Below are 56479 nucleotides of genomic sequence, written 5' to 3'. Positions count from 1 at the left end.
CGTGCTCGCCGCCGCGGACCTGGTCGACGACCAGGAGCAGCTCGGCCGCCCGCAGGCGGACCCGGTGGTCGCCGAGCGGCTCGACCTGCTCGCCGAGATCATCACCGATCCGCAGGCGCAGGGTCCGGGACCGGTGCTGGCCGCTGTCGTGCACGGCGAACTGCTCGCGCTGCAGCCGTTCGGCGTCGTCGACGGCGTGATCGCGCGCGCCGCCGCGCGGCTGAGCGTGATCGGCAGCGGGCTGGACCCGAAGGGCCTGGTCGTTCCGGAGGTGGCCTACTTCCGGCGGCAGGAGGAGTACGCGGAGCTCGCGCTGGGCTTCGCCACCGGGGACCCGGACCAGGTCGCGGAGTGGATCGTGCACTGCTGCAAGGCGCTGGAGGCGGGCGCCCGCGAGGCGGGGTCCATCGCCGACGCGGTCCAGGAGGGCTGACCGCCCACTTCGCAGTTTCAATTGAAACTGCGAATCTCGGTGCGTGGGGATCGCAGTTTCAATTGAAACTGCGGTGCTGGTGGAGTGCAACGGCCGGAGGAATGAGGACGTGGCGAAGAAGATCCTGATCGACTGCGACCCGGGCATCGACGACGCGCTGGCGCTCGCGTTGGCGCACGGCAGCCCGGAGCTCGACGTGGTCGGCGTGACCACCGTCGGCGGCAACGTGGAGCTGGAGCACACCACCGCCAACGCGCTGCGGCTGCGGGACTTCTACGGCATGGACGTGCCGGTGGCGCGCGGGGCCGGGCGCCCGCTGGTGCGCGAGCCGCGGACCGCCGGGGAGGTGCACGGCGTGTGCGGCCTCGGCGATGTGGTGCTCCCGGAGCCCAAGTCGGCCCTCAGCGAGCAGCACGCGGTCGACTTCATCATCGACACCCTGGCCGCGTCGCCCGGGGAGATCAGCCTGACCGCCGTCGGGCCGCTGACCAACATCGCGCTCGCCCTGCGCAAGGAACCGCGCCTCACCGAGTGGGCGAAGGAATTCGTCATCATGGGTGGCTCCTACACGCGCGGGAACACCAACCCGGCCGCCGAGTTCAACATCGTCGCCGACCCGGAAGCCGCCGCGGTGGCCTTCAACGCGCCCTGGCGGACGGTCATGATCGGCCTGGACCTCACCCACCAGGCGCGCGCGACCGCCGACGTGCGGTCCGGGTTCGCCGAGCTCGGGCGGCTGGACGCGGAGCTGCTCACCCCGTGCCTGGACTTCTACGGCAGCCACGCCGCCTACCAGGAGCAGGGTCCGGCGATCCACGACGCCTGCGCGGTGGCCTACGTGATCGACCCGAGCCTGTTCGAGTCGGTCCCGGCCCGCGTCGACGTGGAGACGCAGGGCCGCTTCACCTCCGGCATGACGGTCACCGACTTCGCGTCCCCCGCCGACCGCTGCAACGCGGTCGTGCCGACCGTGCTGGACACCGACCGCTTCTGGAAGCTGGTCACCGACGCCTACCGCGCCGTCGCCGCGGGCCTGCCGGTCTGACCTGCGCGGTTACCCTGATCAGCACTGCCGCCGACGAGGCGGACGTGAGATCTTTTCAGGATGGTGGACCCGCGGTACATCAGGATGTTCCACGCCGTGGTCCGGGCCGGTTCGTTCGCCGGTGCGGCGCGGGAACTCGGCTACAGCCAGCCCGCGGTCAGCCAGCAGATGCGGGCCCTGGAGCGCGCGGTCGGCACACCGCTGTTCACCAGGGCGGGGCGAGCGCTGAGGTTGACCGCGGCAGGTGAGGTGCTGGCCAGGCACGCGAGCTCCGCGCTGCGCGACCTGGCCGCCGCGCAGAACCAGATCACGGCGATCCGGCAGCTGCGCGCCGGGCACATCCGGATCTGCGCGTTCCCCAGCGCCAGCGCCACGATCGTGCCCGCCGCGGCGGCGCGCATCGCCCGCCACCACCCGGACCTGCGCATCCAGCTCATCGAGGCGGAGCCGCCCGACTCGGTGGAGACCCTGCGGCGCGGCGAGTGCGACGTCGCGCTGGCGTTCTCCTACCGGGGCGCCGCCGAGCAGCTCGACGACGGCGACCTGCTCGGCGTGGCGGTGCTGGACGACCCGGTGGTCGTCGTGCTGCCCAGCGGGCACCGGCTGGCCGAGCGCCGCTCGGTGGAGCTGGCCGACCTCGCCGGGGAGCGCTGGATCGCCGGGTGCACCCGCTGCCGCGACCACTTCGTGCAGGAGTGCCGCGCGGTCGGCTTCGAACCGGACATCGCCTTCACCACCGACGACAACCTGGCGGTGCAGGGCCTGGTCGCGGCGGGCACCGGGATCGCGCTGATGCCCGGACTGGTGCTGTCCTTCCTCCGGCACCCGGAGGTGATCAGCCGCCGCGTCCGCAGGCTCGACGACCGCCGCGTGTCGGCGTACGTGCTGCGCGAGCACCACCGCATCCCGGCCACCGCGCTGATGCTGGAGACGTTCCGCCAGGTGGGCGCCGCGACTCGCCCGTGAACCCCAAGCAGTGCTTTGGCACCGGCAAAGTTTCCTGCCGTCGACACGCGGATCCCTTGCCGGGCAAGGTGATTCGCATGACTTCGCTGCTGACCGAACTGGTCGGGACCATCCGCGAGCAGGTCCGCCGCGGACTGCCCGCGGCGGGGACCGCGGAACTGGTCGAGGACGCGCTGCGGCCCTTCCTCACCGCGCCCGACCTGCTGGGCCCGCAGGAGCGCGTCGGCGACCCCGACCACTACCGGCAGCACGTGCTGCACGTCGAACCCGACGGCAGCTTCTCCGTCGTCGCGCTGGTCTGGCTGCCGGGCCAGCAGACCCCGGTGCACGACCACGTCTCCTGGTGCGTCACGGGGGTGCACGAGGGCGTGGAGCACGAGCAGCGCTACGTCCTGCGCGGCGACCGCCTGGTCCCGGCGGAGCAGACCACCAACCACCCCGGCGAGGTGTGCGGTTTCGCGCCGCCGGGGGACATCCACCTGGTCCGCAACGCGGGGTCGGGCAAGGCGATCTCGATCCACGTCTACGGGGCGGACATCGGCGTGCTGGGCTCCAGCGTCCGCCGCTGCTACGAGCTCGGCGCTACTGCGTGAGGGCGCGGAGGGCCTCCCGGACGTGACCGTCGGCGACCGCCAGGGCCGCCGCCGAGCTCTCCACGTCCGCGCCGGTCAGCAGGTGGACCAGGGCGGTCTTGAGGTCGCCGTCGGCGGCCGTCAGCGCTGCCTCGCAGATCTCCTCGGATGCGCTGGTCGCCTCCTGCAGGATGCTGATCGTGCGGCCGCGCAGCTTCGCGTTGGTGGCGAGCATGCTGACCATCAGGTTCGAGTAGGTGCGGCCCATCCGGATCATCACCGCGGTGGAGAACGAGGTGAGCACCAGCTTCTGCGCGGTGCCCGCCTTCATCCGGGTGGAACCGCTGATCGGCTCCGGGCCGGTGTCCACCGCGATCACCACGTCCGCGGGCACGTTGCCGACGTCCGGGTTCGAGGTGACCAGTGCCGTCTTCGCCCCGAGCTGCCGGGCGGCCGCCAGCGCGCCGAGCACGAACGGGGTGCGCCCGGACGCGGCCAGGCCGAGCACCAGGTCGTCGGGCGAGGCGCTGCCGCGGATCTCGGCTGCGCCGGACTCCACGTCGTCCTCGGCGTTCTCCACCGCGCGCCGGAACGCCTCGGACCCGCCCGCCTGGTGCGCGACGATCCAGTCCGGTGGCACGTTGAAGGTCGGGATCAGCTCAGCCGCGTCGAGCACCGCGAGCCGACCGGACGTCCCCGCGCCCACGTAGTGCACGCGCCCGCCCACGCGCAGCGCGGCCACCGCCATGTCGACCGCGCGTGCCAGCTCGGGCAGCACCCGGCCGACCGCGATCGGGACGGTGCGGTCCTCGCCGTTGAGGACGTGCAGGATGTCCAGCGTGGGCAGCAGGTCTATGTCCCGCGTCCGCGGGTTGTTCCGCTCGGTCGGAGCATCCACCCGCACTGCGCGGTCACGACTCATCACGCCTCCTTCTGCCGCCGGCGGTCCGGTCGGCTTTCGAGACGGTGGCCGCCCACCGCTTCGTACGTGGCCTCCAGCGCTGCCCGGGCCTGGTCCAGGTGGCGCTGCGCGACGCCGATGAACAAGCAGTCGATCACGGTGAGCTGGCCGATCCGGCTGGCCATGGCCCCCGAGCGGTAGGTGGTCTCGCGGACCGCCGTGGTCAGCACGTGGTCGGCGACCTCGGTGATCGGGGAGCGGGCGAAGTTGGTCAGCGCGGCCGTCGTCGCCCCGCGCCGCCGCGCCTCGCGCAGCGCCTCGACGGTCTCGGTGGTCGCGCCGGTGTGCGAGATGCCGATGGCGACGTCACCCTCGCGCAGCACCGCGGCCGAGGTCAGCGCGTTGTGCGTGTCGGACCAGGCGAAGCAGGTCAGACCGATGCGGTGCAGCTTCTGCTGGAGGTCGAGCGCGACGAACGCGCTGGCACCCACCCCGTAGACGTCGATGCGGCGGGCCTGGGCGACGTCCTCGACCAGCGGTTGCAGGACCGCGGCGTCCAGCTGCCCGGCGGTCTCCTCGACGGCCTTGGCGTCGGCGTAGCCGACCTTCTCGATGATCTGGGCGAGGTCGTCGTCCGGGGCGATGTCGCTGCCGAGCTCCCGGTCGCGCGTGGAGGTGCGCGCGGTGTCGGCGGCCAGCGCGATGCGCAGGTCGGGGTACCCGCCCACGCCGATGGCCTTGCAGAACCGGGTGACCGTGGTCTCGCTGGTCCCAGCGGCTTCGGCGACCTCGGTGATGCTGCGCCGGGAGATGGAGGCGGGGTCGGCCAGCACGATGTTGGCCACTCGCTGCTCTGCTCGGGCGAGTCCGGGTAGCAGCGAGCGAATCTTGACGAGGGGGCTCGCCTCGCTCGATTCGCGGGACATGTCGTCACTGGCCATGTGGGAAACTTACTAACCGTTGCTTTGGCCGGTCAATGGCCCTCTTCCGGGTTTCCGGTGGGAGGACGGGGCAATGTCATACCCAGGTTGCATCCGCCACCAACTACTCCGAAAGGGGTAAGGGGGAAGTTTGCCCGATCCGCCCTGTCATCGGCCCAGATGAGCGGCCCGGAAGACGAACTCGCGGGGGCCCGGCGCTGGCCGGGCCCCCGCGAGGTCAACTGGTCACTGCTTGGTGCTGTGCTCCGGTTCGACGTAGACGACCACGCGCTCGTCGCCGGGCTGCGGCCACGGGTACTCGTCCTCGCCGAGGTACTTCTTGGCCATCTTGTTGATGAACCGGTTGTCCGGGTCGTCCTCGACCTTGGCGACCCGGCCGCGCACCTCCACGTAGCGGTAGGGCTGGTCCGGGTCGTGCACCGAGACGGAGATGCGCGGGTCCCGCCTGAGGTTGCGGTACTTCTGCCGCGTCTTGGTCTGGCTGAACTTCAGGTACTGGCCGTCCCAGTCGATCCACACCGGGCTGGACTGCGGTTCGCCGTGCGGGCCGATGGTGGCCACGTGCCCGAAGCTGCGCTTGCCCAGGATGTCCTCGCGGTCCTGCGGGATCCCTGACATCTCCGACTCCTCCCGACGGTTGCGGCTGGCTCCGACCCTGCCCGCCCGCCGCTGACCTCGCGACTCGGCGGGTCAGGGCCGCGCCGCGACGGCGTCGACCTCGAAGAGCATGCCCGGCAGCGCCAGCGAGGCCACGCCGGTGAGGGTCTGGGTGGGCGGTTGGTCGCCCCAGACCTCGGCGACGTGCCTGCCGAGCACCGCGAGCTTGTCGGTGTCGTGGTCGACGACGTAGGTCCGCAGCTGCACCACGTGGCTGAGGTCCAGGTCGACCGCGGCGAGCGCGGTGCGCAGGTTGGCCAGCGACTGCTGGACCTGCTCGGAGAAGTCCGCCGAGGTCACCTCGCCGGTGCCGTCGGAGGCGTACTGCCCGGCGACGAACACCAGTCCGGTGCCGGTGTCGGCGACGTGGCTGTAGCCGAAGCGGGTCGGGTCGTGCAGGGTCGGCGGGTTGGTGATGCGGTGGCCCACGGGGTTCCTCCCTGGATGCGTCCTTTGATCTTGAAGAACACATCCAGGGAGGAATCATTCCCTAGCGGCTGGCGACGGCCCGCTGCAGCAGTTGGTGCAGGGTTTTCTGCTGGTCCGCGGTGAGCCCGGACAGCGGGTTGTCCGCCGAGAACCGCTCGATGATCTGCTCCCGCTGCTGCTCGCCCTCCTCGGTCAGCGCGATCTCCTTCGCGCGTCGGTCGGTGGGGTGTGGTCGGCGGGAGACCAGGCCGCGCTTCTCCAGGCGGTCGATCAGGAACGTCACGTTCGAGGTGGCGCAGTGCATCCGGTTGGCGAGCTCGCGCATGCTCAGCGGTTCGGCCAGTTCGCGTAGCGCGATGGCCTGCGACGCGGTCAGGTCGCTGTCCGCGACGCCGTGCCGCACGTGCTCTTCGATGTTGTGGGCGAGCTCGCTGACGAGGCTGCAGAGCTCGCGGGTTTCGGCAGACCTGTCCATGGCGACAGCATACCCAAGTTAGAGATGTTGAAGTTGGAAAAGTTCCACATGTAAGTTGATGGTCATGATTGCGGAGCAGCGGTGGAGCGCGGAGGCCGGAGCCCGGACGATCGAGCTTGGTGACCTGCGGATCAGCTACGTCCCGGACGGCGCGGTCGGCCTCAAGCCGCGCGGCTGGTTCCCGGAGACGACGGCGCAGGACTGGCGCGACCACGCGCACCACCTCGACGGCGCAGGTCAGCTGGTCGCCAGCATCGGCGGGCTCCTCGTCGAGCGCGGCCCGCGCGCGATGCTGGTCGACGCCGGGTTCGGCCCGGCCAGCCGCCCCGACGACCCCGCCAACCCGGCGGTGGCCGCGACCCGCGGCGGTGCCCTGCTGGACAACCTCGCGGCGCTGGGGCGCGCACCCGAGCAGGTCGAAGCCGTGGCCATCACCCACCTGCACACCGACCACATCGGCTGGGCGCACCGGGGCGCCTTCCCCGCGGCGCGGATCCTGGTCGCGGAACCGGAGTGGGAGCGCCGCGACCAGCGGGCGGCGGACGTCACCGAGGCGGTGCTGGCCGGGCTGGAGCCCCAGCTCGAAACCATCCGCGAAGGACAGGAGGTGTTCCCCGGGGTCCGGGTCCGCTACTCGGTCGGCCACACGCCGGGGCACGCCTCCTACGTGATCACCTCGGGCGATCGGCGGCTCGTCGTGCTCGGCGACGCGCTGCACAGCGCGGTGCAGATCGCCAACCCGTCCTGGCCGGTCTGGGCCGACGTCGACCGCGCCGCGGCCATCCGGAGTCGGCAGGAGCTGGTGCGGGAGCTCCAGCAGCCGGGCATGATCGGCTTCGGGGTGCACTTCGCCGACGTCCAGTTCGGGCGCGTGGGCGACGACGGCGCGTGGTGCCCCCTGCCGTGACTCAGCGGCTGGCGGAGGTCCAGCCCTCGGCGTGCAGGCGGTCGGTCTGGAGCTCGCCGTCCAGAAGCGTCGCGTTGCGGTCGGCGACCAGGATGCCGTCCACGTTCACCCCGCGGCCGGTGTACTGGTCGTCCGGCGCGTACCGCCAGCGCAGCTGCACCTGCTGGCCCGGGTCCGCGGCGACGGAGGCGTCGACCTCCCACCAGCTGCGGTGGCCGGAGCCCGCGAGCTGCTGCTCCGGGGCCTCCGGCGCGCCGGGGCCGGTGGCCTGGACCGGCACCGGCTGCCAGTTCGTCCCGTCCACACTGGACTCCAGCAGCAGCTGGTCGGCGCCGTCGGAGTCCTCCTGGGTGTCCACGAAGGCGCTGTAGGTGACCTGCACCGGTCCGCTGACCGGGCCCAGCGGGTCGGTGGTCAACGTCCCAGCGCGGTCGGTGAACCAGGACGCCGAACCGAACTCCGGCCCCACCGCCAACGCCTGGGCCATGCCCTGCGCCAGCGCCTGCCGGGCCGGGTTGTTCGAGCCCCACTCGCGCGACGGGTGCACCCGGTTGGTGAGCAGGACCGCGACGGTCCGGGACAGCGGGTCGACCACCAGCGACGTCCCGGTGTAGCCGGTGTGCCCGGCGCTGTGCGGCGCGCTCAGCCCGGCCATGTACCAGCGCTGGTCGAGCTCGAAGCCCAGGCCGTGCGCGTGGCCCGGGAAGGCGTCGTTGTAGTTGGTCAACATCCGGGTCACGCTGTCCTCGGACAGGATGCGGCTGCCGTCGTAGGTGCCGCCGTTGAGCAGCGCCTGGCCCAGCACCGCCAGGTCGTCGGCGGTGGAGAACACCCCGGCCTGGCCCGCGACACCGCCCAGCGACCAGGCGTTCTCGTCGTGCACCTGGCCGCGCACCATGCCGCGCGGCGGGTCGGTCTGGAACTCGGTGGCCGCGATCCGGTGCAGCTCCTCGGCGGGTGGGTTGTAGCCGGTGTCGCGCATGCCCAGCGGCTCGGTGATCCGCTCGGCCACCACGCGGTCCAGCGGTTCACCGGTGACCCGCTGGACCAGCACGCCGAGCGTGATCATGTTCGGGTCGGAGTAGGTGTAGTTGCTGCCCGGCGGGTGCTTCGGGGTCAGCTGCATGATCGACGGGATCCGCTGCTCCGGCGGCAGCTTCCACAGCTGCGCCTCGGCCTGCAGCCCGGAGGTGTGGGTGAGCAGCTGCTCGACGGTGATGTCCTGCTTGCCGTTGACGCCGAACTCCGGCACGTACTGCGCGACCGGCGCGTCCAGCTCCACCTCGCCGTCGTCGACCAGCTGCAGCGCGGCGATCGAGGTGAACAGCTTGCTGATCGAGGCGACGTCGAAGATCGTGTCTACGCCCACGGGTTCCTGCTGGTCAGCGGGTAGTTCGGTGCCCGCGCCGTCGGAGTAGCGCTGCTCGTGCCCGACGGCCTCGCGCCGCACCACCACGCCGTCGTGCACCAGCAGGCTGACCGCACCCGCGAACATCGGGTGCTCGCGGTCGGGAACGCGCTCCGTCCACGCCGCGATCTGCTCCAGCGCCGCGGCGATCGGGGCCGGGTCCAACCCGACGTCCTCGGGGGTGCCGTCGCGCAGCACGGTCCCGCTCGGGGCGAAACCCTGCTGCGGGCGGTCGAAGTGACCGTCCGCGCTGCCCGGCGAGGCCGTCGCCGAACCAGCCAGCGCGGTGACCGACAGCAGCGCGACGGCCGCCAGGATCGTCCTGCTCATCGCGTCCCCCTCCGAGAGCCCCTCAGCGGTACAGCATGTGCGGTTCGCGCTGCCGGCGGAAGTCCTTCACCTCGTCCTGCCACGAATCGACGATCTCGGTCGCGTCCGCGCCGCGGTCGACCATCGTGCGCAGCCGGTCGGAACCGGACAGCTTGTCGATCATGTTGTCCGGCCGCCAGCCGAACACCTGCGGGTACAGCCGCCGCGCCGTGACGAGCATGGTGACCGCCGTCCGGATCGCGTCGACCTCGCCCAGGAGGTGCACCTGCACGCCGCCGCAGGTGACCTCGGCGTGCTTGGAGAAGGTCGGCACGAAGTAGGTCTCGCGGAACCGCACCCCGGGCAGCCCCGCGCCGTTCAGCTCCTCCGCCCACCGCCAGTCGATGCCCGGCGCCCCGATGACCTCGAACGGCCGGGTGGTGCCGCGCCCCTCGGAGAGCACAGTGCCCTCGAACAGCCCGGTGCCCGGGTACAGCACCGCGGTGTCCTGGGTCGGCATGTTCGGGCTGGGCGGCACCCACGGCAGGCCGGTGCTCGCGGTGCGTTGCTTCCACCCCTCCACGCGCACCACGTTGAGCTGCGGCAGCGGTTCCGGCAAGTACACGCGGTCGAACATCCGGGCCAGCTCGCCGACGGTCATCCCGTGCTGCTGCACGATCGGCAGCAACCCGACGCCGGAGGCGAACCGCGGGTCCAGCCGCGGCCCGGCGACTTGGCCGCCGATCGGATTCGGCCGGTCCAGCACCAGGAACGACGCCCCGACCTGCTGCGCGGCCTGCATCGCGGTGTACATCGTCCAGATGTAGGTGTAGAAGCGGGCGCCCACGTCGGCGATGTCGAACACGACCTGCTCGACACCGGCCTTGCGGAACATCCCGGCCAGCTTCGCGGCATCGGCCCCGTAGGCGTCGTACACCGGCAGCCCGGTGCGCGGGTCGCGGTAGTCGCCCTCCGAGCCGCCCGCCTGGGAGGTGCCGCGGAAGCCGTGCTCGGGTCCGAAGACCGCCGCGACGTCCACCGCGCCGCTGGCGTGCATGGCGTCGACGACGTGCACCAACGACGAGAGCACGCCGGTCGGGTTGGTCACCACGCCGATCCGCCGGCCCTTGACGTCCTCCCAGCCCCGCTCGGCGAGCACGTCCGCGCCGGTGCGGACCTCGAAGCCGAGGTCGGGGGCCTGCTGCTGCGCGGCGCAGGCGGACGTCGAGGCCACCCCGGCCGCGGGGACGGCCAGCGCGGCGGCGGTCAGCACGCCGCGCCGGGTGATCCGGAACTCAGCCACCAGCCGTCACCAACTCAGTCCGTGTCCGAAGGGGTAGGCGTCGGTGCCGGGGTTGTTCGGGTCCGGCACCGGGACCGGCAGCTTGCCGACCGGCTCGATCTCGCCGAACAGCACCTTGGTCAGCGACTCCATCGCCACCGGCTTGTCCGAGTAGGTGGCCACCCAGGCGGGCAGGTCGACGCGTGCCGCGTCGTAGGGGTCGCGGGTGGCGACCGCGACGACCGGCTTGCCGGTCTGCTGCAGGGCGCGGACCAGGTCGAGCTGCCCGGCGTTGGCCTCGCTCCAGGCGGCGTTGGTGAGCACCACGACCACGTCGTACTGCTTGGCCTGCTCGACGGCCTGGTCGATCTGCTCCTTCGTCGGCTTCAGACCGGTGGCCAGCGCCGACGCCTGCGGGCCGCGCGCCCCGATCCGCTCGGCGAGCGCGGCGGTGGCGTCGTCCCCGGCGCCGGTCACCAGCATCTTGGCTGGTGGCTTGAGCGGCAGCACCCCGTCGTTGCGCAGCAGCGTGGTGCTGCGGTCGGTGATGGCCTGCGCTTCCGCGAGGTGCTCCGGACCGCCGACGATCTGGTCCACTTTGGACACGTCGACGAAGGGGTTGGCCAGCACGCCACGACCGGACTTCAGCGCCAGGATGCGCTCCACGCTCTGGTCGATGCGCTGCTCGCTGAGCTCACCGCTGCGCACCGCGTTGAGCACGCCGTCGATGGCGACCTGCAGGTCCTGCGGCATGAGCAGCATGTCGGCCCCGGCCTTGAGCGCCAGCACCGGGATCTCGGCGTCCGGGTGCTTCTGCCGCACACCGTCCATCTGCAGCGAGTCGGTGACGATCACGCCCTGGTGGCCGAGCTCCTCGCGGAGCATCCCGGTGAGCACGTTCGGCGACAGCGTCGAGGGCTCGCCGGAGTCGTCCAGCTTCGGCACCACGATGTGCGCGCTCATCACGGCGTCGGTGCCAGCGGCGATGGCCTCCTTGAACGGCGGCGCGTCCAGCTGCTCCCACTGCTGGCGGTCGTGCTCGATCACCGGCAGCGCCTCGTGGCTGTCCTGGTTGGTGTCGCCGTGCCCGGGGAAGTGCTTGACCGAGGCCGACACCGTCTCGCCGGGACCGGCGGAGTCCTCGTAGCCGCGGATCTGCGCGGCGGTGAGCTGCGCGGCCAGCGCCGGGTCGGAGGAGAAGGAGCGGACCCCGATCACCGGGTTCGCCGGGTTGACGTTGACGTCGCCGCTCGGCGCGAAGTTCTGGTTCAGCCCCATCGCGCGCAGCTCCTGCCCGGTGATCGCGGCGGCGCGCTCGGCGTCCTCGGGGCTGCGACCGGCGCCGAGCGCCATGTTGCCGGGGAACTGGGTGGCGGGCTCGTGGATGCGGGTGACCTGGCCCTGCTCCTGGTCGGTGGAGATCAGCAGCGGTACCCCGGCCCCGGAGTTGACCGCGGCGTCCTGCAGGCCGTTGGACAGCTCGGCGATCTGCCGCGGGTCGTGGAGGCTGTCGGTCCACGCGAAGTGGATGATGCCGCCGAGGTGGTACTTCTGCACCACCTGCGCCGGGGTGTCGACCCCGAACTCCTCCTTGTTCTGGGGGTGCGGGGTGTGGGCGCCGCGCCCGTAGGCGTAGGTGACGAAGAGCTGCCCCACCTTCTCCTCGAGCGTCATGTCCCGGAGGAGGTCAGCGGGCTGCTGCGGCTCGGATGCGCCGCCGGTGGCGGTGATCGCCACGGCGCCGACGGCGAGGGCGCTGAGCGCTATGGCGGCGCGGCGCGTTCGGGGCTTCGGGGACACGGTCGCCTCCCTGCGGGGCGGATCTTCGCCAGACGGTAAGAGTTCACCACGAAATCGGACGATTTCGGAAGTTACTCACGCCACCACGGCCGGTCAACGCTGTCGATCGGCGTGGGCGGAAGATGCCACCGCCGGGAGGGCGGACGCACGGCGGCGCCCGCCGATAAGATCGGCGGGCGCCACCCCACTGCGCGAGCACTCGGGTTACCAAGCGTGCACTCGTGTCGTAACTACTGGGCTAGGCGTCCGGCGTCCCGGTACGCAACCCCGTGAACGACCAGCCTTGTGTGCGGCAACGCGTGGGTGCTCCGGGCCTCGCGCGCGGAGCCGGATCGGGGTGGACGTTACTTCTCCTCCGTAACGTCCCTGGCCAACCAGGGTCCGCACCTCCATTTGTAGACGGTGGCGCCCGTCACTGCAAGGGTTGTGCCCGGTGCGGTCCGCGACGACTTCGCCGGTGGGCGATCCGCGCGCGGTTCGCGTTGTGGCAGCGCGAAATCGCCGGTCAGCGGCGTCGCCGCCAGGCGCGCAGCCCCCACCACGCGGCACCCGCCGCGGCGACCGCGCCCATCCCGACCCCGGCCGCGGTCACCGCGGCGCGCGAGGGGGTGGGGATGCGGGCCCGCAGCGACACCGGGTGGTCGAAGGCCAGCGACGGCCAGCCGCGCTGCACCGCCTCCTTGCGCAGCGCCCGGTCCGGGTTGATCACGGTGGGGTGCCCGACGGCTTCCAGCAGTGGCAGGTCGGTGACCGAGTCGGAGTAGGCGTGGCACTCGGACAGGTCGTAGCCCTGCTCCTCGGCCAGCTCGCGGGCGGCGGTCGACTTGTTCTCCGCCGAGCAGTAGAACTCGACCTCGCCGGTGTAGCGGCCGTCGACCACCACCATCCGGGTGCCTGACCAGTGGTCGGCGCCGAGCAGCTTGGCGATCGGGGCCACGACCTCCTCGCCGGAGGCCGACAGCACGACGATGTCGTGGCCCTGCTCCTGGTGCTCGGCGATGAGCTGGGTGGCCTCCTTGTAGACCAGCGGGTCGACGATGTCGTGCAGGGTCTCCTCGACGATCGCGTTGACCTGCTCGACGTCCCACCCGCTGCACAGCGAGGTGATGTGCGCGCGCATCCGGTCCATCTGGTCGGCGTCGGCACCGGCCAGCATGAACACGAACTGGGCGTACGCGCTCTTCAGCACGGCCCGCCGGTTGATCAGCCCCTCCTGGAAGAACGGTCGGCTGAAGGCCAGCGTGCTCGACTTGGCGATGATCGTCTTGTCCAGGTCGAAGAACGCCGCCACCCGGCGTCCGGTGGGGGGCGATGGGTTCGCGGGCTCTGTCACGCGCACAGCATACGAGCCGCCGCGGGCCGCCCGTGGGCGCGCACGCACGGTGGCGCAGGCTGCTGATATTTCACGCTGCGTATATTCCTACCGAGGTATTCCGACTAGTGGGATACATTTCTTGACTCGAATGATTGCCGGTCTCCGATAGGTGAGCACCGAGAGCAATAACGTTCCCTCAAATGGACGGGGGGCAATGCGGGCGATCTGCGGGCTACAGTGTGGGGAGTCCGGCGCGACCGGACAGGTTCAGCTCGACCCCCCGGAGCTGAACTGACGACGGCCCCCGCCCCTCCCCCCTGGCGGGGGCCGTCCCTTTTCCGGGGTCGGACCCAGCCGCCCGCCGGGCGCGGATAGAAGTCCGATTCACGCTTGCGCCCACGCGGTTCCGGCGTGCTCGGCGCTCGCCGCGGCCGAGTCGCGGTCCGGCAATGCGCGGGACTGGATGCGAATTCGCGCAACGCTTTCGTGTGAGCTGAGTTGTCCACAGCGCGGGGGTTTGTCCACAGATTTCGAAAACCTGCTTGGCAGCGGCCGGAGTTCGGTCCACCTTGGATATCGAGCTGCCCGTTCGGGCTTTTCGCTCCTGGTACCCGTTTCTCCGGAAGGTCCTGCCATGACTGCTGCACGCCCGCTCCTCGTTGCCCAAGATGCCGAACTGGCTGAGGAGGCCGCCCGCCTGGCCGCCGCGTCCTGCGGAGAGCTGGTGCGGGAAGGCGAGTTGTCCGCGCCTGCCTGGCGCGCGGCGCCGCTGGTGCTGCTCGACGCCGCTGCGGCTGCTGCTGGGGTGGCCGGTGGCTTGCCGCGAAGACGCGGGGTCGTGGTGCTCTGCCGCGATCCGACGCCACAGCTGTGGCGGACCGCGTTCGAGATCGGCGCGGACCAGGTGATCACGCTGCCCGCCGAGGAGACCGCGCTGATCGGGTTGTTGGCCGACAGCGCCGACACCCCGGTGCAGGACGGCCGGGTCCTCGCGGTGCTGGGTGGCTGCGGAGGCGCCGGAGCATCCGTGCTGGCCACCGCGGCCGCGGTGCTGGCCGCCCGCGGTGGTGCGCGGGCGCTGCTGGTCGATTGCGATCCGCTGGGCGGTGGTGTCGACCTCGCGGTGGGCGCCGAGACGGACGACGGTCTGCGCTGGTCGGGGTTGGCCGTCAACGCCGGTCGGCTCGGGGCGAGCGCGCTGCACGAGGCGCTGCCCGAGCGCCGGATCGGTTCCGGGGCGATCACGGTGCTGTCCTGCGACCGCGGCGGCCCCTCAAGCGGCCTGACCCCGGAGGGCGTGCGCGCGGTGCTGGCAGCCGGTCGCCGGGCCGGTGACGTCGTGGTGTGCGACCTGCCCCGAGCGCTCCCGGAACCAGCTGTCGCGGTGCTGCGCGAGGCGGATCTCGCGGCGGTCGTCGTCCCCGCGGAGGTCCGCGCGGTGGCCGCGGCCGAGCGGGTGGTCGCGGTGGTGGCCCAGCACGCCGCCGGGCCGGTCCGGCTGGTGGTGCGCGGCCCCGCGCCGGGCGGGCTGCGGTTGGCCGACGTGGCGCGAGCGGTCGGCGCGGAGGTGCTGACCGCGATGCGTCCGGAGCCGCAGCTGCCAGCGCTCGTCGACTGCGGCGGGTTGGCCGCGCGGCTGCGCCGCCGCGGTCCGGTGGCCCGTGCAGCTCAGCAGGTGCTGGCCGAGCTCGACCGGTGCGGAGCGGTCGCCCGCTGAAACCCAGTTCTTCGTTGCGTTGGAAGGAGAATCATGAGTCGTGTTCTGGAACCCGTCGACGGCGCGGTGGACGGTGAGCTGCTGGCCCGGGTCCGCAACCGCCTGGTCGGCAGCGGCGCCGCGCTGACCTCCAGCGCCGTCGCCTCGGCGGTCCGCGAGGAATCCGGCGCACTGGTCGCCGATGCCGACGTGCTGGCCGCACTTCGCTTGGTGCAGCAGGAATTCCGCGGTGCCGGGATGCTGGAACCGCTGCTGCGCGACCCGGAGGTCTGCGACGTGCTGGTGACCGCGCCGAACAAGGTCTGGGTGGACCGCGGCGACGGCCTCCAGCGGGCCGCGGTGCGCTTCGCCGACGAGGACGCGGTGCGGCGCTTGGCGCAGCGCCTGGCGATGTCCACCGGACGTCGGCTCGACGACGCCCAGCCGTGGGTCGACGCCTGGTTGCCGCAGGAGAGCGCCTCCGGCGCGGTGCGGTTGCACGCGGTGCTGCCGCCGGTGGCGGGGGAGGGGACCTGCATCTCGCTGCGCATCCTCCGCCCGGCGGCGCATGACCTGGCCGCGTTGCGGGAGTCGGGCGCGTTCGACGGGCCGACCGCCGAGGTGCTGCGCGAGATCGTCGCCGCGCGGCTGGCGTTCCTGGTGGTCGGCGGCACGGCGAGCGGGAAGACCACGCTGCTGGCGGCGATGCTGGGCGAGGTCGCCGAGTCCGAGCGCATCGTCTGCGTCGAGGAGGCGGCCGAGCTGCACCCGAGGCACCCGCACGTGGTCCGGCTGCTCACCCGACCACCGAACGTCGAGGGGGCGGGGGAGATCCAGGTCCGCGACCTGGTGCGCCAGGCCCTGCGGATGCGACCGGACCGGCTGGTCGTCGGCGAGGTGCGCGGTGGTGAGGTCCGAGAGCTGCTGTCGGCGTTGAACACCGGCCACGACGGTGGCGGTGGGACCTTGCACGCCAACTCGCCGCAGGAAGTCCCGGCCCGGATGGAAGCCCTGGCAGCGCTGGGCGGCTTGTCCCGCTCAGCGCTGCACAGCCAGCTCGCCGCGGCCGTGCAGGTCGTGCTGCACGTCCGGCGGAGCGCGCAGCGGGGTCGGTACCTGGCTGGCATCGGCGTGCTGCGGCGGGACGGTGAGCGGGTCCAGGTCGTTCCGGCGTGGCAGCGCGACGGCGGCTGGATGGCGGGCCGGGAAGACCTCGCGGCGCTGCTCGCCGCGCGGGGAGGTGCCCTGCCGTGCTGATCTTCGCGCTGCTGGCGGCCGCCGCTGCTGCGCTGTGCTGGCCGGAGGTTCACGCGCGCGACCGGCTCCGCCCGGAACCGGTGCGACTGCCACTGGGACCGGTCCGCCACCGGCGACTGCTCGTGGTCCTGGCCTCGGCGGTCGCGGGGCTGCTCGTCGCTGGCCCTGCGGGCCTGCTCGCCGGAGCCGGGTTGGCGCTGCTCGGCGCGCACCACTGGCGCTCGCTGCGGAGACGGCGGGAGAGGCTGGCCCGAGCCGACGAGCTGACCGCGGGGTTGCGGTTGCTCGTCGCCCAGCTGCGCGCGGGCGCGCATCCCGCTTCAGCTGCGGAAGGTGCTGCGGCCGAGGCAGGAGCGTTGACCGCGGGCGTCTTCCGGGACATGGCGACCACGGTCCGGCTCGGCGGTGACGTGGCGGCGGTCCTGCGGAACCACCAGCTGGTCGAGCTGCGCGCGCCGCTGGAGCGGATCGCCAGGGCGTGGGCGTTGGCGGAGCGGCACGGTGTCGCGCTGGCCGACCTGCTCGACGCGGTCCGCCGCGATGTCGAGCGGCGCACGGCGTTCCGGCGCGGTGTCGAGGCGAAGCTGGCCGGTCCACGTTCGACGGCGGCAGTGCTCACCGGGCTCCCGGTCTGCGGTCTGCTGTTCGGCGAAGCCCTCGGATCGGCACCGCTGTCGGTGCTCAACGACGGGCTGCTCGGACAACTGCTGTTGCTGGTCGGGGCGGCGCTGCTGGCGGCTGGTGCGAGCTGGACGTTGCGGCTGACCGAGGCGGTGACGCCGTGATCGAAGCGGTTCCGGCGCTCGTGGCGGCTGCGGTGCTGATCACCCCCACACCCTCGGGGCGGACCAGGCTGCGCTCGCTGCGCCCGCAGACCCGGCGGCAGCGGGCGTCCGCCACCGCATGGCTGCTCCCGCTGGCGGCTGGCGCGGTCGCCGCGCAGGTGTTCGGCCTGGTCATGGGTGTGCTGATCGGATCGGCAGCCGCGATCGCCGCCCGCCGGTGGTCGGCAATCGCGGCCAGGGGGCGCGAGCGGACCGATCCGCTGGTGCTGGCCGCGGGCTGGGACCTGCTCGCCGCGGGCATGCGGGCGGGCCTGCCGGTGCCGGTCGTGGTGCAGGCGGTGGCCGAGGAACTGGCTGGTGCCGCGCGCCGGACCCTCCGCGAGGTCGCCGACCACCTCGCGCTCGGGTCGGACGCGGTGACGAGCTGGGAACCGGCGCTGTCCAACCCGGACACCGCCGAGCTCGGCCGCGCCGCGCGGCGGACCGCGCGCACCGGCCAGGGGTTGGCCGAGGTGGCGGCGGAACTGGCCGAGCACGCCCGCGCCACGGTCGCCGAGCAGGCCGAAGCCCGCGCGCAACGGGTCGCGGTGTGGATCTCCGCGCCGCTCGGCCTGTGCTTCCTGCCCGCGTTCCTGTGCCTCGGCGTGGCACCCGTGGTCGTGGGCACCCTGCACCGCCTGACTGTTCCCGGATGAGGCGGTGCGACCGAGTAGCAAGACCACTGTGGACGAACGGAGGAGAGATGGTGGAGGTGGACCTGCCGGTCCAGCGGGCGGCCGGACGGCTGCGCGCGCTGCTGCACGGCGATGGCGGGATGACGACCGCGGAGTACGCGATGGGAACGGTGGCCGCGGTCGCGTTCGCCTCGCTGCTGTTCGAGATCGTCACCGGCGGCACGATCAAGGAGGCGCTCACCGGGCTCATCGAGCGCAGCCTGGAGGGAGGCGGCGTCTGATGGCGGCGCAGGTGGCTCCGGTGCCGCACGGCGCCGGAGCACCCGACCGCGGCGCGGTGACGGTTGAAGCCGCGCTGGGCATCTGCTCGGTGGTCGCGGTGTTCGCGCTGGTCCTGGTCGGCACCAACGCGCTGATCGGCCACCTCCGCTGCACGGACGCGGCGGTGGAGGCGGCCCGGCTGGTGGCGCGCGGTGACCGGGCGCGGGCCGACGGGGCGGTGCAGCGGATCGCACCGGCCGGGGCGGCGTTGGCGGTGCAGGTCGACGGCGACGTCGTCCGCACGGAGGTGAGCCTGCCGCTGCCCGCCCAGCTGCCCGGCCGCTGGCTGCACGCCCGCGCGGTGGCCGTGCTGGAACCAGGGGTGGTGCGGTGAACGGCGATCGGGGCGCGGCGACGGCGCTGTCCGCGATCCTGGTGCTGGCACTGCTCTCGCTGCTCGTGCTCGTCCTGCAGATCGGTGCGGCGACCATCGCCCGGCACCGTGCGGAAGGCGCTGCCGACCTCGCGGCGCTGGCCGCCGCTGCGCACGCGCCGCGCGGGCCGGAAGCGGCGTGCGAGCGCGCTGCGCAGGTGGCCGACGGCATGCGGGCTGCGGTCGTCGAGTGCCGCTTGGCGGGGTGGAACGCCCGCGTGACGGTGGAAGCTGATCTCCCCCGGGGCCTGCTGGTCCCGGGAAAGGCCAGCGCACGGGCACACGCGGGGCCGAACAGGCGGTGATCGGCCCGGCGGCGACGAGCGGTCGACGAACGGTCGGCAAGGTCCTGGTCGGCAGCAGTTCCAGCGCCGTTCACCCGGGCGATCTTTCGGTGGTCGTGTTCCGCCGGGGCACGTTCGTCGCGGCTGAACGACCGGTCGCCGATGCGGGGTGTACTCGGCGGGGTGGCATGCCGTTGATTGGTGGTGTGAGCGGGAAGACTCCAAGTTCACGACAACGAGGTCGCGAACGAGGTGGTTCCCCCGAGACCACCGGTCGACCGCCCACTGTGGAGCAAGGAGGCGGAACAGATGCATTGGTCGGCGGAGAGGTGGCAAGGCGCCTTCCGCGGCGTCCCGGCCCACCCGGCCGGGTTGACCAGCAGCCGGATCGAACTTCGCGTGCAGGCGGTGGGTTTCGCCTCGCGCGGTTGGCCGGTGCTTCCCGGAACCTACCCCGAAGGAGATCACTGGATCGGTCGGCACGGCCGCCAGGAGCACGGCCCGATGCCGGTGCACCGCGACTGGCAGACCCGGCTGGGCACCAGCCCCGACGACGTCACCGCCTGGTGGGCCGAGCACCCCTACAGCCTGCTGATCGCCACCGGGAGCACGGTCGACGCGCTCGAGGTCGACGCGACGCTCGGCCGAGCAGCCGCCTCGGTGCTGCGCTCCCTGGGCTTCCCGGTGCCGATCGTGGCGACCCCGCGCGGGCGCTGGTACTTCCTGATGGCCAGTGGCGGCGAGCTCGCCGCGGACCTGGCCGACGTGCCCGGGATCCGCTTGCACGGCAAGGGGAGCTGGGTGGCCATGCCCCCGTCCGCCTACCCCGGCGGCCAGGTGCACTGGCGGGTCAAGCCGGAGGTCTGCGCCTGGCGGCTGCCCACCCCGGACTTCGTGCAGGACGCGTTCCGCACGGGTCGTGAGCACCTTGACAACAACGCAGACGTGGCGGAACTCCTCGCGGCAGGCAGGTGACGAACCTGCCGACCGTGTCGGCACCAACCGGATCGGCACCCGCGCCCGGGCTCCCCGACGCGACCGGACCCCGCACTCCCCCGAGCACGCACCAGTTCTCCTGTGCTCAGACCTGCTGCGGACGGTCGTGCAGCCCAGCCGGTCCACCGGTGCCCTCCCCGAGCACGGTCGACACCGCTTCGAGAACAGCCACCGCCCCCGCCTTGTCCAGCGGTTCGTTGCCGTTCCCGCACTTGGGCGACTGAACGCAGGACGGGCACCCAGCCGGGCAGTCGCAGGAAGCGATCGCTTCCCGCGTCGCGGCCAACCACGGGACCAATGCGGCAAAACCGCGATCGGCGAATCCGGCCCCTCCCGGATGCCCGTCGTGCACGAACACCGTTGCCTCCCCGGTGTCGGCGTGCATCGCGGTGGACACCCCGCCGATGTCCCAACGATCACAGGTCGCGAACAGCGGTAGCAGGCCGATCGCCGCGTGCTCGGCGGCATGCAGCGCACCGGGGACGCGCGCCGGTTCCAGCCCGGCGCCCCCCGGTGCGCTGCTCATCAACAGCTCGTCGCTGACCGCGTACCAGACCGCGCGGGTCAGCAGGGTCTGCGCCGGGAGGTCCAGCGCGACCTGGTCCAGCACCTGGCCGGACGGTCGCTTCCGCAGGTAACCGACGACCTGCGAGGTGACCTCCACCTCGCCCAGGCAGACCGTCACGCCGCGGCCGGTGTCCTGGCGCTCGATGGTCCGCAGCACCGAGATGTCCACGACGTTGCGCGGCGAGGTCGTCCAGTCCGGACTCTCCTGGTGCACCAGCGCGATGCCGTCCTCCAGATCCAGGTCGTCCACCACGAAGGACTCGCCGCGGTGCAGGTACACCGCCCCCGGGTGCACGGTGGCGCAGGCCGAATCCGGGTCCACGGTGCCCAGCATCCGGCCGGAGTCGCCCTCCACCACGGCGATCGGGTGACCACCGGAGCCGCGCAGCTCGACGTTCCGGTGTGGACGTTCCCGGGAGGTCCAGAACCAGCCGTGCGGGCGCTTGCGCAGCACCCCGTCCGCGGTGAGTGCCTGCACCGCGCGTTCGGCGGTCTCCCCACCGAAGACCTCGAACGCGTCCGCGTCGAGCGGCAGTTCCGCGGCGGCGCAGGCCAGGTGCGGTTCCAGCACGTAGGGGTTGGCCGGGTCGAGCACCGTCGCCTCGACCGGCCGGTCCAGCATCGCGGGTGGGTGGTGCACCAGGTAGGTGTCCAGCGGGTCGTCCCGCGCCACGAACACCACCAGCGCACCTTCGCCGTCCCGCCCGGCGCGACCGGCCTGCTGCCAGAACGAGGCCAGCGTGCCCGGGTATCCGGCGACCACCACGGCGTCGAGCCCGGAGATGTCGACGCCCAGCTCCAGCGCGTTGGTGGTGGCCACCGCGCGCAGCTGGCCGGTGAGCAGCGAGCGTTCCAGCTCGCGCCGGTCCTCGGGCAGGTACCCGCCGCGGTAGGAGGCGACCTTGGCCGGCAGCGACTCGTCCACTTCGGACAGTGTCCGCTGCGCGGCGATCGCGGCCAGCTCGACGCCGCGTCGGGACCGGACGAACGCCAACGTGCGGACGTCCTCGATGACCAGCTCCGCCATGATCCGCGCCGCCTCGGTGCCCGCGGCCCGGCGCACCGGGGCGCCGTTCTCGCCGATCACCTCGTCCAGCAGCGGCGGTTCCCAGAGCGCGATGGTCCGCGCCCCGCGCGGCGAGCCGTCGTCGGTGATGGCGCGGCAGGGCACCCCGGTGAGGCGCTGGGCCAGCGCGTCGGGGTCGGAGACGGTGGCCGAGGCGAGCACGAAGACGGGGTCGGCGCCGTAGTGCTGCGCGATCCGGCGCAGGCGGCGCAGCAGGAGCGCGACGTGCGACCCGAACACCCCGCGGTAGGTGTGGCACTCGTCCACGACGACGTGGGTGAGCTGCCGGAAGAACCGGGCCCACCGGCTGTGCCCGGGCAGGATGCCGAAGTGCAGCATGTCCGGGTTGGTGAAGACCCACCGGCCGTGCGCGCGGACCCAGTCCCGCTCCACCTGCGGGGTGTCCCCGTCGAAGGCGGCGGCGCGGACCTCCTCCAGCCCGAGCTCGTCGACGGTGCGCAGCTGGTCGGCGCCCAGCGCCTTGGTGGGCGACAGGTAGAGCGCGGTCGCGCGGCGGTCCTCCAGCAGCCGGGACAGCACCGGCAGCTGGTAGACCAGCGACTTGCCCGACGCCGTGCCGGTGGCGACCACGACGTGCTCACCGGCTCGGACGGCCTCGGCGCCCTCGACCTGGTGCACCCACGGCTCGTCGGCGCCGCGCTCGCGGAGCGCCTCGACCAGCCGCGGCGGGACCCACTCCGGCCAGTCGGTGGTGCGGGCCGGGCGGTTCGGCAGCTGCGCGACGTGGCGGACCGGTGATTCGCCGGCCGGTACCCCGGCCAGCACCCGGTCGAGCAACCGCTTCCCTCTGTTCTGCTCCGCTGCGCCCACGCCAGCGAGCCTCGCACAGGCCGGTTCGGGCGCTGCGCACGAGTTCCCGGTTCCCGCAGCTGTGTCGGTGTCGCTCGATCGGATGGTTCTGGGTGGAGTGGTTGGGCCGGCGGCTGACAGCTGCCGGGGCCCGGTTGGATCCTGCGAAACCACGTCCTATACCTCATGTCACCCGATCGGTCCAAATCAAGATCGACCCGAACGGGTGATCAAGTAGGGCACTGAATCGATCAACTGGTAACAGATTCCCACGTCGGGGAGAGGTGCGTATCACACCGTGAGGTAAGCCACTCGGGGCCTGAATAGACTCCCGAGCCACGACGTCGCCACGGACGGCCAGCGGACGATCACCGGCCGTACCGGGCGGGGCCGCCTACCGCGCACCGGAGCCGGTCGGGAGCCGACCGGAACCGGTGCTGAACCGAGCACAACCCAGGAGGACGGATGTCCCTGCTCACCCCGGTCCAGCACGGCTGGGCCCAGGGCGCTGCACCACCGAGCTCGCAAACCCGGATGGACCTCGCCCAACAAGCCACCGGGATCGAACTCGGCGGCGCCGACTACGCAGTGGTCGGCGTGGTGATGGTGATCGCGCTGGCCGCGTTGGCCTTCGGCTACGTCCTGATCAGGGAGGTGCTGTCCGCTGGCCAGGGCACGGCCAAGATGCAGGACATCGCCAAGGGCGTGCAGGAAGGTGCCTCGGCCTACCTGAACCGGCAGTTCCGCACCCTGGCGATCTTCGCGGTGGTCGTGTTCCTGCTGCTGTTCGCGCTGCCCGCGGAAACGGTCGGCGAGCAGATCGGCCGCTCGATCTTCTTCCTGTTCGGTGCGGCGTTCTCCGCCGTCATCGGCTACCTCGGCATGTGGCTGTCCACCCGCGCGAACGTGCGCGTCGCGGCGGCCGCCCGCGAAGCCGGTGAGGGGCGCGAGAAGGCGATGCGCGTCGCGTTCCGCACCGGCGGCGTGGTCGGCATGACCACGGTCGGCCTCGGCCTGTTCGGCGCCGCGCTCGTGGTGCTGGTCTACGCCGGTGGCGCACCGCGCGTGCTGGAGGGCTTCGGCTTCGGCGCCGCCCTGCTGGCCATGTTCATGCGAGTCGGCGGCGGCATCTTCACCAAGGCCGCCGACGTGGGTGCCGACCTGGTCGGCAAGGTCGAGCAGAACATCCCCGAGGACGACCCGCGCAACGCCGCGACCATCGCCGACAACGTCGGGGACAACGTCGGCGACTGCGCCGGGATGGCGGCCGACCTGTTCGAGTCCTACGCGGTCACGCTGGTCGCCTCGCTGATCCTCGGCACCGCCGCGTTCGGCCTGCACGGCCTGCTGTTCCCGCTGATCGTGCCCGCCATCGGCGTGCTGACCGCGGTGATCGGCGTCTACATCACCAAGGCCCGCAGCGGGGAGAACGCGCTGGTCGCGATCAACCGGTCGTTCTACATCTCGGCGGCGATCTCGGCGGTGCTCTGCGCGGTCGCCGCGCTGCTGTACCTGCCGAGCTCCTTCGCCGACCTCAACGGTGTCTCGCCGGCCCTGCAGCAGGCCAGCGGCAACCCGGCGGTGATCGCGCTGGCCGCGGTGGTCATCGGCATCCTGCTCGCGGTGGTCATCCTCAAGCTGACCGGCTACTTCACCGCGACCGAGCACCGCCCGGTGCGCGACGTCGGCAAGTCGTCGCTGACCGGTGCGGCGACGGTGATCCTCTCCGGGCTCTCCGTCGGCTTCGAGTCCGCCGTCTACACCGCGCTGATCATCGGCGCCGCGGTGTTCGGCGCGTTCCTGCTGTCCGGTTCGCTGCCGGTGGCGCTGTTCGCCATCGCGCTGGCCGGGTGCGGTCTGCTGACCACCGTCGGCGTGATCGTCGCGATGGACACCTTCGGCCCGGTCAGCGACAACGCGCAGGGCATCGCGGAGATGTCCGGTGACGTCGAGGGCGAGGGCGCGAAGATCCTCACCGAGCTCGACGCGGTCGGCAACACCACCAAGGCGATCACCAAGGGCATCGCGATCGCCACCGCGGTGCTGGCCGCGACGGCGTTGTTCGGCTCCTACACCGATGCGATCGGTGCGGCGCTGGCGGACGTGGGCGGCCAGCTCGGCATCGCGGAGTTCTTCGTCTACGCGCCGAACGTGCTGGTGGGCGTGGTCATCGGCGCCGCCGTGGTGTTCCTGTTCTCCGGCCTGGCGATCAACGCCGTGTCGCGCGCCGCGGGCGCGGTGGTCTACGAGGTGCGCCGCCAGTTCAAGGACAAGCCGGGCATCATGGACGGCTCGGAGCGCCCGGAGTACGGCCGGGTGGTCGACATCTGCACCCGCGACTCGTTGCGCGAGCTGGCCACGCCCGGTCTGCTCGCGGTGCTGGCGCCGATCGCGGTCGGCTTCGGCCTCGGTGTCGGTCCGCTGGCCGGTTACCTCGCCGGTGCCATCGCCACCGGCACCCTGATGGCCATCTTCCTGGCCAACTCCGGTGGTGCCTGGGACAACTCGAAGAAGCTGGTCGAGGACGGCTACCACGGTGGCAAGGGTTCCGAGGCGCACGCCGCCACGGTCATCGGCGACACCGTCGGCGACCCGTTCAAGGACACCGCGGGCCCGGCGATCAACCCCCTGCTGAAGGTCATGAACCTGGTGTCGGTGCTGATCGCACCGGCCGTGGTGGCCTTCTCCGTCGGTGCGGGCGCGAACCAGCCGGTGCGCATCGGCATCGCGGTGGTGGCGGTTGCGGTGATCGTCGCCGCGGTGGTGATCTCCAAGCGGCGCTCGACGTCGATCGCGGAGTCATCCCCGTCCGACGACAAGGCGATCAACGGCGCGCCCTCCTAGAGCGCGCGAGTCCACCCGGAGGGCGTCTTCCCCGCTGGGGGAGGCGCCCTTCGCCGTGCGCTGGGCCTTCGCCGCAGCGCGCACCCCGGGTCGCGGAGCGCGGCCTCGGGTGGGGGAGAGTCGGGCCGCACGCCGAAGGTAACTCCAATCTGTGCGAGGAGTGCGCATGAAGTTTCGTTCGACGTCGATCGCGGTCCTGGCCGCCGTCCCGCTCGCGCTGGCCGGGTGCGCCGGTGGCCCGGGTGCCGCTCCGGCGCCCGCCCCGAAGCCGTCCGCGCCGAGCGCGGAGGCGGTGGCCTGGACCGGCAAGATGTGCGGCCTGATCAGCGGATTCAGCGCGTCCCAGCAGAACCTGCCGGAGATCGACCGGAGCAACACCGCGGCGGTGAAGGACTCGGTGATCAACCGCATCGACGCCGCCACGCGGTCCGCCGACGACACGGCGCGCGGGCTGCAGGACCTCGGCGCCCCGCCGGTCGCCGGCGCGGAGCAGCTCGGCGACGGGTTCCAGGCGAGCTTCACGCAGGTCCGCGACCTGCTGAGCGGGGCGCGGGCGAAGGCCGAGCAGGTCGACCCGACCGACAAGCAGCGCTTCCAGGAGGGGATGACGGCGGTCCAGCAGGAGCTGGACAAGGGCGGTCAGCTCAACCTCCAGGACGAGCTCACCCAACTGGAGCAGAACCAGCAGCTCAACGCGGCGGCCCGCAAGTCCCCCGAGTGCCAACCCCTCCTCGGCGGACCACAACCACCCCGCTGACCCCACCGGCACTCGGGTGCCTCCCGCAACTCCCATGGAAATCGGACGTCTGCTTTCCATGGAAGTTGCGGTCTCCGGCCCCAGGTGTTTTACAGTTTCAATTGAAACTGTGGTTCCCGCTCGCTCAAACGGGTGGAAACCGTGGCACAGGTCGAACGGCTGTTCTAGCATGCGGGCCGTGGACCAGCTGTCCTTCTACTCGGCCGAGGCGCGGCAGCCCGTCATCGCTGATCTGGCGGGCCTGCTGTGCGGACCGGGGCAGGCAGTCGGCTTCGGCCGCGGGACCGCAGCCCGGCTGTCGGTCGTGGTCGACGCCGAGTGGCGCGCCCGGTCCCTGGTCGAGGCGTGCGCGCAGCGCGGGGTGGAAGCCGAGCTCGGCCGCTCCGACGAAGGCCGTCCGCTGGTCCGCACCGCCTTCCGCACCGACCTCACCGGCCTCGCCGCGCAGTGGCTCCGCGGCGCGGTGAAGTCCGTCCCCGCCGGCTACGTCCCGGACGGCGCCGCCCTGCGCATCTGGGCGCTGACCGCGGGCTCCGCCGAGCCCTCCGGCTACCGCCTCGGGCTCGACCCGCACGCCCCCGACACGCACGCGCCGCTGGCCGCGGCGCTGCTCGGCTGCGGCCTCCCGGCCAAGCCGGTCGGCCCGCGCGCCGGTGGCCCGGCGCTGCGCGTCACCGGGCGCCGCCGCCTGGCCAGGCTCGCCGAGCTGGTCGGTCCGACGCCCGATGGTGCGATCGAGCGAACGTGGCCACTCGTGTCGTGACCGGGTTGACGCACATCACGCGAGGTCACGCAACGGAACACCGTCGTCACCCGATACGTTCGTAAGGCAAGACGCCGACGTGCATGGGCGTGTTATGTGCAACCCTGTGCCTTCCCGGGCGGCGCACGGAACCGCGCACGGGGCACACTGAGGAACTTGTCGGGTAGCAAAGGATGCTTCCGGGAGAAGAGAGCAGGTAAGCGTGGCTGGGTCGACACGGACGAAGAAGGCTGGCGGGACCGGCCGGGCTTCGGGGTCCGCCAACGGGGCGGGCTCCGGTGGTCGGCGCCTGGTGATCGTCGAGTCGCCTGCGAAGGCCAAGAAGATCGCCTCCTACCTGGGCTCGAACTTCATCGTGGAGTCCTCCCGCGGCCACATCCGGGACCTGCCCAAGAACGCCAAGGACGTGCCGGAGAAGTACAAGGGCCAGGCGTGGGCCCGGCTCGGCGTGAACGTCGAGAACGACTTCGAGCCGCTGTACCTGGTCTCGGCCGACAAGAAGTCGACGGTCACCGAGCTGAAGGACGCGCTCAAGCAGGTCGACGAGCTCTACCTCGCCACGGACGGTGACCGCGAGGGCGAGGCGATCGCCTGGCACCTGCTGGAGACGTTGAAGCCGAAGGTGCCGGTGCGCCGGATGGTGTTCCACGAGATCACCGAGTCGGCCATCCAGGCGGCCGCGGCCAACCCGCGTGACCTGGACCACGACCTGGTGGACGCGCAGGAGACCCGCCGCATCCTGGACCGGCTGTACGGCTACGAGGTCAGCCCGGTGCTGTGGAAGAAGGTCATGCCGAAGCTGTCGGCGGGCCGCGTGCAGTCGGTGGCGACCCGGATCGTGGTCGAGCGGGAGCGCGAGCGGATCAAGTTCGTGCCGGCCGACTACTGGGACATCTCGGCGACGATGGACGCCGGTCCGGACGCCTCGCCGCGCCGCTTCGGCGCCCGCCTGGTCACGGTGGACGGTGCGAAGCTGGCCACCGGCCGCGACTTCGGTCCGGACGGGCAGCTGAAGAACGCCGACATCCGGGTGCTGACCGAGGCCGAGGCCCGCGCGCTGGCCGAGGCGCTGACCGACGCGCAGCTGCACGTCTCCAGCGTCGAGGAGAAGCCGTACACGCGGAAGCCGTACGCGCCGTTCATGACCTCCACGCTGCAGCAGGAGGCCAGCCGCAAGCTGCGCTTCTCGGCGGACCGCACGATGCGCACGGCGCAGCGGCTGTACGAGAACGGTTACATCACCTACATGCGAACCGACTCCACGACGCTGTCCGAGACGGCGATCGCGGCGGCGCGCAACCAGGCCCGCGACCTCTACGGCGAGCAGTTCCTGTCGCCGCAGCCGCGCCAGTACAACCGCAAGGTGAAGAACGCGCAGGAGGCGCACGAGGCGATCCGCCCGGCGGGTGAGAGCTTCCGCACCCCGGGCGCGGTCGCCGCCGAGCTGGGCAACGACGTCGACGGCTTCAAGTTGTACGAGCTGATCTGGCAGCGCACCATCGCCTCCCAGATGGCCGACGCCAAGGGCACCACCCTGTCGGTGCGCATCACCGGCACCGCGACCAGCGGTGAGGAGTGCACCTTCGCCGCCTCGGGCCGCACCATCACCTTCGCGGGCTTCCTGAAGGCCTACGTCGAGGCGGTCGACTCGGAGGCCGGCGGGGTCGCCGACGACGCCGAGTCGCGGCTGCCGCAGCTGGTCAAGGACCAGCCGGTCACCGCGCCGGAGCTGTCGCCGGACGGGCACACCACCAACCCGCCGCCGCGCTTCACCGAGGCCAGCCTGGTCAAGACGATGGAGGAGCTGGGCATCGGCCGCCCGTCGACCTACGCCTCCATCATCAGCACCGTGCAGGAGCGCGGCTACGTGTGGAAGAAGGGCTCCGCCCTGGTCCCGTCGTGGATCGCCTTCGCCGTGGTCGGGCTGCTGGAGAAGCACTTCGAGCGGCTGGTGGACTACGACTTCACCGCGGCGCTGGAGGACGAGCTGGACCGCATCGCCGAGGGGCGCGAGCAGCGCACCAGCTGGCTGTCCGGCTTCTACTTCGGTGGCGACGTGGGCCCGGAGGGCTCGATCGGCCGCGCCGGTGGGTTGAAGAAGCTGGTCGGCTCGAGCGTCGAGGAGATCGACCCGCGGGCGGTCAACTCGATCCCGATGTTCACCGACGACCACGACCGCACCGTCTATGTGCGGGTCGGCCGCTACGGGCCGTACCTGGAGCGAGCCCTGGAGGACGAGTCGTCGCAGCGGGCGAACCTGCCCGACGACCTGCCGCCGGACGAGCTGACCGTGGAGATCGCGGAGAAGCTGTTCTCCACCCCGATGGAGGGCCGCAGCCTGGGCACCGACCCGGAGTCGGGGCACGAGGTGGTGGCCAAGGAGGGCCGCTTCGGCCCGTACGTCACCGAGGTCCTGCCGGAGGGCAGCAAGGGCAAGCCGCGCACCGGCAGCCTGTTCAAGTCGATGTCGCTGGACACCGTGACGCTCGAGGACGCGCTGAAGCTGTTGTCGCTGCCGCGCGTGGTGGGCACCGACCCGGAGAGCGGCAACGAGATCACCGCGCAGAACGGCCGCTACGGCCCGTACCTGAAGAAGGGCACGGACTCGCGGTCGTTGGAGACCGAGGAGCAGATCTTCTCGATCACCCTGGAAGAGGCGCTGAAGATCTACGAGCAGCCCAAGCAGCGTGGTCGGCGGGCTGCCGCGGCGCCGCTGCGCGAGCTCGGCGAGGCACCGGACACCGGCAAGCAGCTGGTGATCAAGGACGGCCGGTTCGGCCCGTACGTCACCGACGGCGAGACGAACGCGTCGCTGCGCAAGGGCGATGACGTGGAGTCGTTGACCATGGACCGCGCGGTCGAGCTGCTCGCCGAGCGGCGGGCCAAGGCCCCGGCGAAGAAGAAGGCCCCGGCGAAGAAGACCACCGCGGCCAAGAAGACGACCACGAAGTCGACCAGCACGGCGAAGAAGACCACCAGCAAGTCGACCGGCACGGCGACCAAGAAGCGGGCCAGTTCTTCGTCGAAGTCGTCGTGACGCGGAGGGACGCGCTGTCCGGCCCGGACGGCACGCAGGCGTTGCCGCCGCTGCGCGTCCACCCGGATGCCCTGACCACGACACGCGCGGTGCCGCCGGCCCGGACCAGGTCGGTGGCACCGCGACCGCCCGTTCCGCGCCTGGTGGCTGACCAGGTCGAGCCGTTCTCGCTGCCCCCGGCGCGCACGCAGCACCAGCCCGCGCAGCCGCAGAGCGCTGGGAAGGCGAAGGGGACCAGCTCGGCGGCGAAGATCGGGTGCTTCGTGATGCTGGCCCTGCCGTTGCTGGCGGTCGTGTTCGCGGCGCTGTTCGGTTAGGCCTCCGCCCGTGGTCGGGGCGGCACCGTAGAGTCGTGGGGGCGAGGACTCGCCCGGCGCAGACACGGGAGGCGACACGAATGCGGACCGACGCTCCGGAGCAGTTGAACACCGGGGTGTGGGCGGAGGTCGTCGGCCAGCCCGACGCGGTGCGGACGCTCCACGCCGCGGTGTCCGCAGCCCGTCGCCAGGTCCGCGGTGAACCGGTCCCGCCGGGCGCCATGACGCACGCCTGGTTGTTCACCGGCCCGCCGGGTTCGGGCCGCTCGATCGCGGCTCGCGCCTTCGCCGCGGCGCTGGAGTGCACGGATCCCGACGTCGTGGGCTGCGGGAGCTGCACGGCGTGCCGGACGGTCATGCACGGCACCCACGCCGACGTGCGCTTGGTGGTGCCGGAGGGCTTGTCCATCTCGGTCGCGGAGATGCGTTCGCTGGTGCAGGCGGCGGCTCGGCGCCCGACCACCGGCCAGTGGCGCGTCGTGCTCATCGAGGACTCCGACCGCCTCACCGAAGGCGCGGCGAACGCGCTGCTCAAGGCGGTGGAGGAGCCGCCCCCGCGCACGGTGTTTCTGCTCTGCGCGCCGTCGGACCACCCGGAGGACGTGTCGGTGACGATCCGCTCCCGGTGCCGCGTGGTGCAGCTGCGCACGCCGTTGTCCAGCGCGATCGCCGAGGTGCTGCACGAGCGCGACGGCGTCGACGCCCAGCTGGCGCAGTGGGCGGCCTCGGTGTGCGGCGGTCACATCGGCCGCGCGCGGCGGTTGGCGACCGACGAGGAGGCGCGTGAGCGGCGCGAGTCGGTGCTGCGGATCCCGCTGGGGCTGCGCCGGTTCTCGGACGTCTTCACCGCCGCGACGGGCTTGGTGAAGCTGGCCGAGACCGAGGCGGTCACGGCGAACGAGGACCGCAACGAGGCGGAGAAGGAAGAGCTGAAGACGGCGATGGGCGCGGGCGGCACCGGCAAGGGCACCGCTGCGGCGACCCGAGGGGCCAACGCGGCGCTCAAGGAGCTGGAGAAGCGCCAGAAGTCGCGCGCGACCCGTTCCCAGCGCGATGCCCTGGACCTGGCCCTGGTGGACCTGGCGGGCTTCTACCGCGACGTCCTGGTGACCCGAGCGGGCTCGTCCGCCCCGCTGAACCACCCGGACTTCGAGCGCTCGATCGCCAAGGCGGCGGCGGAGTGGACGTCGGAGTCGGCCCTGCGCCGCCTGGACGCGGTCCTGGAGTGCCGGGTGGCCCTGACGCAGAACGTGAAGCCGATCATCGCGGTGGAAGCCATGCTCGCCACCCTCCACACGGGCTGATGCTCAGGCCCTCCGGCGGGGCAGCACGGCGAGGATGATCGAGCCCAGGAGCAGCAGTCCGGTGCCGGTCCAGAACAGCGGGATCGCGTAGTAGCCGCTGCTGGTGAGTGCCAAGGTCTGGGCGGCTTGCGGTGCGGTGCCCGCCGGAACCGGCGCGGGCGCGGGTGGCGCCGGCGCGACCGTGCAGTCCACGCCACCGGTCGGCGCCCCGGCCCGGGCGATCTGCTCGCCGAAGGAGACCTGCAGCAGGGAGGTCGGCAGGCCCACCGCGTGCCCCCGCAGGACCTGCAGGTCGAAGAGCCGCGCCGCGGCCCGGACCTCGGTGCCCACGACGTCCTGCTTCAGCTCGCCGACGCTCAGCCGCAGCACCCCGGCGTCAAGCACCGGAACGTCCAGGTCCGGGTTCGCGGCGTCGAGCACGCCGAGCTCCGCACCACCCCGCGACACCCGCAGCGCCGGAGCCTGGTACTCCACAGTGGACGTGGCGGGGTCGCCGGTGGCGGTGGCGGTCAACCGGGGTGCTCCGACCACGTCGACCCGGAGTTCCTGCGAGGTCCCGGCGAACAGCTGGACGCTGGCCAGCTGCAGGGCGGAGGTGGCTTGGACGGCCTTGCCGACCTGCCCGGGCACGTCGACGAGCTGCACGGTGGAGCGCGCCTCGGCGGCGTTCGGCACGTGCAGCAGCGAACCGGTACCGCTTGCGGTGGGCTGCCCACCGCCGAGCAGCCCGCCCAGCGACAACCCCTCCGGCAGCGCGTTGACCGCCGATGCGCTGCCCAGCGAGTACCGCGCGTCGGCGATCGGCGACACGCACGGCCCGGCCTGCTTGTCCCACCGCGCGTGCACGCTGCCGTCCAAACCGCTGAGCTCCACCAGCTGATCGGCCGGTGAGCTGGGCGGCTGCAGGCCCGAGGTGATCGGCTCCGGCCGGTCCGGCAGCGCGGCCTGCGCCAACCCGACCGGCAGCTGCGGCACCTTCCCGAACACCGCGACCCCCACCGGCGACGCCTCGGCGACGGCCCGCTCGTGCGCGAAGTAGGCAGTGGAGTTGGCCTGCGCGATGGCCCGCCCCAGCCCCGCCTCGGCGACGGACTGCTTCGGCAGCTCCTCCTGGAACTCGGGGTCGTCGATGATCGACTCGGTCGGCACGGTGCCCGGCAGCACCCGGACGACACCGATCAAGGTCCCGGCATCGGCCACGACCGGCCCGGGAGCCGGGGTCGGCACGGAAGCAGGTGGTTGATCAGGGTCGACCGGCGACGGGATCGGTGTGGTCGGCGGAGAGCTCTGCGCGAGGGCGGCGGGCCCGGAAAGCCCAGCCACGACCAACGACACGGCGGCGCACACGCCGAACCGACGAACAGCGCGCATCCGACCCCCTCCAGGTCGAGTGACGGGCATCACTCCGATCTCAACGACGAGATCGCCGCAGGGTGACGCCGGTCTTCGGCCCAACCGGGGTCGGTGCACGACCCCGGGAGCCAGCCCGCTACACTTGACCGCGCACTGCCGCCTTAGCTCAGTCGGCCAGAGCGACGCACTCGTAATGCGTAGGTCGAGGGTTCGATTCCCTCAGGCGGCTCCGCCGGGCTCAGCCCGCTGACCTGCGGCGGGAGGCGAGATCGATGATCTCGGCTCCCGCCGCAGTGTCATTTTTGTGGGGCAGACTCCGGCGCGAGCTCCTTCGAAACCCACTCTGGAATGAGCGCGCTGGTGGTTTCCGCACCGCGCTGGTCTTCTGCCGCGGAGCGACCGTGAAGTCAGTCCTGGCTTGGCCCGCGGGTCGGCGAGGTGGTGCGGGCGCTGGGCAGGTGAGCGCGGTGTCTCCGGATAGGTTCGGCGGGTGGAATTCGTGTCGTTCGCGTCGTTGCTCGGTGTTGTGGTGGTGGAGTTGGGCATGGTGCTGACTCCTGGGCCGAACATGATCTACCTGGCGTGGAGGGCCATTTCGCAGGGGCGGCGGGCCGGGCTCGTCTCGCTTGGCGGGGTTGCCCTCGGGTTCGTCGTCTACCTCATCGCTGCCGCTGCTGGGCTGTCCGCGTTGTTCGTGGCCGTGCCTGGGGCGTACCACGTGGTGAAGTTCTTGGGTGCGGCGTACCTGGCGTGGATGGCTTGGCAGGTCCTGCGCCCCGGTGGCGGGTCGCCGTTCGAACCGCGCGAGCTGGTCCCGCACTCGTCGGCCCGGTTGTTCGGGGTGGGGTTGCTGACGAACCTCCTGAACCCCAAGATCGCGCTGCTGTACGCCGCGCTGATCCCGCAGTTCATCGACCCCGCGCTGGGTGCGACGTGGTGGCAGTTCCTCCAGCTTGGGGCCGCGCAGATTGTGGTCGGGGTGACCGTCAACGGCCTCATCGTGCTCACCGCCGCCGCGCTCGCCGGGTACTTGGCCCGCCGTCCGCGCGTGCTCAAGGCGCAGCGGTTGGCCTCTGGCACCCTGTTGGGCTTCTTCGCCGCGAAGATGGCCGTCAGCCGCCCCAGCTGACGGCCCGGCAACGAACCCGTAGCGGGGTCAGTCGCAGTACTGGGCTGTGGCCCAGTGGGTGCCGGGCAGCAGGTGGACGACGTAGTCGGGTTTGCGGGCGGTGAAGGTGAACTCGACGTACGGGTAGGGCTCGACCTCTTCGGGGAAGTCCTCGTCGGTGTCCCCGAATTCCTCGGCCTCCCAGAAGGGCGGGGTGTTCCGCGGTTCGCTGACCTCGGCGGACTCGATGATCTCGGCGAAGCAGTCGAAGAGGACGTCGTCCCCGTCGATGGATTCCTTGAACAGCTCCTTCAGTTCGTGCCCGTCGGCTATCTCGGCCGCCTCGTCGGGGGAGACGGGGAGTGCGTCGTCGGTGAGCCCGTCGCCGGGGTAGAAGCTGTCGTCCCGCATCCGGTCCCACGCGTCGAGCATGATCTCCAGCACGAGTTCCTCGTAGTCCGGGAGGACCCCCGCGTCGGGGTTGATCATGTGGAAGCGGCCGCGCACGGTGGCGTCGGTCCGGTCCTCGATGGCTATCCGGTAGAGGGCTGTCATGTCGCTCCGTTCCAGGTACGGGAATCGGAGGCTCGGACGCTGCGCGCTCCGGCCGGGTTCCGCCGTTCACGGCAACGTGACCTGGAAACCATCACCTGGTCAGGTAGGCCACCGCGATGTCGGTGGTCTCGCTGGCCCATTCGGCCCAGCTGAGCTCGTCCGACCAGGCCTGGCAGGTCGCCGCCCGGTGCACACACGAGCTGATGATGGTTCGGGTCGCGATGCGCAAAGCCCGCTCGGGGTCGGGGCGGCGGATGCCGTCCAGGTGCGGTCGCGCGGCCTCGGCCAGGGACTGCTGGATCGTCGCGAGTGCTTGCAGGCCGCGTTCGACCCCTTCGGCGCGTTGGCCGCTGAGGAGTTCCGGGAAGGTGCGGGTGTGGTGCGAGAACGTGTCCGCCATGGCGCGGGTGAAGGCGCCGATGAGGTCGGGCAACTCCGGTCCGGCTGAGCCGAGCGCTTCCGCGACGGTGGTTTCCAACTGCGCCATCAACTGTTCCTTGACGGCTTGGAGCAGTTGGTCCTTGCCGGTGAACCGCCGGTAGATCGCGCCCACGGAGACACCGGCGTGCTCGGCCACCGCCGCCACGGTGAACTCCTCGACGCCCCCGGTGCTCAGCACGTGCTCGGCGGCAACCAGCAGCTTGTTCAGCGACTCCCGGCTGCGGGCTTGCTGCGGCGGGCGGAAGTGCTCGGCGTGCTGCTGGCTCACCGGGCTGACGTTACCGCGCCGCCATCCCGGGGGCGGTCCTGCGCAACTCCCGGGGAAGTGTGGGGACGTGACTAAGATGCGAACGGTAATTATCATTCGCATCTGGAGGGTGGAGCATGGTGAGCATCGACGTGCGGGGTGCCTGCGTCGACTTCCCGGTCTTCGAGGCCAGGACGCGGTCGCTGAAGAAGACCGTGCTGGGCAAGGTCGGCGGCAAGATCGGCACCGGAACGGGTGTCCCGATCATCGAAGCGCTGCGGGACATCACCCTGTCGCTGCGCGATGGCGACCGGGTTGCCCTGGTCGGGCACAACGGCGCGGGCAAGTCCACGCTGCTGCGGCTGCTGTCCGGGATCTACGAGCCCACCCGCGGGAGCGCGCGGATCGTGGGGAAGGTCGCGCCGGTCTTCGACCTGGGCGTGGGGATGGACCCGGAGGTCTCCGGCTACGAGAACATCATCATCCGCGGCCTGTTCCTCGGGATGACCCGCAAGCAGATGCAGCGGCGGGTGGCGGACATCGCCGAGTTCACCGAGCTCGGCGACTACCTGGCGATGCCGCTGCGGACCTACTCCGTCGGCATGCGGGTGCGGCTGGCGCTCGGGGTGGTGACCACGATCGACCCGGAGATCCTGATCCTCGACGAGGGCCTCGGCGCGGTCGACGCGGCCTTCATCGCCAAGGCGCGGCAGCGGATGGTCGAGCTGGTGAACCGCTCGGGCATCCTCGTGTTCGCCTCGCACGCCGAGGAGCTCCTGCTGGAGCTGTGCAGCTCGGCGATCTGGATGGACGAGGGGCGGTTGCGGATGCGGGGGTCGTTGCGGGACGTGCTCGCTGCTTACAAGGGTTGTGGCTGAGGTCGTGCGAATTGTTGTTGCGGGTGGGGTTGGGGCTGGGCCAGGGTGTTCGCGTGCACGTACCGCCTTCAGCGCGACCGCTCAGTGAGGACGAGTGCGAACTGGTCGAGCTCGCGCGTCGGACGATCGACGAGAACACCGATGGTGCGTCCGGCATCCACACGATGGGCGCTGCCGTGCGGGCCGATTCCCGTGCGTTCACCGGCGTGAACCTGTACCACTTCACCGGTGGGCCGTGCGCCGAGCTGGTCGCGATCGGTTCCGCGCGGGCCCAGGGTGCGCGGCAGCTGGAGTGCATCGTCGCGGTCGGCAGCGACGGGCGCGGGGTGACAGGACCGTGCGGGCGGGACCGGCAGGTGTTTGCCGACTACTACCCGGAGATGCGGGTCATCGTGCCCACGCCGGACGGGTTGCGGTCCGTGCTGGCAGCCGAGCTGCTGCCGCTGTTCCAGCGGTGGACCCCGGACGCCGGGACGGCTCCCTTCAACTCCGAGCGCTGACCCGGCGGCAGCACCTAGCCTGCCTGTCGTGATCAATGTTCTGGCTGGGATCATCGCTGCGTTGCTGGGGTTCTCGGGTGCGCCTGCTGGGGGCTTGGATCAAGAGCCGGGCTGAGCACGGGAAAGTGGCTCCGCGACCAGAAGTTGTCCGGGGCCGCCGAGATGGTCAGCGCCGGGACGAGCATCTTCGAGTTCCGCAGCGGGAGCCGCGCGTGGGTAGGTTCGTTCGAGCCGAGCGAGTGGCAGGCCCAGCTGCAGCGCGGCCGGGCCGTCGTCCACACGCTGTGCTCGGAGGAGACCCGCGAGCACGCGAACGCCTACGTCAAGGCTTGTTGGCGGGCCGATGACGAGGAGGCGTCGATCCGGGCGCTGCAGGCGTTCACCGCGGCGCTCCGCCGGGAGATCGGCAGCTGAGAACGGGGAACTTCCGCCGCTCCCATCCGACTTGTCCTGCAGTGCGTGTTGGCGCGCTGTGCGCGGAAGGCCCGCGCACCAGCCGACCGAGAAGGCTGCATGATGACGTCATCCCCGGCGCAACCCGCCCCCGGACCGGCCGAGCGGCGCGGCACCGGTGGTCGGCGCCCCACTCTGCGGGCCGACCTGCGCGCCGCAGTGCCCGACGGCCTGGTCGCGCTGGTCGTGACCGGCGCGGTCTTCGCGCTCCTCTACGTGCGCATCCGCGCCGGGACCTCCGCGACCGTGTCCGTCATGCCCTTCATGGCCGACGCGGGCACGTTCTGGATGTACTTCCTCAGCCAGGCATTCGGGTGGTCCGCCCTGCTGTGGGCCTGGATCACCGTCGTCCTGGGCCTGCTGCTCTCCGGTCCGCGCCCGTCCTGGTTGCCCGGTCGGCGGCTGGAGCGCCTGCACCGCACCACCAGCCTCAACACCATCGCGCTCATCGTCGCGCACGCGCTGCTGTTCGGTGCCGAGCTGGTGCGGGACGACACCGCTGTCGGCACCGCCTTCGTGGAGACCTTCGTGCCCGGCGGTTACGTCTCGGGCACCGGCAGGATCGCCATCCCCATCGGGCAGGCGGCCCTGTACCTGGCCATCCCGCTGGGGTTGCTCTTCTACGTCCGGCACCGCCTCGGCCCCAAGACCTGGCGCGTCCTGCACCGCTTCGTGATCGCCGTGTACGCGCTGAGCGTCTGGCACACCCTCCTGTACGGCACGAACGTCTGGTACGACGGCTGGTTCCGCACCGCGATCTGGTTGCTGCAGCTCCCGATCGCCGCACTCCTCCTGGTGCGCCTGGTCCGCCCGGCCCGGCGTTCGGAGGAGCTGCGCGGACCACGCACCGGATCGCTGGCGGGGTGGGTCCTGCGGCTGAGCGGCCGCCTCGCCGTCGTCGGCGTGATCGTGGCCCTGGTCGGCGTGGTGCTCAGCGGGCATGACGGCGGGCGGGTGCCGCCCGACGACACCACAGCCAGCCACGAACCCAGCTGATGACGTCGTGGACACGCTCCTGGAGTGGGGCGGGACGTGTGAGCATGGGCGGGTGGGTGAGGAGCATGCGCGGTTGTGGACCGCCGCGAGCAGTCCGCAGGTGGAGCTGTTCGCCGCGCGGTTCGAGCGGTTCGCCTTCGACCGGCACAGCCACGAGCAGCTCGCCGTCGGCGTCATCGAGCAGGGCGCCGAAGGGCTGCACCTGGTCGGCGGGAAGGTGGTGATCCCGGCCGGGCAGCTGGTCGTGCTCAACCCCGGGCAGGTGCACACCGGGTTCGCCGCGGTGGACTCAGGTTGGCGGTACCGGATGTTCTACTTCGACACCGCGATGGTCGACGAGCTGGCGCGCGAGCACCTCGGCACCACCGACGTCTGGTTCCCGGAGACGGCCGTGCGGGACTCGGCGCTGTTCTCCCGGATGCGCGACGTCCACCGGGTGCAGGAGCACGCCGGGGACCCGCTCACCGCGGAATCCCTGCTGCTCGAAGGACTGGGCGCGGTGCTGCGCCGACACGCCCGCACCGGCCCGAGGTCCGCCCCTGGTGCTCCGGGCGGCCCCCGGGGCGCGGACCTCGCGCGGCAGCTGCTGCACGACCGGTGGACCGAGCCGGTCACGGTCGCGGAGCTCAGCGCCGCCGCGGGCATGCCGCGCACCACGCTCATCGCCACCTTCCGCCGGGCTTACGGGTTGCCGCCGCACGCCTACCTGCTGCGGCTGCGCGCCAACCGCGCTCGCCAGCTGTTGCTCGCCGGGCAGCCCCCGGCGGAGGTCGCCGCTGCCGCGGGTTTCGCGGACCAGGCGCACCTGACCCGCATCTGCAAGCGGTACTTCGGCGTCACCCCCGGCGCGATTCGCCCCTAGCGGGACTTTCGTTCAAGACCGTCGTCGCGCGCGGCGCGAGGCTGTGCGCAGCGCACGACGGAAGGTTCGAGCAATGGTGTGGACGGCTGCGGTTTCCCCGCTCGTCTTGGTGTTGGTGATGATCACCGGTCTGCGCCGGCCCGCGCACTGGGCGGCGTTCGCCGGGGCCGCGCTGGCGGTGGTGCTGATCTGGTGGGTGCCGGACTTCGCGTTGCCCGCGGACCTCGCGGCTGACGCCGGGGGCACCGGCCTGCTGGTGCTGAACGCGGCCGCGGTGATGCTGCCCGGTGTCTACCTCAGCTAGGTGCTCACGCGCCGGGAGGTGCACCGGTCGCTGCAGGAGTGGGCGCGGGAGCTGCCGCTGCCCGGCCCGGCGAAGATCGCGCTGGTGGTCGCGGGCATCGCGCCCACGGTGGAGGCGCTCACGGGTTTCGGGGTGTCGCTGCTGGTGACAGTGCCGGTCCTGCTCGCACTGGCGCCGCCCGCGACCGCGCTGCGGCAGGCCATGCTCGGCATGAACATCATGCCGTGGGGCACTCTCGGCCTGGCCACCGTCATCGGTGCGGCGCTGGCGAGCACGGACACCGCCGCGCTGGGCACCGCGACCGCCGTCACCAGCTGCCTGGTGTTCCCGCTGGTGACCGCGTGGGCGACGCTGCTGGCCAAGCCCAAGCGCCGAGTGCTCGCCGTCGTCGTGGCGGTGGGCGCGGGCGGGATGCTCTCGATCGGGTTGTTCGCGCTCAACAGCTTGGGCGTGGTCGAGGCGGCCGGTGTCCTCGCCGGGTTGCTGACCACCGCGATCTTGGTGCTGGCCGCCGCGCGTCGGGCCGGTCGGTTGTTGCCGCCGCCCGAGGTCCTGGGCGCGTATGGGCTGGTCCTCGGGGGTATCGCCGTCACTCGCGCGGCCACCGCGCTCGGGGTTCCGCCGCTGGAGCTGCGCGCGGGCGACACCAGCTTCGCGCTGCTGTCCTCGCCCGGGTTGCCGCTGCTCGCAGCCGCGCTGCTGCTGGACCGCGGTCGCGTGCACGGCGCCGATGTCCGCGCTGCGTTCACCCGGGTCGGGCGGCCGCTGCTCGCGCTGACCGGGTTCGTCGTGCTCGGTCGGCTCATGGCGGGCAGCGGCATGATCGGTGAGCTGGGCAGCGCGGTCGAGGCGGCACCGGAGCTGGTGGCCGTGCTGGCAGCGCCCGCGCTCGGCATGCTCAGCGGGTTCATCACCGGCTCCAACGTCGGCGGCAACGCGCTGATGATGCCGCTGCAGGAGCGGCTCGCGACGAGCGGCGTCGGCGAGTGGTTCGCCGCCGTCCAGAACAGCGCGGCGGGCCACGCGGTGTTCACCTCGCTACCAATGATCATGCTGGCCCTGGCGGTGGCCGGAGACCGCGCGAAGCTCGCCGAGCACACCCTGCTCCGCTTCGGCCTCGGCGTGGCTGCCGCGATCTACGTCGCGTTGGCAGCGGTGGCGGTGGTCGTCTCGTGAGGCGGTGCCGCGGTCCACGCTGGCAGTGGAGGATGCAGGGCGATGACTCGCGGAGCAGGAGGAGGAACGTCGTGGAGCGGATCACGCCGCCGGTCGTGGGTGATGAGCGGGAGATGTTGCGGCGGTACCTGGACTTCCACCGCGCCACCTTGGTGATGAAGTGCGAAGGGCTCAGCGACGACGAGCTGCGGCGCGCGGCGAGCCCGCCCTCGACGTTGTCGCTGCTCGGGCTGGTCCGGCACATGGCGGAGGTGGAGCGCACGTGGTTCCGCCGCACCATCAACGGCGAGCACGACCTCCCGCTGGTCTGGTCGGACGACGGCGACTTCCAGGCGGCGTACGATCCGAGCGGCTCAAACCGCGAGCAGGCCTTCGCGGCCTGGCAGGCGGAGGTCGAGCACTCCAGGCGGATCGAGCTCGCGGCGCCATCCCTGGACGTGACGGCCCACAACGCCCGCCGGGACGACGAGGTGTCCCTGCGCATGGTGATGCTGCACCTGATCAACGAGTACGCCCGCCACAACGGCCACGCGGACCTCATCCGAGAAGCCATCGACGGCACCGTCGGAGCCTGAGCGGGTCGTGAGTGCGTAACAGTGTTCTAGCACCGTTTCGCACTCACGACCCCCGGCGCACCACCATCACGCAGGCGAACCCTCACTCCTGCAGGAAGCTGGTGAAGGACGCCCACTGCCCGGGGCTGAAGGCGAGTGTGCCGCTGTTGCGGTCCTTGGCGTCGCGCACGCCAACCGCGCTGGCTGTGAGCGCGACTTCGACGCAGTGGGCGTTATCCGCGCTGCGGCTCGACTTCCGCCAGTGAGCCTTGTCCAAGCGCCGAAAAGCATGGAACTGCTCACTTTCCAACGGCAGCTACCGCAGCAGCCCTGTGGAGATCTTCTTGATGAGCGCATGGGAATCTTCGCGAGCTGCTGAAGCCCCAGAGCTCGACTCGCCACCGCGCCAGCCGCCGGAACCCGTCGTCTGGCCGCTGGAAGCGGAGTAGGCGGGTCGCCACCGGTTGCTTTCGGGGTAGGGGGCCTGTTGGGCCCGTGAGTGGTTTGTGGGTCTGTAGCAGCAGAAACCACTTGCGGGCGCGGGCGCGGGCCCGGGTGGCGGTGGGGGTCGTGAGTGCGTAACAGTGTTCTAGCACCGTTTCGCACTCACGACCTGTGTGCAGGGGAAACCGCTTGCTCAGGCGATTTCCAGGACCGCCTTGCCGTGCAGCTTGCGGCCGAGCAGGAGGTCGACGGCTTCCGCCGCTCGGTCCCAGGGGCCGCGCCACGACACCTGCGGGTCGAGTTCGCCCGTCGTGACGCGGTCGGCGAGCCAGCTCAGATCCGGGGCGAGGCCGGTGCAGCCGAGCAGGTGGAACGTGGTGATCGAGCGGTCGTGCCTGCCGAAGTCGCCGTACATGGCGCCGAGCGGGAAGTGCTCGGCCTCGCCCGCCGAGTGCCCGATCGCGACCAGCGTGCCGCCCACCGCGAGGCGGTCGTGCGCCGCGACCAGCTGCGAGCCGCCGACCATGTCGAGCACACCGTCCACAGTGCCCGATTCGGCCGGGTCCGCGACGACGCGGTGCGCGCCGAGCGCACGCAGCTCGTCGGCGTACGCGTCGGGGTTCCCGGTGGACGCGGTGACGTGCGCGCCGCCCATCCTGGCCAGCTGCACGGCGTACCGGCCGACGCCTCCGGTGGCGCCGGTGATCAGCACCCGCCGGCCGAGGACCGGGCCGACCCGGTGCAGCCCGCGCAGGGCGCTGGCACCGGCCACCGGGATGGTGCTGATGGCGCCGAGGTCCGCGCCCTCCGGCACGGTGCCGATCGAATCGGTGTCCACCGCGCGGAACTCGGCCCAGCCGCCGTTCGCGGCGAGCGTGACCACCGGGGTTCCGGCGGCCGGGCCGGTCCCGTCGGCGGCGGCGCGCTCGACGATCCCGGCCGCGTCCCAGCCCAGCACGGTCCCCTCCGGGACGAGCTCGATGCCCACCCGCACCTCGCCGTAGTTGAGGGAGGTCGCGACGACCCTGATCAGGGCCTGGTTCGGGGCGGGGTCGGGGACGGGGACGTCGCCGAGGCGGAGTCCGCTGGGGGCGGAGCGGTCGACGAGGAGTGCGCGCATCAGGTCCTCCAAAGTGTTACTGAGTAACGAAAATTTACGAGTACCGTTAGGCGTGCGGTAAACTGTTTGTGATGAGCACCTCACCCGCCCCCGCCTCGCTGCGCGAGCGCAAGAAGCAGCGCACCCGGCAGTCGTTGATCGACACCGCGCTGGCGAAGTTCACCGACCAGGGCTTCGACGGCACCACGCTCGACGAGCTGTGCGAGGCGGTCGAGGTCTCGAAGACCACGTTCTTCCGTTACTTCGGCGGCAAGGAGGACGTGGCGCTGGCACCGGTCGAGGACATGTGGACCGCCTTCGTCGCGGACCTCGGCGGGCGCGATCCGGAGAGCCGCGCCCTCGTCGACGTGCTGCGGGACACCCTGGTGAGCGCGATGCGCGCGATGCCGGAGGGCTGGTCGCAGCGGGTGCTGCTGAGCAGGCAGGTCGCCGTCGGGGCACCGTCCATCGACGCGCACGGCAAGCAGTTCTGCGAGCGGACCACCAACGAGGCGGTCGACGTGCTGCGGCAGCGGTACGACCTGCCCGACGAGGTCGACCTGCAGGTGCGGTTGGCGATGGACCTCGCGATCGCCGCGTTCCACCGGGCGCTCGAGCTGTGGCTGCAGCGGGCGGGCGAGCCCACCCGTGAGGGCCTGGCCGACTGCGTACGGCAGGTCTTCGACGCCGTCCCCGGGGTGCTGGAGGTCTCCGCGCGCCCCGCCTGAGCTCAGACCGCGCGCAGGGCGCCGGGCTGGCGGCCGTTGAGGCGGTCGAGGGCCTTGGCAGTGGTCTCGTCGGCGGGGACGTAGGCGAGCAGGCGCTGCGCGTCCAGATCAGCCAGGTCCATGGCCTCGAAGTTCAGCAGCAGCTCGCCGACCTCGGGGTGCACCCAGCGCTCCGAGCCGGAGCGGGTGACCGGGGTGGGTGTCCGGCGGAACCGGTCGGTGAACTCGGTCCCCACCGCGGACAGCTCCGCGACCAGCTGCATGGAGTGCGGGTCGTGCTCGTGGGAGCCGAGCTTGAGCGCGTTCGCCTGCGCGTCCGCCAGCAGCGTCCAGTCCGGGTGCGCGTCACGGGCACGGGGGTCGGTGAACAGGTAGCGGGCCAGGTTCGGCGGCGTCCCGTCCAGCACGCCGAGCGGGCCCGCGAGCCGCTGGTAGCCGGTGGTGTGCGCGAGCACGTCCCCGATCCGGTTGACCACCAGGGCCGGGGTCGGTTCCAGCCGGTCGAGGATCGCGCGCACCCCCGGGCGGACCTGCTGAGCTGGGGGTTCGGGCGCGCTCGGGCACAGCTCGGACGGCTTGTTGTAGCCGAGGATCACCCACAGCTGCTCGCGGTCCGCCGCCGACAACCGCAGCGCGCGCAGCAGGGCGCCCAGCACCTCGGCGGACGGGCGGCGGTCGCGGCCCTGCTCCAGCCTGGTCAGGTACTCGACGCTGATTCCGGCCAGCGTGGCGAGCTCGGACCGACGCAGCCCGGGCGTGCGCCGCCGCGGGCCGGTGGGCAGGCCGACGTCCTGCGGGCGCACCGCCTCGCGGCGGGACCGCAGGAAGTCGCCGAACTGGTTGTCACGCACCACCCCAACGTAGCGCGGCCCGGCGCGCCCAAGGTGGCCCTGCCAGGGCCAGCCTCCGCGCGGTCTCCCCAGCGCTCGTCCCGGGGCGCAGGGTGGCGGCATGACCACTCGAACCAATGCACTCCCACTCGTCGCCGGCCGCTGGGCGCTCGACCCGGCGCACTCCTCCGTCGGGTTCGCCATCCGGCACCTCGGGGTGTCGAAGGTGCGCGGCCGCTTCACCGCGTTCCAAGCCGAGCTCGTGGTCGGCGAGACGCTGGCGGACAGCGCGATCACCGCCGAGGTGGACATCGCCTCCATCGACACCGGCAACCGCGACCGCGACGCGCACGTGCTCGCCCCCGACCTGCTCGACGTGGAGAAGCGCCCAACCATGTCCTTCCGCTCCACCGCGCTCAGCGGGGAGGGCGCGGACTGGACCATGGACGGCGAGCTCACCATCGGTGAGGTGACCCGGCCGATCAGCTTCACCGTGGAGTTCGGCGGGGTCGAGGACGTCTTCGACGGCAGTCGGCACGCCGGTTTCGAGGCCACCGGGCAGATCCGGCGCAGCGACTTCGGCATCAGCTTCGGCATGGCCGAGGCGATGCTCGGTGACGTGGTCAAGATCCAGCTCGACGTGCAGTTCGTCGAGCCGTGACGTCCTGGTCCGGGCGCGGCTGGAGTCCGCGCCCTGGCGGGCGATGAGCGTTTCCGCACCTTCGAACCTCGTTCTTCCGCAACGGAACCTGGAGAGTCGAGCGACCCGCGCGGATTGCTGATCGGTGGGGGAGGAAGCGGCGCTGGCGTTCTGCGCACCGACGCGCGGCGCCAGCGCCGTGATCGCGTGAGCCAGCGGCGATCCGGTGCACGCGTCCAGGCCGCCGCCAACCCGGGTTCGCGGTCACCCGAGCGGCGGCATCGTGATCGCTCGCGGTAGCTGGGTTCCGCCGGCCGGGTGTCAGCTGCCGGGGAGGACGCCCCGCTGACCCGTTTTAACTCGATCAGGTGAGATCCGGCGTGGTGGAGGGGTGAATCCGGGGTCGATCGGCAGGTCGGCACCGTCAGTGAGGAGCGGAACGGTATTCGGATTCCGCACCGCTCCGGTTCACCGAGAATCGCGACCACTGTGGACTCCCGGTGTTCGCGGTGGTTCCTTCTGGCTGACTTCCCGCATCGTCCGGTCGAGGCGCGGGAATTCGACGCCGTTCATGCCATCGAGCCATTCCGGAATGCATTCCCGGATTTCCTCGTCTGAAATCGACCCGGGCCGCCCCGCGTCGGGTCGAACGGAATTCGACGCGTTCCGCGCCAATTCAGCCCGGCCATCGCCCGGTGTGGCGGATGGCGGGAGGAGTGGAATCCGATGGCAATTCGAGAGAGGACCGCGCTCGGCGGTCTGGCCGTCCTGTTCACCGCCAGCCTCGCGTGCGCGTCCGCCGACCTGTCCGCCGCCTTCGCGCCACCCCGCGCCGCGGCCGTCCCCGCCGCCGAGTTCGCAGCTCCGCGCCCCGAGCCCGCCCAGCAGTGGGTGGCGCCGACCGAGGGCGAGATCAGCAGCGGGTTCGGCGAGCGGTGGGGGACCACGCACGAAGGCGTCGACGTGGCCAACGAGGTGGGCACCCCGGTCCGCGCCGCTTCGTCGGGAGTCGTCATCGATTTCGGCCCGGCGAGCGGATACGGACTGTGGATCCGGATCGAGCACCCGCACGACATCATTTCCACCTACGGGCACATCGACGCCGGATTCGCGTCGGTCGGGCAATCCGTGCGGACCGGGGAGGTCATCGCGACGATGGGCGACCGCGGCCACTCCACCGGACCCCACCTGCACTTCCAGATCGACGTGGCCGGGGTGCCGGTCGACCCGGTGCGGTTCTACGCGGAGCGGTCCGCCGAATTGGTCGGGTGAACCGCGCTGCGGACCCGCGTGACCACCCCGCCGCTGGCGCTGCCACAGTGGCTGCTCCGGAGCTGGGCACCGCCATCCGCTGTTATCACTGCGGAGTATCTCGCGGCGGTTGACCTCCGAACCAGCGGCGATCACCCGGCGCAGCCGGAAGTGGTCCGGAAGGCCGAGCAGACCATCACCCTCCTGGCCGATTGTCGTGGTGCTCCGGGAGCTACTTCGATCGCACTAACGCGCTGGAAGGATAGTGATGGAGCGAGTGGACACGGCCGGGATCATCGGTGGCGGAGTGCTCCGCGGGGACCACCGGCCGGTGGACTGGGAACGCCGGATCACCGAGCGCTCCGAGCAGCTGTACCGGGGCCGGATGGTCCAGCGGCTGCTGCTGCTCTGGGCGGTGCCGGGCAACGTGCTGCTGGTCGTCCTGGGAGTGGTCGCGCTGCTGTTATGGGGGATCGCCGCACCGGCCGCGGTGGTGTTCGCGCTGGCGGTCGCCTCGACCGCGGTGGCCGCGAACTTCGTCTACCGGCAGCACTTTAAGGTTCGCGCGGTGGAGACCGAACTGCGTGCGCTGGAGCACGGCTACCGCGAGCACCTGCTCGAAGAACTGGGGACCGGGGACCTGCTGGCGGCGCACAAGCGTTACCGGGCGCAGCTGCCGGAGCTGGTCGAGCGCTACCGCGGCGAGGCGCGGCGCGACCAGTGGAAGGACAACGCGCTGCAGGCGGTGGTGGTGGGCGGCTCGATCGTGGCTGCCGTCGTCACCGCGGCTGCGGTGTCCGTTGTGGACGTACGGTGGGTGGCGGCGGTGCTGAGCCTGCTGGTCGCGGTGTGCGCGGCCTTCGCCGGGTACGCGAAGTACCGGGACCGCGCGCAGGCGCTGCAGCAGACCGCCGACGCGTTGGAGCGCGAGTACGAGGCCGTGGAGCTTCGGGTTGGCCGGTACCGCCGGTTCGACGGTGAGCGCGAGGCGTACGCGGAGTTCGCCGATGCGGTGGAGGCGTTGCGGGCCGAGCAGGCGTGGCGGTTGCCGTCGGCGGCGATCGACGCGCCCGGTCAGTAGTCGCCGCCGCGTGGTTTTGCCCGAAAGTGGGACGCGGAACCGGGAATTCGGCTACGGGTAGTGCGCATTTCCCACTTATGTGATCGCTGAATAGTGGAGGGTGATCCTTCCGTAATCTCCGCCGCGGCACAGGAAGTCGGCCTGTGCAGAGAGGAGCATTGCGATGAAGCGCACCCTTACGGCCGCGGCCGCTGTGCTGGTCGGCGGCGCCGGTGCCGTCGGCATGGCCACCACCGCGAACGCCGCCGAGACCCCGCAGCTGCCCGCCACCCTGCCCACGGACAACAACCTGGCGCAGACCGCGTACCACGCCGCGGGCACCCTGCACTCCGCGCAGCAGACCGTCGGCGACGTGGTTCCGCTGGAGCGGCAGCTCAGCGGCCGCAGCGCCGACCCGGTCGGCGACCTCGCCGGTGGCGTCACCGGTGGAGTCGCGAACGGCCTGCCCGCTGGCGACCTGCTCGGCAAGCTCACCGGGGCGGTCAGCGGCAAGTCCCTCGACCCGAGCAACCCGCTCAGCGGCCTCCCGGTCGACGCGGTCGGCCAGGTCCTCCCGGCCGGGCAGACCCTGCCCGCGGGCAAGAGCGGGAACGTGGTCCCCGGTCTCGACCCGGTGCTGGACCAGATGCAGCCCACCGCCCCGCAGCCCAAGCCCGCCCCGCTGCCCGCGAACGACGTGAACCTGGTCGGCGAGACGGTCAACGGCGTCGTGAACAGCACCCCGCTGGCCCGCACCGGCGACCTGCTGGGCACCGCCGGCGACGCGACCGGCGCGGTCAGCGACCTGACCGGCGGCCTCCCGCAGGGCCTCCCGGCCGCCAAGGCGAACTCGGCCGCACAGGTCCTCCCGGTGGGCGCGGGCGAGAAGGTCAACGACCTGCTCACCCACGGCCCCCTCGGCGGCACCCACCAGCTGGGTGGCTGACCGAAAACCCCGGCACCCCAACAAGAACCCCACGAACACAGGGTCCTGACCCCGCGACGCCCAACCGGCGAAGTACCGGGAACGCCCTGACCCAAGCCCCGATGGCCCTCGCCCCCGCGAGGGCCATCGTCATGCCGACACCCAGATCGCCAATGGGGCGCGCAGTATTGAATTTTTGATCCACTTTGGACTCAGGGGCAAATGGGCGGATGGGCGGTGAGGACGCCCCCAGGGTGACCACCCGTCGGCTCCTCCCGGTGTCACCGCTGATCATCCAGCAGGGCTGAGAAGCTGGCCGCCCCCTGATGTGCCACGCCGTGTCCCGGCCGCCAGTGTTGATATGCCGGAAAAGCCTCGAACTCACCGCACTCCACTGCTCTGAACGCGTGAACCAACGCTGCTCTGAACGGGTGGTTCCGCGTTGCTCGGCATCATTCGGGCGGGGATTGGGCATTCCCTCCTCGGCGGGAGGTGGCGTGATGTTGTGGTCGATGGCCGTGGTCTTCGCCGGGTTGGCGTCCGCTGCTGGGCGGGTGCGCCGGTACTGGGTGCGTCGGCGGGGCGTGGCCCGGGCGCGGACCGAGTTGGCTTGGTTCTACCAGCAGCGCCCGGAGCGGGCGCGGTTCACGCCGGGCAGTGGTCGGCACGCGTCCACGGTTCCGGTGGTGGTGGTGCGCCGGGCCGACGGGACTCCGCTGGGGCGGGTGCCGCGGCGCTGACGTGGAGCGCACAGGCTTCCGGGTTGCTCCGGGCGTGGTTCGGGATGGGTATTCTCCCCCCAGGTATTAGTTGAGCTATGCAACCAATATCCGGGGCGGACGGCGGCGCGCCAGCTGCTCGGGCACCGGAACCAAGCTAGGAGAACAGATGTCGGAAACGGCTGCGCCGCCGACTCGGGCCGCGCTCAGCCAGCGCCAGGTCCGGACCGTGCTCGTCGGGCTCTTGCTCGGGTTGTTCCTGGGCGCGCTCGACCAGACCATCGTCAGCTCCGCGATCCGGGTGATCGCCGACGAGCTGCACGGGCAGACCGCGCAAGCCTGGATCACCACCGCCTACCTGATCACCTCGACGATCTCGACCCCGCTGTACGGCAAGCTCTCCGACATCTACGGCCGCAAGCCGCTGTACCTGACCGCGATCTCGCTGTTCCTGGCCGGGTCGCTGCTGTGCGGCACGGCGGGCTCGATCTACCAGCTGGCCGCCTTCCGCGCGGTGCAGGGGCTCGGTGGCGGCGGGCTGATGTCGCTCGGGCTGACGATCGTGTCGGACATGGTGCCGCCCCGGCAGCGCAGCCGCTACCAGGGCTACTTCATGGCGACCTTCGGCGTCGCCAGCGTGATCGGCCCGGTGATCGGCGGGCTGTTCGCGGGCATGGACAGCTTCCTGGGCATCGACGGGTGGCGCTGGGTCTTCCTGGTGAACCTGCCGCTCGGGCTGGTCGCGCTGGTCGTCGTGTCGAAGGTGCTCAACGTCGTCACCGAGCGCGTCGAGCACCGCGTCGACTACCTCGGCGCGGTGGCGCTGGTGGTGGCGCTCGTACCGCTGCTGACCGTCGCCGAGCAGGGCCGCGAGTGGGGCTGGGGATCACCGCTGGCGCTGACCATGTTCGGCATCGGGGCCCTGGGGTTGGTGCTGTTCCTGCTCGCCGAGCGCCGGATGGGCGCGGAGGCGCTGCTGCCGCTGCGCATGTTCCGGCTGCCGTCGTTCCGGATGGGCAACGCGCTGAACTTCCTGGTCGGCATCGGCATGTTCGGCGGGCTGACCACGGTGCCGCTGTACCTGCAGATCGTGAAGGGCCTCGACCCGACCCAGGCGGGGCTGATGCTGCTGCCGATGTCGCTCGGGATCGGGTTCACCAGCGGCATGGGCGGCAAGCTGATCGCCCGCACCGGCCGGTTGAAGCCGTTCCCGATCATCGGCACCGCCCTGATGGCCACCGGGCTGTTCCTGCTGGGCCTGATCGACGCGGACACCTCGCTGGTGACGCTGGGGGCGATCACCTTCGTGATGGGCGCTGGCCTCGGCATGCTGATGCAGACCCTGACCCTGGTGGTGCAGACGGACGCGACCCCGCGCGACCTGGGCGTGGCGACCGGGTCGGTGAACCTGTTCCGGCAGACCGGCGGCACGGTGGGCGCGGCGGCCCTGCTGTCGATCCTGTTCAGCACGGTCGGCGGCCGGATCGGGGAGGCGATGCGCGCGGCGACGGCGTCGCCGGAGTTCCTGGCGGCGCTGCGGGACCCGGCGGTGCGCGAGGACCCGGCGAACCAGGCCTTCCTGGCCTCGGCGGGTGGCGGGCAGCCGATGGACCTCAACGACACGTCGTTCCTGCACCACCTGGACCCCCGGCTGGCGCACCCGGTCCTGGAGGGCTTCGCCAGCGCCATGAGCACGGTGTTCTTCACCGGGGCCTGCGTGGTGGTCGTCGCCTTCGCGCTGTCCTGGTTCCTCCGCGACGTCCGCCTGGACTGACGGTTTCCACAGAGTTGTCCACAGGGATGGCTAGTTGTCCCCAGCCCTGTGGACAACTTCGGGCGTGAAAAAGCCCTCCGCGCGTTCCTGCGGGGAGGGCTCGTTCTGGGAGCTGGGGTTCAGTGACCCTGCTCCTTGGCCCGTTCGTACGAGCGCTTGATCTCCTCTTCGGCCTCCGTGCGGCCGACCCACGTGGCACCCTCCACGCTCTTGCCCGGCTCCAGATCCTTGTACACCTCGAAGAAGTGCTGGATCTCCAGCTTGTAGAACTCGGCGAGGTGGTGGATGTCGCGCAGGTGCTCCTGCCGCGGGTCGTCGGAGGGCACGCAGATGACCTTGTCGTCGCCGCCCTTCTCGTCCCGCATCCGGAACATGCCGATGGCGCGCGACTTGATCAGGCACCCCGGGAAGGTCGGCTCCTGGACCAGCACCAGCGCGTCCAACGGGTCGCCGTCCTCGCCGAGGGTGTCCTCGATGAACCCGTAGTCGGCCGGGTACTGGGTGGCGGTGAACAGCGTGCGGTCGAGGCGGATCCGCCCCGTCTCGTGGTCCACCTCGTACTTGTTCCGGTTCCCCTTGGGGATCTCGATCGTGACGTCGAAGTCCACGCGGTTCCTCACTCGTCTTGCGTCGGATGCAGCCGCCCGCTCCGGCGCGCGGCCACGTCTAGTGTGGACCACGGCAGCGCACCGAGCCCCACCGCAGTGCGGGAGCTCGCAATCTGGCAGGCTGGCGATCTGTCGAGGAGGAGCACGTGCCCGAACCCCAGAACAGCGGGGGTGAGGTGGCCGAAACCGGCGCTCGGGCGTCGTCGCCGGACAGCGGGAGCCCAGGCCGCAGCGCTGCGCCGCCGGACCGACCTGCGGAAGCGCCCGCCCCGGAGGCGTCGGACACCACCCCACCGAAGACCGATCGAACCGCGGAAGCCAGTGCCGCGAACTCGGGGGAACCCGAACCGACCGCTGAGTCGGTGGACGGGACCGAGACGAATCGCACAACCGCGGTGTCGAAGCGCGTGTCGGGCGCGCTGGTCGACCCGGAGGGCGCGGAGGCCGAGGAAGCGGAGACGACCCGGCTGGGGGCCGTCGAGAGCGGGGCCGAGGCCAGTGCGTCGAAGCGCGTCGAAGGCAGCCTCGCGGCGGACGCTGGGGATTCGGCCTCGGCTGCGGGTGAGCAGGCCACCTCGGACGACGGTGCTCCGGGGACTTCCGAGCAGCCCGCGTCCGACGCTGATCAGGACGACAGCGTCGACAGTGGCGGGGACACCGGCGCTGGAGCAGTCGGGGCTGATCAGGAGGCTGCCGAGAGCGCGGATGAGCCCGCGGCTTCGGACGCCAGCGCTCCCGCGGAAGCTGCGGCGACCGGGAACTCCGCGCGTGTGACCGGAACCGTCGACCTCGACGAGAACACCGAGCCGGACCCCGCCGACGAGCCGGAGGAATCCGCCGAACCGCAGGACGACGCTGGTTCCAGCGGCGAGGAGACCTCGTCCGGCGAACCGGCTGGGCAGGACGGCGCCAGCGCCGGAGCTGCTGCGGACGACGAGTCGGTCGCTGACCAGGGTGCGGAGGAGTCCGCCGAGCCGGACGGCCCGAGCTCGGAGTCCGGCGACGACTCCGCCGGGAGCGCCCAGTCCGGGGAGGGCTCCACCTGGAGCGCCGAGTCCGGTGAGGACCCCGCCGGGGGTGTCGAGTCCGTTGAGGAGCGCTCGTCCGGTGACGAGGCCCCCGGGGTCGATGAGTCCGGGAGCGACGAAGCCGGGAGCGACGAATCCGCGGGCGACGAGACGACCGCTGACCAGGACGCGGCTGACCAAGGCGCTGCCGAGCCGGGTGCTGCCGAGCAGGGCGCGGGTGAGCAGCAGGAGGCGGCCGGAGCGGCGGAGGCGTCGGCGCCGTCCGGTTCCGACCGTGCGCAGGCGGTGTCCTGGCCGTCGGCCGACGAGCAGGCGGCCGAGGACGGTTCGGACGCGGCGGAGCAGGGGGCCGAGGACGGTTCGAGCGAGCCGGTCGGCACTGATCAGGCCGACGCTGACCAGGCCGAACAAGCCGCGCCGGAGGCTTCCGCCGCCGCTGAGCAGGCGGTCGAGGACTCGCCCGAGCCGGAAGCTCCGGAATCGAGCGAGCAGGCGGCCGCAGAGGACGAGAACGAGGCGGACGCCTCGGCTGGTGCTGATCAGCCGGTTGCGGAGGAGTCGGCCGCTTCGACGCCGGTTGAGCAGGCCGTTCCGGCCAGCGGGGGCGAACCGGCTGTGCCGGAGGAGTCAGCCGCACCGGCGCCGGATGAGTCCGAGCCGGCAGCAGGGACAGGTTCCACCGAACCAGCTGCTCCGGCTTCGGCCGCCGCTGAGCAGGCGGTTCCGGAGGACACGACCGCCTCGGACGCTGCGGAGAATGAGCAGGCGGAAGACTCGACCCGGCCGGTCGCTTCGGCCCCGACTGCGGCTGAGCAGGCGGAAGAGCCCTCACCGCCGGTTGCTCCGGCGCCCGCTGCGGCTGAGCGGTCGGAGGAAGGTGCGACCCGGCCGGTCGCTTCGGCGCCCGCTGCGGCTGAGCAGGCCGAGGACGATTCGACCCGCCCCGTGGCCCAGGAACCGGCTGGTGGTGCGGTCGAGGAGGACACGACCGGGCCCGTCACCCCGCCGCCCGGTGCGGCCGGGCAGGCTGTGGCCCCGGCGGAGACCGCCGTCGAGCAGACGCAGCAGTTCCGGCCGATCACCGACGCGCCGCCGGTGGGCAGCGTCGAGCAGACGCAGCTGATCAGCCGGGTCGAGGCCGCCGAGGACGGGCGGGGCGACACCGCGCCGGACATCCCGCGGGTCGAGGGCGGGCAGCAGCCGGTCGACGCCACCCAGCAGATCGCGAAGGTGCCCGCCGAGTCGGAGGTGGAGCGGACCACCCGCATCGAGCTCTCCGACCTGCGGGGCCTGCGCGAACCCGCCGACCCCGAACCCGCCGACGCCGGACCAGCCACGCAGCGGATCCCGGTGGTGCCGCCGGTCCAGTTCGCCGAGCGGACGCAGCAGTTCGCCCGCCCGGACTTCGACGGCCCGCGCCCGGCCTCCGCCGCCGACTTCGCCGGGCTGACCAGCCCGACCGCGTCCCCGCAGGACTTCGCCGGGCTCACCAGGCCACCCGCCGAGCCGCCGCAGGCCCCGCCCGCCGCCTCGCCCGAGGACTTCGCCGGGCTGACCGGGCGGGCGCGACCCGAGCGCATCGACCCGCCGAGCGCCGCACCCCCGAGCAACGCCGCGATTCCGCCGAGCGTCGCGCCCCCGGCCTATGTCGCCGGGCGGGCGCAGCCGCAGCAGATCCCGCCCACCGCCCAGCCGCCGGTCGCCGCACCGCCGAAGCGCAGCCGCAAGGGACTCATCGCGGTCGCGGTGGTGGTCGTCGTGCTGCTCGGCGCGGGCGTCGGCTTCGGCCCGCAGCTGGTCGACGCGGTGCTGGAGGCGCAGGTCGCCGATCCACCGCCGCCCGTCCGGCTCGACCCGTCGATCAAGCCGCTCGCCCAGGACGCGCCGCAGCCCACCAGCAACGGGCTCGCCGCGGCCCTCGCCGAGCCGCTGGGCAACCCGGCGCTGGGCACCCTCGCCGGAGTGGTGACCGACGCGCGGACCGGTGAGGTGCTGTGGGAGCAGAACTCGGCGAACGCGCTGGTCCCGGCCTCGACCGGCAAGCTGCTGGCGATGAGCGCGGCGCTGCTCGTGCTCGACCACGACCAGCGGCTGACCACCAGGGTGGTGCGCGGCAGCGAGCCGGGCAGCGTGGTCCTGGTCGGGGGTGGTGACGTGACGCTGTCCTCGCTGCCGGCCGGCGAGGAGTCGGTGTACCCGGGGGCCGCTCGGTTCGACGACCTCCTCCAGCAGGTGCGGGACGCGACCGGCGGGCACGTGACCTCGGTGCAGGTCGACACCAGCCGGTACCCCGAACCCCTCCTCGCGCCGGGCTGGCTGCCGGGGGACGTGCGCGCCGGGATGATGGCGCCGATGGAGCCGGTGATGCTCGACGGCGGCCGCGACGACCCGAAGGTGGACTACAGCCCGCGCACCGAGCAACCCGCGATGCAGGCCGCGCAGCGGCTCGCCAGCGCCTTCGGCGTGACGCAGGTGTCCAAGGGCACGGCGCCGGGCAACTCGGAGGTCCTCGGCCAGGTGCAGTCGCCGACGGTGCAGGAGATGGTCGACATCGCGATGCTGCACTCGGACAACATGCTCGCCGAGGTGCTCGCCCGCGAGGTGGCCGTCGCGACCGGCTACCACCCGTCGTTCGACGGCGCGTGGCAGGCCGTGCGCGACACGCTGGTGAAGCACGGCTTCGACCTCACCGGCACCCAGATGGCCGACGGCAGCGGCCTGTCGGTGAACGACCGGGCCACGCCCAAGCTGCTCGCCCAGCTGCTCACCACCGCGACCGCCCCGGCCAGCCCCGAGGGTGGGCTGCCGCCGGACTCGGCGAAGCTGCGGGGCCTGCTCTCCGGGCTGCCGATCGCGGGCGGCACCGGGAGCCTGGAGAACCGCTACGACGACAACGACGGCCGCGGCTGGGTGCGGGCGAAGACCGGCACCCTGGACGGGGTGAACAGCCTGGCGGGCACGGTCGTCACGGAGGACGGCAGACTGCTGGTGTTCGCGCTGATGTCCAACGGCCAGAGCACCCCGGAAGAGGGGCGCGCGGCGCTGGACGCGGTGACCGAAGCCCTGCGGACCTGCGGTTGCCGCTGAGCCGCGCGGCGGAGGTCGGAGACAGGGCGTCGAGCAGCGGGTACGGTCAGTCGTGTGAACGCCCGACCTTCCGCCCTGCCGACCCCGGGTTCGGGCGCGGCCGGGGAGCACCGGCCACTGGACTGGAACGTCGCCGTCGCCACCGCCGTCCGGCTGATGAAGCCGGGCCCCGAGGTGCCGCGCGAGGACGCCGAGCAAGCGGTCCGCTCGCTGCGGCGGTTCAGTGTCGATGCCGAGAGCCACGTCCGCGACGTCACCGGGCTCGGCCAGGACCTGCCGATCATCGCTGGTGACGTGGTGGACCGGCCGTCCTGGGTGCGCGGCGCCGCGGACGGCTTGGCCGCCCTGACCGACGCGGCGCTGACCTCGGCCGATGCCCGGATTCAGCGCGTCGACGACCTGTTCGGCGGGTTGAGCGCGCGCGGCGCCGGGGTGCAGGCCGGGCTGGTGCTCGCCTACCTCGGCGGCAAGGTGCTGGGGCAGTTCGACCCCTACGGAGAATCCGGGGTGGCCGGGCAGAAGGGCCGGTTGCTGCTGGTCGCGCCGAACATCGTCGCGGCGCAGCGCTCCCTCGGGGTCCCGGCCGAGGACTTCTGGATGTGGGTGTGCCTGCACGAGTCCACGCACCGCCTGCAGTTCAACGCGGTGCCGTGGCTGCGCGAGCACTTCACCGAGAGCCTGGGCCTGCTGCTCGCCGAGATGGAGGGCACCACCGGTGAACTGCTGAGCAGGCTGCCGACCGTCCTGCGGGAGGCCCGCGCGGCCCGCTCCGAGGACTCCAGCCCGGGCGTGCTCGGCGTGGTCGAACTGCTGCAGACACCCCAGCAGCGCCTCGCGCTGGACCGGATCATCGCGATCTCCACCCTCCTGGAGGGCCACGCCGACCACGTCATGGACGCGGTGGGCCCGCGCGTGGTGCCGAGCGTGGCGACGATCCGCCGCCGCTTCACCGAGCGCCGCAAGGGCGGGGGCCTGCTGGACCGCATCCTGCGCAGCCTGCTGGGCGTGGACGCCAAGATCCGCCAGTACGCCCAGGGCGCGGCCTTCACCCGCCACGTGGTCGACGAGGTGGGCATGACCGGCTTCAACGCCGCCTGGACCTCGCCCGAGCACCTGCCCACCCGCGCCGAGATCTCCGACCCCGCCGCCTGGATCCGCCGCGTCCACGGCTGACCGGGCGGCCGCGGACGGCCCCGCTCCGCGGGGCGGGAGAATGGCGGCGTGCCGCCGCCTCCCGCCGTCAGCGCCGTCCGAGGCGCCGTCCGGCGCTTGCTCGGCTCCGCCGAGGCCGCGCCGTTCCGGGGCGCTCCGCTGGTCGTCGCGTGCTCCGGGGGCGCGGACTCGCTGGCGCTCGCCGCTGCCGCCTCGCACGCCGCCCGCCGCGCGGGCGTCGCGCTGCACGGCCTCGTGGTGGACCACGGGCTCCAGGTCGGCTCCGCCGACGTCGCCGCGCGCGCCGCTGCGCAGCTCGCCGAGCTCGGGGCCGTCGCCGAGGTCGTCCGGGTCCAGGTCGGGGGACCGGGTGGGCCGGAGGCCGCCGCGCGCCGCGCGCGCTTCGACCGGGATCG

General features: G+C 72.0%; 54 protein-coding genes, 1 tRNA gene and 1 pseudogene (1 of these 56 cut by a window edge). 39 read left to right on the top strand and 17 right to left on the bottom strand.

Annotated features, from left to right (window positions below):
* From ABT324_RS04370 to ABT324_RS04355, 4 genes are all read left to right on the top strand, one after another.
* On the top strand, window positions 1–433 hold the 3' portion of the coding sequence (locus ABT324_RS04370) for a Fic family protein (RefSeq protein WP_351171443.1). The gene continues 314 nt to the left of window position 1, outside the view; only the last 433 of its 747 coding nucleotides appear in the window; its start codon lies off the left edge, out of view; the stop codon is at window positions 431–433.
* Between the two features lie 109 nt (window positions 434–542).
* On the top strand, window positions 543–1478 hold the full coding sequence (locus ABT324_RS04365; RefSeq protein WP_351171440.1) for a nucleoside hydrolase: 936 nt from the start codon (window positions 543–545) through the stop codon (window positions 1476–1478).
* A gap of 60 nt (window positions 1479–1538) precedes the next feature.
* A complete protein-coding gene (locus ABT324_RS04360) occupies window positions 1539–2444 on the top strand; it encodes a LysR family transcriptional regulator (RefSeq protein WP_351171437.1) in 906 nt (301 codons plus the stop codon).
* A gap of 77 nt (window positions 2445–2521) precedes the next feature.
* A complete protein-coding gene (locus ABT324_RS04355; RefSeq protein WP_351171434.1) occupies window positions 2522–3037 on the top strand; it encodes a cysteine dioxygenase family protein in 516 nt (171 codons plus the stop codon).
* On the opposite strand, the gene ABT324_RS04350 is transcribed toward ABT324_RS04355, so the two are convergent.
* From ABT324_RS04350 to ABT324_RS04330, 5 genes are all read right to left on the bottom strand, one after another.
* Window positions 3027–3938, bottom strand: coding sequence for an N-acetylmuramic acid 6-phosphate etherase (locus ABT324_RS04350; RefSeq protein ID WP_502949690.1), 912 nt, complete (start codon window positions 3936–3938; stop codon window positions 3027–3029). The genes ABT324_RS04355 and ABT324_RS04350 overlap by 11 nt on opposite strands.
* Window positions 3938–4858 carry a MurR/RpiR family transcriptional regulator gene (locus ABT324_RS04345; RefSeq protein WP_351171428.1) on the bottom strand — a complete coding sequence of 307 codons (921 nt, stop codon included), beginning with the start codon at window positions 4856–4858 and terminating at the stop codon, window positions 3938–3940. Before ABT324_RS04345 ends, ABT324_RS04350 begins: the two co-directional genes overlap by 1 nt.
* A gap of 225 nt (window positions 4859–5083) precedes the next feature.
* A complete protein-coding gene (locus tag ABT324_RS04340) occupies window positions 5084–5476 on the bottom strand; it encodes a PPOX class F420-dependent oxidoreductase (RefSeq protein WP_351171425.1) in 393 nt (130 codons plus the stop codon).
* A gap of 72 nt (window positions 5477–5548) precedes the next feature.
* Window positions 5549–5944, bottom strand: a complete 396-nt coding sequence (locus tag ABT324_RS04335) for a RidA family protein (protein ID WP_351171422.1) — start codon at window positions 5942–5944, stop codon at window positions 5549–5551.
* Between the two features lie 61 nt (window positions 5945–6005).
* Window positions 6006–6419, bottom strand: a complete 414-nt coding sequence (locus ABT324_RS04330; protein ID WP_351171419.1) for a MarR family winged helix-turn-helix transcriptional regulator — start codon at window positions 6417–6419, stop codon at window positions 6006–6008.
* Between the two features lie 64 nt (window positions 6420–6483).
* Here ABT324_RS04330 and ABT324_RS04325 point away from each other — a divergent pair, with 64 nt between their 5' ends.
* Window positions 6484–7326, top strand: coding sequence for an MBL fold metallo-hydrolase (locus ABT324_RS04325; RefSeq protein ID WP_351171416.1), 843 nt, complete (start codon window positions 6484–6486; stop codon window positions 7324–7326).
* Between the two features lies 1 nt (window position 7327).
* Here the strand turns inward: ABT324_RS04325 and ABT324_RS04320 are convergent, their stop codons facing one another.
* The 4 genes from ABT324_RS04320 to ABT324_RS04305 all read right to left on the bottom strand — a co-directional run bounded on the left by ABT324_RS04320 (window position 7328) and on the right by ABT324_RS04305 (window position 13458).
* Window positions 7328–9064: a serine hydrolase gene (locus tag ABT324_RS04320; protein WP_351171413.1), complete on the bottom strand. Its 1737-nt coding sequence runs from the start codon at window positions 9062–9064 to the stop codon at window positions 7328–7330.
* Window positions 9065–9086: 22 nt separating this feature from the next.
* Complete coding sequence (locus tag ABT324_RS04315) at window positions 9087–10331, bottom strand: exo-beta-N-acetylmuramidase NamZ family protein (protein ID WP_351171801.1); 1245 nt, start codon at window positions 10329–10331, stop codon at window positions 9087–9089.
* A gap of 21 nt (window positions 10332–10352) precedes the next feature.
* Window positions 10353–12125, bottom strand: a complete 1773-nt coding sequence (locus ABT324_RS04310; RefSeq protein WP_351171410.1) for a glycoside hydrolase family 3 protein — start codon at window positions 12123–12125, stop codon at window positions 10353–10355.
* 505 nt (window positions 12126–12630) lie between these two features.
* Window positions 12631–13458 carry an HAD family hydrolase gene (locus tag ABT324_RS04305; protein ID WP_351171407.1) on the bottom strand — a complete coding sequence of 276 codons (828 nt, stop codon included), beginning with the start codon at window positions 13456–13458 and terminating at the stop codon, window positions 12631–12633.
* 616 nt (window positions 13459–14074) lie between these two features.
* Between ABT324_RS04305 and ssd the strand changes: the two genes are divergently transcribed.
* From ssd to ABT324_RS04265, 8 genes are all read left to right on the top strand, one after another.
* A complete protein-coding gene (gene ssd / locus ABT324_RS04300) occupies window positions 14075–15157 on the top strand; it encodes a septum site-determining protein Ssd (RefSeq protein ID WP_351171404.1) in 1083 nt (360 codons plus the stop codon).
* A 33-nt stretch (window positions 15158–15190) separates the two neighbouring features.
* Window positions 15191–16393, top strand: coding sequence for a TadA family conjugal transfer-associated ATPase (locus ABT324_RS04295; RefSeq protein WP_502949689.1), 1203 nt, complete (start codon window positions 15191–15193; stop codon window positions 16391–16393).
* On the top strand, window positions 16387–17178 hold the full coding sequence (locus ABT324_RS04290; protein WP_351171400.1) for a type II secretion system F family protein: 792 nt from the start codon (window positions 16387–16389) through the stop codon (window positions 17176–17178). Before ABT324_RS04295 ends, ABT324_RS04290 begins: the two co-directional genes overlap by 7 nt.
* Window positions 17175–17873 (top strand): type II secretion system F family protein, encoded by a 699-nt coding sequence (locus ABT324_RS04285; protein ID WP_351171397.1) that lies wholly within the window; start codon window positions 17175–17177, stop codon window positions 17871–17873. The genes ABT324_RS04290 and ABT324_RS04285 overlap by 4 nt, the downstream gene beginning before the upstream one ends.
* A 47-nt stretch (window positions 17874–17920) precedes the next feature.
* Entirely contained in the window at window positions 17921–18133 is a 213-nt protein-coding gene (locus tag ABT324_RS04280) for a DUF4244 domain-containing protein (protein ID WP_351171394.1), read from the top strand.
* Window positions 18133–18507, top strand: a complete 375-nt coding sequence (locus ABT324_RS04275; protein WP_351171391.1) for a TadE family type IV pilus minor pilin — start codon at window positions 18133–18135, stop codon at window positions 18505–18507. The genes ABT324_RS04280 and ABT324_RS04275 overlap by 1 nt, the downstream gene beginning before the upstream one ends.
* Window positions 18504–18851, top strand: coding sequence for an Rv3654c family TadE-like protein (locus ABT324_RS04270; protein ID WP_351171388.1), 348 nt, complete (start codon window positions 18504–18506; stop codon window positions 18849–18851). The genes ABT324_RS04275 and ABT324_RS04270 overlap by 4 nt, the downstream gene beginning before the upstream one ends.
* 288 nt (window positions 18852–19139) lie before the next feature.
* Window positions 19140–19805 (top strand): bifunctional DNA primase/polymerase, encoded by a 666-nt coding sequence (locus ABT324_RS04265; RefSeq protein WP_351171385.1) that lies wholly within the window; start codon window positions 19140–19142, stop codon window positions 19803–19805.
* Window positions 19806–19911: 106 nt separating this feature from the next.
* On the opposite strand, the gene ABT324_RS04260 is transcribed toward ABT324_RS04265, so the two are convergent.
* Window positions 19912–22290, bottom strand: coding sequence for a DEAD/DEAH box helicase (locus ABT324_RS04260; protein WP_351171382.1), 2379 nt, complete (start codon window positions 22288–22290; stop codon window positions 19912–19914).
* A gap of 513 nt (window positions 22291–22803) precedes the next feature.
* On the opposite strand from ABT324_RS04260, the gene ABT324_RS04255 reads away from it, so the two are divergent.
* The 6 genes from ABT324_RS04255 to ABT324_RS04230 all read left to right on the top strand — a co-directional run bounded on the left by ABT324_RS04255 (window position 22804) and on the right by ABT324_RS04230 (window position 31291).
* On the top strand, window positions 22804–25113 hold the full coding sequence (locus ABT324_RS04255; RefSeq protein WP_351171795.1) for a sodium-translocating pyrophosphatase: 2310 nt from the start codon (window positions 22804–22806) through the stop codon (window positions 25111–25113).
* A 166-nt stretch (window positions 25114–25279) separates the two neighbouring features.
* Entirely contained in the window at window positions 25280–25870 is a 591-nt protein-coding gene (locus ABT324_RS04250) for a hypothetical protein (RefSeq protein WP_351171379.1), read from the top strand.
* Window positions 25871–26039: 169 nt separating this feature from the next.
* Complete coding sequence (locus ABT324_RS04245; RefSeq protein WP_351171376.1) at window positions 26040–26633, top strand: hypothetical protein; 594 nt, start codon at window positions 26040–26042, stop codon at window positions 26631–26633.
* A 202-nt stretch (window positions 26634–26835) separates the two neighbouring features.
* The gene (gene topA / locus ABT324_RS04240) at window positions 26836–29670 is read left to right on the top strand and encodes a type I DNA topoisomerase (protein ID WP_502949688.1); all 2835 of its coding nucleotides are present in this window, start codon (window positions 26836–26838) and stop codon (window positions 29668–29670) included.
* Window positions 29667–29987, top strand: coding sequence for a hypothetical protein (locus ABT324_RS04235; protein WP_351171373.1), 321 nt, complete (start codon window positions 29667–29669; stop codon window positions 29985–29987). Before topA ends, ABT324_RS04235 begins: the two co-directional genes overlap by 4 nt.
* An 80-nt stretch (window positions 29988–30067) precedes the next feature.
* Window positions 30068–31291, top strand: a complete 1224-nt coding sequence (locus ABT324_RS04230) for a DNA polymerase III subunit delta' (protein ID WP_351171370.1) — start codon at window positions 30068–30070, stop codon at window positions 31289–31291.
* 3 nt (window positions 31292–31294) lie between these two features.
* On the opposite strand, the gene ABT324_RS04225 is transcribed toward ABT324_RS04230, so the two are convergent.
* Window positions 31295–32662 (bottom strand): hypothetical protein, encoded by a 1368-nt coding sequence (locus tag ABT324_RS04225; protein WP_351171367.1) that lies wholly within the window; start codon window positions 32660–32662, stop codon window positions 31295–31297.
* A gap of 137 nt (window positions 32663–32799) precedes the next feature.
* Between ABT324_RS04225 and ABT324_RS04220 the strand changes: the two genes are divergently transcribed.
* Both ABT324_RS04220 and ABT324_RS04215 read left to right on the top strand, forming a co-directional pair.
* A tRNA-Thr gene (locus ABT324_RS04220) sits at window positions 32800–32873 on the top strand.
* Between the two features lie 261 nt (window positions 32874–33134).
* Window positions 33135–33773, top strand: coding sequence for a LysE family translocator (locus tag ABT324_RS04215; RefSeq protein WP_351171364.1), 639 nt, complete (start codon window positions 33135–33137; stop codon window positions 33771–33773).
* Window positions 33774–33800: 27 nt separating this feature from the next.
* On the opposite strand, the gene ABT324_RS04210 is transcribed toward ABT324_RS04215, so the two are convergent.
* Both ABT324_RS04210 and ABT324_RS04205 read right to left on the bottom strand, forming a co-directional pair.
* On the bottom strand, window positions 33801–34307 hold the full coding sequence (locus ABT324_RS04210) for a hypothetical protein (protein WP_351171361.1): 507 nt from the start codon (window positions 34305–34307) through the stop codon (window positions 33801–33803).
* Between the two features lie 91 nt (window positions 34308–34398).
* Window positions 34399–35016, bottom strand: coding sequence for a TetR/AcrR family transcriptional regulator (locus ABT324_RS04205; RefSeq protein ID WP_351171358.1), 618 nt, complete (start codon window positions 35014–35016; stop codon window positions 34399–34401).
* A 116-nt stretch (window positions 35017–35132) separates the two neighbouring features.
* Here ABT324_RS04205 and wzt point away from each other — a divergent pair.
* The 8 genes and pseudogenes from wzt to ABT324_RS04165 form a co-directional block, all read left to right on the top strand.
* Window positions 35133–35864 (top strand): annotated as a pseudogene (wzt, locus tag ABT324_RS04200) (galactan export ABC transporter ATP-binding subunit Wzt/RfbE); the annotation flags it as partial.
* Between the two features lie 62 nt (window positions 35865–35926).
* Window positions 35927–36373: a cytidine deaminase family protein gene (locus ABT324_RS04195; RefSeq protein ID WP_351171355.1), complete on the top strand. Its 447-nt coding sequence runs from the start codon at window positions 35927–35929 to the stop codon at window positions 36371–36373.
* Window positions 36374–36517: 144 nt separating this feature from the next.
* A complete protein-coding gene (locus ABT324_RS04190) occupies window positions 36518–36787 on the top strand; it encodes a hypothetical protein (protein ID WP_351171352.1) in 270 nt (89 codons plus the stop codon).
* Window positions 36788–36886: 99 nt separating this feature from the next.
* Complete coding sequence (locus tag ABT324_RS04185) at window positions 36887–37822, top strand: ferric reductase-like transmembrane domain-containing protein (RefSeq protein WP_351171349.1); 936 nt, start codon at window positions 36887–36889, stop codon at window positions 37820–37822.
* 52 nt (window positions 37823–37874) lie between these two features.
* Entirely contained in the window at window positions 37875–38684 is an 810-nt protein-coding gene (locus tag ABT324_RS04180) for an AraC family transcriptional regulator (protein WP_351171346.1), read from the top strand.
* 118 nt (window positions 38685–38802) lie between these two features.
* Window positions 38803–38988, top strand: coding sequence for a hypothetical protein (locus ABT324_RS04175; protein WP_351171343.1), 186 nt, complete (start codon window positions 38803–38805; stop codon window positions 38986–38988).
* Entirely contained in the window at window positions 38989–40164 is a 1176-nt protein-coding gene (locus ABT324_RS04170) for a hypothetical protein (protein ID WP_351171340.1), read from the top strand.
* Window positions 40165–40277: 113 nt separating this feature from the next.
* Window positions 40278–40739, top strand: a complete 462-nt coding sequence (locus tag ABT324_RS04165; protein ID WP_351171789.1) for a DinB family protein — start codon at window positions 40278–40280, stop codon at window positions 40737–40739.
* 82 nt (window positions 40740–40821) lie between these two features.
* Here the strand turns inward: ABT324_RS04165 and ABT324_RS04160 are convergent, their stop codons facing one another.
* Window positions 40822–40995 (bottom strand): DUF397 domain-containing protein, encoded by a 174-nt coding sequence (locus ABT324_RS04160; RefSeq protein ID WP_351171337.1) that lies wholly within the window; start codon window positions 40993–40995, stop codon window positions 40822–40824.
* A 360-nt stretch (window positions 40996–41355) separates the two neighbouring features.
* Window positions 41356–42282: a zinc-binding dehydrogenase gene (locus ABT324_RS04155; RefSeq protein ID WP_351171334.1), complete on the bottom strand. Its 927-nt coding sequence runs from the start codon at window positions 42280–42282 to the stop codon at window positions 41356–41358.
* A gap of 71 nt (window positions 42283–42353) precedes the next feature.
* On the opposite strand from ABT324_RS04155, the gene ABT324_RS04150 reads away from it, so the two are divergent.
* Window positions 42354–42989 carry a TetR/AcrR family transcriptional regulator gene (locus tag ABT324_RS04150; protein WP_351171332.1) on the top strand — a complete coding sequence of 212 codons (636 nt, stop codon included), beginning with the start codon at window positions 42354–42356 and terminating at the stop codon, window positions 42987–42989.
* A 2-nt stretch (window positions 42990–42991) separates the two neighbouring features.
* Here ABT324_RS04150 and ABT324_RS04145 read toward each other — a convergent pair whose 3' ends face one another.
* Window positions 42992–43840 (bottom strand): helix-turn-helix domain-containing protein, encoded by an 849-nt coding sequence (locus ABT324_RS04145; protein ID WP_351171329.1) that lies wholly within the window; start codon window positions 43838–43840, stop codon window positions 42992–42994.
* 100 nt (window positions 43841–43940) lie between these two features.
* On the opposite strand from ABT324_RS04145, the gene ABT324_RS04140 reads away from it, so the two are divergent.
* The 6 genes from ABT324_RS04140 to ABT324_RS04115 all read left to right on the top strand — a co-directional run bounded on the left by ABT324_RS04140 (window position 43941) and on the right by ABT324_RS04115 (window position 50188).
* Window positions 43941–44480 (top strand): YceI family protein, encoded by a 540-nt coding sequence (locus ABT324_RS04140; RefSeq protein WP_351171326.1) that lies wholly within the window; start codon window positions 43941–43943, stop codon window positions 44478–44480.
* A 705-nt stretch (window positions 44481–45185) separates the two neighbouring features.
* Window positions 45186–45731: a M23 family metallopeptidase gene (locus tag ABT324_RS04135; protein WP_351171323.1), complete on the top strand. Its 546-nt coding sequence runs from the start codon at window positions 45186–45188 to the stop codon at window positions 45729–45731.
* 247 nt (window positions 45732–45978) lie between these two features.
* Window positions 45979–46791 carry a DUF4231 domain-containing protein gene (locus tag ABT324_RS04130; RefSeq protein ID WP_351171320.1) on the top strand — a complete coding sequence of 271 codons (813 nt, stop codon included), beginning with the start codon at window positions 45979–45981 and terminating at the stop codon, window positions 46789–46791.
* A gap of 163 nt (window positions 46792–46954) precedes the next feature.
* Window positions 46955–47716, top strand: coding sequence for a hypothetical protein (locus ABT324_RS04125; protein ID WP_351171317.1), 762 nt, complete (start codon window positions 46955–46957; stop codon window positions 47714–47716).
* A gap of 476 nt (window positions 47717–48192) precedes the next feature.
* Window positions 48193–48435 (top strand): hypothetical protein, encoded by a 243-nt coding sequence (locus ABT324_RS04120; RefSeq protein ID WP_351171314.1) that lies wholly within the window; start codon window positions 48193–48195, stop codon window positions 48433–48435.
* A 148-nt stretch (window positions 48436–48583) separates the two neighbouring features.
* Entirely contained in the window at window positions 48584–50188 is a 1605-nt protein-coding gene (locus ABT324_RS04115) for an MDR family MFS transporter (protein ID WP_351171311.1), read from the top strand.
* A gap of 119 nt (window positions 50189–50307) precedes the next feature.
* Here ABT324_RS04115 and ABT324_RS04110 read toward each other — a convergent pair whose 3' ends face one another.
* Window positions 50308–50796 carry an inorganic diphosphatase gene (locus tag ABT324_RS04110; RefSeq protein WP_351171308.1) on the bottom strand — a complete coding sequence of 163 codons (489 nt, stop codon included), beginning with the start codon at window positions 50794–50796 and terminating at the stop codon, window positions 50308–50310.
* Window positions 50797–51191: 395 nt separating this feature from the next.
* Between ABT324_RS04110 and dacB the strand changes: the two genes are divergently transcribed.
* From dacB to ABT324_RS04095, 3 genes are all read left to right on the top strand, one after another.
* Complete coding sequence (gene dacB / locus ABT324_RS04105; protein WP_351171304.1) at window positions 51192–54911, top strand: D-alanyl-D-alanine carboxypeptidase/D-alanyl-D-alanine endopeptidase; 3720 nt, start codon at window positions 51192–51194, stop codon at window positions 54909–54911.
* 54 nt (window positions 54912–54965) lie between these two features.
* Window positions 54966–56084: an Rv3626c family coenzyme F420 biosynthesis-associated protein gene (locus ABT324_RS04100; RefSeq protein ID WP_351171301.1), complete on the top strand. Its 1119-nt coding sequence runs from the start codon at window positions 54966–54968 to the stop codon at window positions 56082–56084.
* Between the two features lie 48 nt (window positions 56085–56132).
* Window positions 56133–56479, top strand: a 347-nt coding sequence (locus tag ABT324_RS04095; RefSeq protein ID WP_351171298.1) for a PP-loop family protein, incomplete at its 3' end; no start/stop codon positions are given.

The organism is Saccharopolyspora sp. NPDC000359 (assembly GCF_040300525.1).
In the GTDB taxonomy this organism is placed as follows: domain Bacteria; phylum Actinomycetota; class Actinomycetes; order Mycobacteriales; family Pseudonocardiaceae; genus Saccharopolyspora.
Note: the sequence above shows the minus strand (reverse complement) of the source record. Positions and strands in the feature narration are given on the sequence as shown.

What these genes read in the sequence shown, in the direction of transcription:
- ABT324_RS04360 (WP_351171437.1), top strand. Translation starts at nt 1,539, where the DNA reads ATGGTGGACCCGCGGTACATCAGGATGTTCCACGCCGTGGTCCGGGCC.
- ABT324_RS04355 (WP_351171434.1), top strand. Translation starts at nt 2,522, where the DNA reads ATGACTTCGCTGCTGACCGAACTGGTCGGGACCATCCGCGAGCAGGTC.
- ABT324_RS04350 (WP_502949690.1), bottom strand. Translation starts at nt 3,938, where the DNA reads ATGAGTCGTGACCGCGCAGTGCGGGTGGATGCTCCGACCGAGCGGAAC.
- ABT324_RS04345 (WP_351171428.1), bottom strand. Translation starts at nt 4,858, where the DNA reads ATGGCCAGTGACGACATGTCCCGCGAATCGAGCGAGGCGAGCCCCCTC.
- ABT324_RS04340 (WP_351171425.1), bottom strand. Translation starts at nt 5,476, where the DNA reads ATGTCAGGGATCCCGCAGGACCGCGAGGACATCCTGGGCAAGCGCAGC.
- ABT324_RS04330 (WP_351171419.1), bottom strand. Translation starts at nt 6,419, where the DNA reads ATGGACAGGTCTGCCGAAACCCGCGAGCTCTGCAGCCTCGTCAGCGAG.
- ABT324_RS04325 (WP_351171416.1), top strand. Translation starts at nt 6,484, where the DNA reads ATGATTGCGGAGCAGCGGTGGAGCGCGGAGGCCGGAGCCCGGACGATC.
- ABT324_RS04320 (WP_351171413.1), bottom strand. Translation starts at nt 9,064, where the DNA reads ATGAGCAGGACGATCCTGGCGGCCGTCGCGCTGCTGTCGGTCACCGCG.
- ssd (WP_351171404.1), top strand. Translation starts at nt 14,075, where the DNA reads ATGACTGCTGCACGCCCGCTCCTCGTTGCCCAAGATGCCGAACTGGCT.
- ABT324_RS04295 (WP_502949689.1), top strand. Translation starts at nt 15,191, where the DNA reads ATGAGTCGTGTTCTGGAACCCGTCGACGGCGCGGTGGACGGTGAGCTG.
- ABT324_RS04280 (WP_351171394.1), top strand. Translation starts at nt 17,921, where the DNA reads ATGGTGGAGGTGGACCTGCCGGTCCAGCGGGCGGCCGGACGGCTGCGC.
- ABT324_RS04275 (WP_351171391.1), top strand. Translation starts at nt 18,133, where the DNA reads ATGGCGGCGCAGGTGGCTCCGGTGCCGCACGGCGCCGGAGCACCCGAC.
- ABT324_RS04265 (WP_351171385.1), top strand. Translation starts at nt 19,140, where the DNA reads ATGCATTGGTCGGCGGAGAGGTGGCAAGGCGCCTTCCGCGGCGTCCCG.
- ABT324_RS04255 (WP_351171795.1), top strand. Translation starts at nt 22,804, where the DNA reads ATGGACCTCGCCCAACAAGCCACCGGGATCGAACTCGGCGGCGCCGAC.
- ABT324_RS04250 (WP_351171379.1), top strand. Translation starts at nt 25,280, where the DNA reads ATGAAGTTTCGTTCGACGTCGATCGCGGTCCTGGCCGCCGTCCCGCTC.
- ABT324_RS04245 (WP_351171376.1), top strand. Translation starts at nt 26,040, where the DNA reads ATGCGGGCCGTGGACCAGCTGTCCTTCTACTCGGCCGAGGCGCGGCAG.
- ABT324_RS04230 (WP_351171370.1), top strand. Translation starts at nt 30,068, where the DNA reads ATGCGGACCGACGCTCCGGAGCAGTTGAACACCGGGGTGTGGGCGGAG.
- ABT324_RS04225 (WP_351171367.1), bottom strand. Translation starts at nt 32,662, where the DNA reads ATGCGCGCTGTTCGTCGGTTCGGCGTGTGCGCCGCCGTGTCGTTGGTC.
- ABT324_RS04210 (WP_351171361.1), bottom strand. Translation starts at nt 34,307, where the DNA reads ATGACAGCCCTCTACCGGATAGCCATCGAGGACCGGACCGACGCCACC.
- ABT324_RS04185 (WP_351171349.1), top strand. Translation starts at nt 36,887, where the DNA reads ATGATGACGTCATCCCCGGCGCAACCCGCCCCCGGACCGGCCGAGCGG.
- ABT324_RS04175 (WP_351171343.1), top strand. Translation starts at nt 38,803, where the DNA reads ATGATCACCGGTCTGCGCCGGCCCGCGCACTGGGCGGCGTTCGCCGGG.
- ABT324_RS04165 (WP_351171789.1), top strand. Translation starts at nt 40,278, where the DNA reads ATGTTGCGGCGGTACCTGGACTTCCACCGCGCCACCTTGGTGATGAAG.
- ABT324_RS04155 (WP_351171334.1), bottom strand. Translation starts at nt 42,282, where the DNA reads ATGCGCGCACTCCTCGTCGACCGCTCCGCCCCCAGCGGACTCCGCCTC.
- ABT324_RS04150 (WP_351171332.1), top strand. Translation starts at nt 42,354, where the DNA reads ATGAGCACCTCACCCGCCCCCGCCTCGCTGCGCGAGCGCAAGAAGCAG.
- ABT324_RS04140 (WP_351171326.1), top strand. Translation starts at nt 43,941, where the DNA reads ATGACCACTCGAACCAATGCACTCCCACTCGTCGCCGGCCGCTGGGCG.
- ABT324_RS04135 (WP_351171323.1), top strand. Translation starts at nt 45,186, where the DNA reads ATGGCAATTCGAGAGAGGACCGCGCTCGGCGGTCTGGCCGTCCTGTTC.
- ABT324_RS04130 (WP_351171320.1), top strand. Translation starts at nt 45,979, where the DNA reads ATGGAGCGAGTGGACACGGCCGGGATCATCGGTGGCGGAGTGCTCCGC.
- ABT324_RS04125 (WP_351171317.1), top strand. Translation starts at nt 46,955, where the DNA reads ATGAAGCGCACCCTTACGGCCGCGGCCGCTGTGCTGGTCGGCGGCGCC.
- ABT324_RS04115 (WP_351171311.1), top strand. Translation starts at nt 48,584, where the DNA reads ATGTCGGAAACGGCTGCGCCGCCGACTCGGGCCGCGCTCAGCCAGCGC.